Here is a 40,484-nt window from a genome sequence, read left to right on the forward strand (position 1 = left end):
GTGGAGACACCATGCACCGTAGTTACGCCATGCACCGTCGTAGTATTGACACCATGCATGGCGTCACGACGACAATTTTGGTTTATAAGAAAAATCATATGTATATGATCGGGCATAATTACAAATTCGTCCAGAACAATGCCCATATTTGGTCGTAATTGTGGCGTTTTTAACCATTCCTGTTTTGCTATATCACCAATTTTGGAATGATGAATAATGCCATTAATTATTTCCCCAAAATATGGCACTCTGTCTTTGGTACATATGGTAATAAAATATGCACCATCTTGTGAATAATCATATCCCTGTAATCGTGATGATTCAATCCTAAAACGATTATTAAATAATGTCATGGTGTAACCTTTATTTATAATGGTAAAATTGCTTATTCTCTATTTATATAAACGCTTTGATGTTTAAAAATTTGAAAAATTATATGGAATTTTTTAAAGGTCTTTGAAAAATTATTAACCTTTACTATAATTGAGATACTTACTAATATAAGGAGAATTTCATCCTATGATAAAAAAACAATGGATAATAAGTTTGGCATTTCTTCTCATCATTACACTCTTTACCATGAGCTATCGCCCAATTTATGCAAATCCTTTGCTTGGAATTGGAAATGTTGAACAATACACATTGCCTAATGGCATAACGTGTTTACTGGTAAACCGCGGGTATGCGCCAACGCTGGCATTGCTCATTTCTTTTAAAGTGGGTTCAGTTGATGAAAATTATCAGACAGCAGGTGCAGCGCACCTGCTGGAACACATGATGTTTAAGGGCACAAAAACTATTGGTACTACAAACTTTGAAGAAGAAAATAAATTGTTACAGCAGATAGAAGCAATTGGCGAAACCATTGATAGGATTTCATTAACAAACCCTGATAATGTGCAGTTGCCCGTGTTGAAAGAGCGCCTAAAGATACTACAGGAAAAGGCAAATGCATATGTGGTAAACTCAGCCTACGATGCCATCTACACGCAGGCTGGTGGCATTAACTTCAATGCTGGCACTTCGCGTGATATGACGCAGTACTACATAGAGCTTCCCAATGAAGCGTTGGAACTGTGGGCAAAGCTGGAATCAGAGCGCATTAAAGAGCCGGTATTCAGACAGTTTTACACTGAACGCAACACAGTGTATGAGGAACGCCTCATGCGCTATGAGTCGGATCCGCAAAATAAATTGTTTGAAGATTTTTTAGGTCTTGCATTTTTGGCTCATCCCTACCGACATCCTACTATTGGTTACAAATCAAACATTCCGTTTTTATCGTTAAGTTTGGTGCGTAAATTTTATTTTGAACACTACACTCCGCAAAAGATGACCATCACTGTTGTGGGAAAACAGGATACAGCACATACGCTGAAAATATTACATCAATATTTTGGCACTATTCCACAATCGCCCTCACAGGATTTTGTTGCAATAAACGAAGATACTAAAAACAGCCGAAGGCTGGTAATGTACGCTGATGCAACACCATATCTTTTGATTGGATGGCATAAACCTACCATGCCTCATTTTGATGATTATGTGTTTGATATTGTGGCTGAGATTTTAGCAGGAGGGAAGAGTTCAAAGCTTTATAAAAAGCTAGTAATAGAAAAAAAGATTGCATCACAGGTTAATGCGTATAATGGGTATCCGGGAGCTCGATACAATAATCTTTTTATTCTTGAGTGTACTCCAAAGGACAGTTCATTAATTGAAGATGTGGAATCAATGCTATATAAAGAACTATATGAACTTGCACAGAACTGCACTCAAGATGACATTACTGCCGCAGTGCGCCGGCTTGAATCTGCGCTCATTTTTGACATTGATACCAATATTGGCATAGCACGGCTGCTCAGCTACTATCAAACAATTACCAACAACTGGCGGTATATACTTACCTACAGCGATATGCTTGGTAAAGTGACATGCAATGATATACAGCGTGTCATTAGTACCTATTGCAAAAAAGAATGGGCAACTGTAGCAGTGTTGAAAAAGATGTAACCAATAGGTTTATAGAGAAATGTTAACAAAAGCGGTTGCACATTGATTTGCACCGCTTTTGGATGCAAGCCAGGATCTAAAATGGCAAATTAAAACTTTTATTGCGAGGATATGCAATGAGGAAGAAAATCTTTGTAATTATACTTTTTGGTATAGTATCCCTTCCATTCCTTGTATCAGGCAAAAGCCCTATTACATTGCCACACATTGAAACAATCAAAAGCAATGGAGTGAATGTTTATTACACACAAGATACTTTGCCCCAGTGCACAGTGTATATTTCCATTGGTGCAGGCACTTTGTATGAAAATGCACACAATGCTGGCATTAGCCAGATGGCAGCGCTGGTGCTATCGCTTGGCGGTAGCAAAAATTACCCAAGTATCAATGAGTACATAGATGCAGTTGGCGGCCGCTATTCCGTGAGTGCCTCTTTTGAAACTGTTACTATCACTATGCGTGTACATCAGGATGAAGCAGTAAAAGCCTTTGCTATCTTAGCTGATATTATTGCCAATCCGCTTTTTGATGAAAAGCTTGTGGCTACTGCGCGTTTTATGTGCAAGCAGCAGATACAGCAAAAGCAGGATGATCCAATGACTATTGCAATGGAAAAAGCACGGCAATGTGTGTTTGGCGATAGTGGCTATGGAGCGGTCATGACCCCAGAATCAGTGGATGCTGTTACCGTTGCAGGGTTACAACAGTTTTGGAAGCACTATGTTGTGAAAGATAATGTCCGCATTGGAATTGTAACCTCATTGAACAAAGAAATAATACTAGATCACATCACTCAATTAACTGATGCCATTGCTCACGGTTATGCTGTTGATTACCCAGTAGATTTGGAAAAGGCAATAAGAAATGTTAGCAATAAAGAATTATACTTTATTGAAAAGGATATTCCACAATCAACAATCGTTATGGCAACTGTTGCCCCTCCAATTAAAAGCGCGAATCGTTATGCGCTTGAGGTTGGAAATTACATACTGGGTGGTGGTTCATTTAATTCATGGCTCATGAATGAAATACGGGTAAAGAGGGGGTATGCGTATTCTACTGGATCGGTGCTTCGATTGCGTAAAAATACTGGTCTTTTTTTAGCTTATTCCCAGACACAGGCTGCCACAACATTATCCACTATTGAAATAATGAAAAAGGTTATAGCTCAGTATGCTCAAACAGGACCATCAGAAGAACAAGTGCGGTGGGCAAAGGATGCACTTGTGAAAAGTTACATATTTGAGTTCAACTCACTGCGCGATATTATACAATTTTATATGTGGCTGGATTATAATACTCTGCCAGTATCATATATACATGAATATACAGATGGAATAAATTCTGTGACAAAAGATACTATTACTCAATGCTTTAACGATATTGCAAGTAAATATATTATTGTGGTTGTGGGGAATAAAGAAGTGAAGCAACTACTGGATAGTAATGCAATACCTTACAAAGTCAATTGTACAAATACTTTACCCAACAAATGATTTGCTGGTACTTATCATATCTTCAAGCAGAGCACAGTCGGAAAGGATTTTGTTTGCCTCGGCAATTGTATTATCAATAGAGATGAGTGCATCGGAATATGTTTGTTTTTGGAATGGTGTCATATTTCGTTTTTCTTCAATATGTTGCTGTTCAAGTAAGAACCTAATGTCTGATAATATTTTGATTATAGTTTTATATGCGTTCCTTACCTGATACCATAACTCGTAGTACTTTACATATCGTAATTTTGCTGTTTCAGAAGGTATTTCATCAAGTATCTTTCGGTGTTTTGTGTCTAACTTTGACTGATAGTATATTATTGAACGAGGATAATTGTTAAATTCGGTATACAGTTCATTGATTTTTTCAAGTGCCTGTATTCCATCCATATCAAGATTTCGAAAATAGTCATTCATTGTATTCCATGACATTTTGTCGGTATCCGAAATTATATTGGAATTTGCTATACTCATGATAATTCCATTGAGCCTATCCTTGTGAGTTTTGACAATTTCAACTATATGGTTTATGCACATCTCAGGATCAAATTCCAGAACCTCGCCCAAATAGTCGTCATGGTTATGGTTTTCTACTTTTTCAGCTTTGCGCTGCAACTTTTGTGAAAAGTATGAGGCATGTTTGCGGGGTGTGCGCATGATTTTAACTATCTCTATTTTTCTTTGTGCTTTGTTATAGCGTAACCCATACATATTGCCGTATTTATCAATGTACCTGTTGGCTAAATCTAAAGTGCTGATTTTAGATGTATCAATCTGTGAAACATCGTCTATACGTATAAAGCGTGTTTTCATCAGCGGTTATACCTGCGCTATTATTTCTTCTGGTAAAAGTTCATTAAAGCGTATAGCAACGTAACTATCGCCCTTAACTTTTTTTGTTGCGTACCGTTGTGCCACCTCAGATGGATTGTCATGTATCATTCCGGTGCGGACAATTAAGCCAGTTAATTCCAGTTTGGTTTTATTGATTTTGCAATACAGTTTCATTGGCATCTGAACACTGACGCGACAATTGCATACCATAAACAAACCGGAAGAACTGATGTTGAGAATATATCCTTTGGATTTTATTGCTGGCTTTTGGTTTGTACTAACTTTTTCTGGATCACCTTCAAAATATTCAAATCGAGTTTTAATGTTGCATTCTTTACGTTGATGTTGACGTTTTTCGGTCATAGTAGTTTCCTGTGTAATAAAATTTATATTTTTTCTTTACAGAACATTAAATAGTACGTATAGTATCTTACATGTTTTGTCAAGAATATTGTTTTTGCTTTTAAAATTTGCGAAGTCACTTACAAATTCTTGACAGCTGTGTATCAGTACTGTTTATGGCAACGTAGGTATTTTTGGTATTTTTGAGAGGATGTAATGAAAGACAAAAAGACTAAATTTATTTTTGTAACTGGCGGTGTGTGTTCTTCTCTTGGAAAAGGGATATCAACAGCTTCATTGGGGTTGTTACTTGAAGGGCATGGGTATAAGCTTTCAATAATAAAGATGGACCCGTATATAAATATTGACCCTGGTACCATGAGTCCATTCCAGCATGGTGAAGTATATGTTACGGAAGATGGTGCCGAAACCGACCTTGACTTAGGCTACTATGAGCGTTTAACCAATGCAAAACTTACCCGCAAAAACTCAGTATCTACAGGTCAAATTTACTATGAGGTGATAATGCGTGAGCGCCGTGGCGATTATTTAGGCAGGACTGTACAGGTGATACCGCATATTACCAATGAAATCAAAAAGCGAATATATGATGTTGCAAATGAAGATGATCTTGACTTCCTGCTTGTTGAGATTGGGGGGACAGTTGGTGATATTGAATCAATTCCGTTTTTGGAGGCAATCAGGCAGATACGACAGGAGCTGGGGAAAACAAGAGTTCTTAATGTTCACTTAACACTGGTGCCCACAATCACAGTAGCAGGTGAACAAAAAACAAAGCCCACACAGCATTCAGTAAAAGAGTTAATGGAACTGGGGATATTGCCTGATATCCTGCTGTGCCGTTCTTCGCGGCCACTTAGTGATGAGTTAAAGAGCAAGATAGCGTTATTCTGTAATGTTTCGGAAAAAAATGTTATTTCAGCAGTTGATATAAGCCGTTCTATTTATGAAATTCCGTACATGCTGCATGAAAACAAATACGATGAGGTAGTTCTTGAGCATTTTGGCCTTCCTGTAAAACCGTTACATCTTCCTGAATGGGACAAATTTATCAAATCGTTAATGAACCCAAAGAAAAAGGTTACGATAGCTGTTGTTGGGAAGTATATTTCATTGCAGGATTCATACCGATCAATTTACGAAGCACTAATTCATGGTGCTGTTGCCAATGATGCAGAACTTGAAATAATACGGGTTGAGTCCGAAGAAATTGAACGGAAATATGTGAATAAGCTGGATGATTTATTTAAAGGAGTTAATGGGATATTAATACCCGGTGGATTTGGCAATAGGGGAATTGAGGGTAAAATTGCCACAATAGAATATGCACGGGTAAACAAAATACCACTTTTTGGAATTTGCCTGGGACTACAATGTGCAGTAATAGAGTTTGCTAGGCATGTGTGTGGTATGGAAAACGCAAATTCCACTGAATTTGATCCCACCACACCGTATCCTGTGATATCGCTTTTGGAAGAGCAGGAACTCATCGATAAGATGGGTGGTACCATGCGGCTTGGTGCATATTTATGTGTATTTAAAGATGGTACAAAAATTAAATCAATCTACAATGCTGATTCAGCAATGGAACGCCACAGGCATAGGTTTGAATTTACCCTTAAATATAAGAAAATATTTGAGGATAATGGCATGATTTTGTCAGGCTTTCATCCTGAAAATTATCTGGTGGAAACAATTGAATACAAGGAACACCCATGGTTTATCTGTACACAATTTCATCCTGAATTTAAATCAAAGCCTGTTAAGCCACATCCATTATTTAAGGATTTTATTCGTGCTTCATTGGAAAATATACGATGATTATATAATTTAATTGGACAATTGATTTGTAATTTTTGTATATTAGATGTAATAGTAGAGATGGGAAGTGTAATTTTTTAATTGAGGAAAAGTGTTGTGGGGGAATGAATGGCTTTCTTAAAGCTTGATGTGGTACAAACCCAGCGTTTACGCCTTACCCAGAGTCTGCGACAATCACTGGACCTGTTACAAATACCAACACTTGAATTAGAGGATATTATCTTACAGGAACTGGAAGAAAATCCTGTCCTTGAATGTGATGATAGCCTTGATGAAGGCTTTGAATCATTGGATGCTGCCACCAAAACAGAAATAGAAGGAATTTCCACCAAAGAAGAGTATACTGTAGAATATGAAAGCGAAGATACTGGTTCTATTGAATATGAAAAAAAGAATGTTATGGAGATTGTGTCTCAGGCTGAAACACTGCAGGAGCATTTGTTGACACAGGCACGAATGCTAGAGCTATCGCCTGATGAAATGATGATGCTTGAAGAAATCATTACCAGTCTTGATGATAATGGATTTTTATCAAGTACTATAGAAAATTTGCAAAAAGAATTAGGTGCCGATAGCTCAAAGATACAAAAACTGCTGCATATTATTCAAACCCTGGATCCTGTTGGATGTGGTGCAACAAATGTTACAGATTCATTACGTATTCAGGCACACTATTTTTATCCTGATGACATACTGTTGCAGCACATAATAAAGGATTATCTGCCATACATTCAGCGGTATGAATACGATAAAGTGGCAAAACAACTAAATATCAGTAAGGAAGAAGTAAAAGAAAAAGCCATACTCCTTACTACTTTAACACCTTACCCTGGAGCTCATTTTTTTACCCGTAAACCAATTTATGTTCGCCCGGATATTGAAGTGCAACTTATTGATGGGGAGGTTGTTATTAATTTGGTGGATGACTGGATGCCAAAGCTATATATAAATGCTCGTTATATTGAGATGCTGAAGCAAAAAAAAGTTGATGAAAAAACAAGGGAATTTATACATGATAAAGTGAACGCAGCAAAAAACTTGATAAACAATATCAGCAGGCGGAATGAAACACTTCTTCTTGTTGCCTATGCAATAATGAATAGGCAAAAAGATTTTTTACAAAAAGGACCCGGTTTTTTAAAGCCTTTAATTTACGCAGATCTTGAATCTGAACTGGGATTCCATGAATCAACTATTGCTCGGGCGGTGGCTAATAAATATGCACAAACAAAATGGGGCGTGTTTGAGTTTAAATATTTCTTTGTGAAAAAAATTCAGTCTGTACACAATGATGATACATCATCCGACATGATCATGAAACGCATTAAGGAGCTTGTGCAGAATGAATCCAAACAAAATCCTTTAAGTGATGAGGAAATACTTGACATACTGAAGGCAGAAGGTATTCGTATTGCGCGCAGGACAATTGCAAAATACAGGGATTTGTTATCTATCCCTGCGTCACATATACGTAAAAAATCATACTTAATTAAACATGAGGGTAACCATGAATCTAATAATTACAGGCAGAAATTTTGAAGTAAGCGATAGCATTCGCGACTATGCTACAAAGAAGTTATCAAAACTGAGTAAGTATTTCCATCAGCTGATTGATATGCATGTGTGGTTACTTATTGAGCGCCAGGACCACATTGCCGAAATTACCGTTAATGGCGATGGTGTTCAGTTTTATGCAAAGGAAAAAGCAGGCGATATGTATTCAGCCATAGACCTTTTGCTGGATAAGATAGAGCAGCAGATAGTGCGATATAAGGAACGGCATTCGGGCCATAAGGTTACTCCGTTAAGTGAGCTTGAAGATATAGCTACTTTTACAGTAAAAGGTGAACAAAGCTCTATTACAGTACGGCAGGTTAGCAATAAGCCTGTAGATGAAAAGGAAGCATATTTGCAGATGAAATTGGATAATGCTGATTTTACTTTATTCAAGAAAGATGAAAAGAAAGTAAAAGATACAATTGACTATATGAATAAAAATTATGCAGTTATCTATAAAGATGGGGATGGCTATTCAATGGTTGAAATTCCCTTTGAAATGATTCAATCCAATTCGTTTGATACATCAAAATTTAATGAATATACACTTGAAATAAAAAATGATTCATCAGTAAATCCTGATATAAAATTGAAAAAGAAAAAATCATGTGGTGTAAAGATGATGACAATCAACGATGCAGTGGCTGAAATAGCTAAAAATAATGCATCTTTTGTGGTATTTTTTAATACCGAAACAAATTATCTTAATATAATTTATAAGCGCGGCAAGAATTTAGAACTACTAGTGCCGGCATTTTAATGTTACAATGAAAAAACAATTACGCATCCGTGATATTTTAGAAAACACACAAAAGATTGACCTGCAGCTTATATTGATAGCCGGCAGGGAAGGACTTGATAAAGCTATCACCGCAATTGAAATCAACCGCCCGGGCCTTACTCTGGCGGGTTTTTTTGATTATTTTGCCTATGACCGCATCCAGATTTTTGGCCTTGGTGAGACAGCTTACATTAAACAATTATCCCGGGAAAGGCGTGAAGAAATATATAGTAAATTTTTTTCCTACGGGATAGTATGCTGTGTGTATACTCATAATGAATATCCGGATGAAGTGTTCATTGAATATGCCCAAAGATATAAAGTGCCCACCTTTGTTACTCAGCATCCCACAACCCGCTTTATAAGTTTGTTAACACATATAGTTGAAGCTGCCTTTGCCGAATCGGTAACTATCCATGGTACACTTGTTGATGTATTTGGCATAGGAATATTGCTTATTGGAAAAAGTGGAGTTGGCAAAAGTGAAGCAGCTTTGGAGTTAATAGAACGCGGGCACCGGTTAGTTGCTGATGATATGGTTGAGATAAAGAAAATTGATGAATCATTGCTTATGGGAAGTGGTTCAGAACTTATACGCCATCATATGGAAATACGGGGTATTGGAATATTAAATGTCCGTGATATATTTGGTATTAGATCGGTACGAAACAGAAAGCGCATTGAGCTTGTAGCAGAATTACAGGAGTGGGATCCTACTACACATTATGACAGATTAGGGATAGAGGAACAAGTATATACTATACTTGATATTGAAGTTCCATATATTGTTGTTCCTGTAAGGCCTGGAAGAAATATCCCGATAATTATAGAAACCGCTGCACTCAATCAACGGTTGAAAAAGATGGGTATTTTTTCAGCACAGGAGCTTGATAGGAAGATACAGGAGTGGATTGCAAGGGAGAATAATAGTAAATGAAAGAAAAGAAGGTAAAGGTAAAAAGTGATGCAGGTGTCCATGCTCGTCCAGCATCTATACTGGTACGAGAGGCAATGAAATTTCCATGTGATATCTATATCATAAAAGGCAATATGGAAGCAAACGGCAAGTCGATTATGTCAGTGTTGGGGCTTGCTATTACAAAAGGTAGTTTGCTCATAATTAGGGCTAATGGAGAAAAGGAGGAAGAAGCAGTGGACAGATTGTCAGCTTTGATTGAAAATGATTTTGCGGAGTTAGCTTCAAAATGAGGAAATGTAATGTATATTTTGTAGTATGGCTATTGATAGTAACCATACTGGTATTGCAATACCCTTTATTTGGGCAAACAAAGAAAAAAGAATTCAATATTCAGGAACTATCGCTTACTGATGAAGAAATTAAAGTATTGTTTGAAAAAAAGAAAGATCCACTTTTTGCTGGAATTCTATCTTTCTATATGCCTGGTCTTGGTCAGTTCTACAGTGATGAAAAGTTAAAAGGTGCCATTTTTTTGGTAACTGAGTACACAATAGTAATTGGATCTTTATTTTATTTTCTTGATTTCAATTTTAAGGCAGGAAGCGATTCAGGTTTTAATCTTACAATAGATGCAAAACGTACTGATTTGGGGGTAATCAGTACTAAACGCAAATATTTGTTTTATAGTACACTTGCAATGCTTTCTGTAATACATGTTTATAATATTATTGATGCAGTTCAAAGCGCTGGATCTTTTAATACATCACTGCAGCAAAAGCGACATGAATTAATCAAGAAGTATCCTCAATTAAATTTTGGCTATAATGCGGATGGAGGTATATATTTTGGGTTATCGTCTCGTTATTAAAATAAGTATAGTTGCTATTATTGTAATATTTGGTTATCAGTTAGTTTTTGCCCAGAATAAACAGATGCAGCAAAATACTATGTCCTCTGTACCGGCTGTCCCTATTGTTTTTGAAGAGCCCGAACGAAAAGACCCTTTTATAGCTGGTGTATTATCCTGGTCATGGAGTGGCCTTGGGCAATTTTATACACAAAATTACAAAAAGGGTTCAGCGTTTTTGCTGGCTGATCTGGCTGAAAAAGGCTTACTTGTTTACATGTTATTTTATATATCGGACAAATATTCCTCAAGCGATCAGGATGTAAATTGGTCAGATATTAGTAAGAGAGACCAAACTATTGTTGTGGGACTACTTTTTTCAATATTTTTTACAAGGGTACTTTCAGTAGTAGATGCTGTTAATTCTGCTCATGAATATAACCGTTTGATTTATTATCCATATTGGAAAAGCAAACAGGGTTTTAAAACATCGTTTGAACCTGAAAATAAATCACTACAATTTAGCATATCATATCCAGTGAATTTTAAATGAGAAAATTAGCTATAACTGTATTGTTACTATTGTATGCAAATGTAATTTTTGCTCAGGATATAGTTTTTGGAAATGTTAATTTTAACTCAAATAATCTTAATGTATATTTTTCCATTACGGATGTAAAAACAAATGACATTATTGAGGCTTTAAAGCGTGGCCTTGAAGGTCAGGTTGAATACACCATCCAAGTTGTTGAAGATCCATTGTTGCCATTGATGCCAAAAGACGTTGTTAAAACAATTACAATAAAAAAAAGAGTAAAATTTGATTTTTTTAATAAATCCTACATAGTTTCACAGGCTAAGGTTCCAACCATTATTTATAGTGATGAATCGCTTATTGATGAGCTTTTTTTAAACAGGTTGATAGTTGTTGAGGATGGCTATAGATTCAGGAAATCAAATTACGTAATTAGATTAAGAGTTACTTTTACTTCAGTAAAATTGTATTTTCCCCTCAATATTATTTTTAATTATATTGTTGGTATTTGGGATTTTGATACAGGCTGGCAGTATGGCCCTAAATTAATAGGAATACCGTACTCTGAATAACCTTATGCGATGGTATATAAAAGATTATTTCAAAGCATTTATTACAAAGAAAAATATTAAAAATTCGCTAATTTTTATTGGTGCATTTTTTGTCTTTGCAATTATCATAGCATTTCTTTTACCTCCTCAGAGTGAAGACGCTTCAGTAGGTGAAGGTTTTTTTGTAAATCTTGTTATGATTGTTCCACTTGCCGCTGCAGTATTTTTTATATTAATATCATTTAGACTAAAGGTTCATCCTGAAGTTATCTATAGCAGCAGTATAAGGGCTAAAATAATTTTGGCATTAATTGTTATTGCTACTGTCCCAACTATCCCTATTATTGTGATTACAAGCAACATTTTGAATTCAACTATTAATCAGTTCTTTACAGAGAAAACTGTTGCTGCACTGGAAAAATCCGTTGACCTTGCAAATGAAAAGATACTTGCAATGGAAGACATTCTTGTAGAGCAACTGAATCAGCTTAAATATGATTTGAATAATAATTTTATAAGTCCGGCGTATATGATGCACCCGGCATTTAGTAAACGATATATGAATGCAAATATATCGTTGTTAGTGGCAGTAATAGAAACAAAAGCTGAGCTTAACAATAAAGTGAGAGTTTTATATTCTATTAATGATAATTATGCTATTTTATCTAATATTATTATATTTTTGGGGTTGACACGCATTACTGATGCAACTAATTGCTACAGATTGTCTATTATGAACAATGTATATTCTGTTGCATATACTCAGTATGGTCCCTACTGTATTGTATTGTATAGGTTAATACCCAAAGACATGTTTATAACAGTTGATTTTATAAATACCTCTTACAGCGAATATAAAAAGCAAGAATTCCTAAAACCTTATTTTCAAACTGGCATTGGCATAGCATTGATACTACTTTCACTAGGCATTATTCTTCTGGCTATTGTGTTAAGTATCATGATTTCGCAAAGTATTACACGCCCGGTATTTGAACTGGTTACAGCAGCTCAAAAGATTGCAAAAGGTGATTTTTCAATAAATCTTACAAGAAAAGAGCAGGATGAGATAGCTGTTTTATATGAATCATTTAACCAGATGGCCAGACAACTTGAGCATGGCAGGAAAATGATGTACCAGACGCAGAAGCTACAGGCTTGGAGTGATATAGCCAGAAAACTGATACATGAAATTAAAAATCCTCTCACACCTATAAGATTGTCAGCCGAAAGACTTTATCGCAGATATGAAGAAAATCATCCCGAATTCCCAGCAATTGTAAAAGATGCAACCAAGACCATTGTTGAAGAAGTTAATATCTTAATGAACATGCTTTCGGAATTTTCAAAATTTGCCCGGCTGCCAGAAATTAATATGGTCAAAGAAAACATTAATAGTATTATTGAAAATTGCGTTGCAATGTATCAGGGCAATGAGATGATTTCATTTATTGTTGACCTGGATGCTACTGTTCCACCGGTTATGTGTGATAAAGCATTATTGCGGCAGGCTTTTTTAAATATTATACAAAATTCAATTGAAGCTAAAGCAACAGTGATGACTGTTACCAGTAAATATGATGGAGAGAACAATTTTGTATATGTGCAGTTTAAGGATAATGGAGTAGGAATTTCTGAAGAAAATCTTAATAAGGTTTTTGAACCAACCTTTTCAACTAAAGAAAGCGGTATGGGTCTTGGACTTGCAATAGTTGAAAAAATTATAATTGACCACAAATGGAATATTGCCTGTGAGTCACAGCAAGGGCATGGAACACAATTTATAATTACTATTCCTCTACAATAGGTTGTTGTTATGGCAAAGATATTAGTTGTTGATGATGAAAAAAACATACTGAATACAATGAAAGCCATTTTGCAAGATGAGGGTCATGTTGTGTATACTGTTGAAAATGGCAATGATGCAGTTCAATTTATTAAATCAAATGAATGTGATGTTGTATTTCTGGATGTGTGGCTTCCAGATATTGATGGAATTGAAGTGTTACAGCGTATAAAGCACATAAAACAGGATGTTGCTGTCATCATGATTTCAGGGCATGGGTCAATAGATATTGCCGTGAAATCAACACGGTTTGGTGCCTTTGATTTCCTGGAAAAACCTCCTTCTATTGAGCGGGTGATAACCTCATTGAATAATGCCATTGAGCAGGTTCAACTTAAAAGGGAAAATATCCTTTTGAAGAAGAATATAACCATGGAGGATGAGATGATTGGCAACTCTCCTGCAATGCAGGAAGTTAAGCGAATCATTGATACTGCTGCGTCAACCAATGCTAGAGTTTTTATAACCGGTGAAAATGGCACTGGCAAGGAACTTGTTGCTCGCGCTATATACCGTAAGTCTAAGCGAAGCGACAAGCCTTTTATTAAAGTTAATTGTGCAGCAATCCCTGACGAGCTTATTGAAAGTGAGTTGTTTGGCCACGAAAAAGGCTCGTTTACCGGAGCTGTCGCCCGCCGCCTTGGCAAATTTGAATTGGCCGACAAGGGGACAATATTTCTTGATGAGATATGTGATATGAGCCCAAGCGCACAGGCTAAGGTATTGCGTGTATTACAGGAACAACAGTTTGAAAGGGTGGGAGGCAATGATGTTATCACCGTTGATGTGCGTGTGATTGCAGCAACCAATGTTGATGTGAAAGAAGCTATTGAACAGGGACGTTTCCGCGAGGACCTTTATTACCGCCTCAACGTTATTCCCATCTATGTGCCACCTCTTTCAGAGCGGCGCGAAGATATTCCACTGCTTGTTGATTACTTTCTTGAAAAATTTGCACGTGAGCATGGTTTGGGTATTAAGCAGATGAGCGATAGCGCAATGGATTTTTTGGTTAATTATTCCTGGCCGGGCAATGTACGTGAGCTGAAAAATGTTATAGAACGACTGACAATTATGGTGCCATCTGAAACCATACAAGTTCAGGATATTACAAAACATATTGAATCGTATGATTATGAGGACACCATTGTACGGGAAACATCAAGCTTAAAAAAAGCGCGCGAACAGTTTGAAAAGGAATATATTATCAAAATGCTAAAGCAATATGATAAAAATATATCGGCCACTGCCAAGGCGTTAGGAATAGAGCGTACAAATCTGCACCGAAAGATACGGCAGTACCATATTAATATTGACAGACTTTAGCAAATAAGCTTTTCATAATTAAATTCTTGAGTACAACTGGGAATACTATGTACCATTTATTAAAAGAAGCCATTGGTACGCATTTACAGTATGGCAAACGCGTGCCTCTTGTTATAGCATATGATGATGAGATAAAATATTTTGTAAGCAGGAAAACTGTTTGGGAACCAGTATTACATACACTGCAGCAAAAAGTACAGCATGCAGTAGCACAGTGCACTAAATGTGCAGCCACTGAAAAAAATACAATACATGGCGGTGATGCATCGTCAGGGATTATGATTATACTCAATCCACCATCCATGCTTTCGTCTGTTGAAAAGAAGGTATTGCAGCCTGAGGTTGATGTGATGCTTGATAAAATGATGAAAGCCATACATGTTGATAGTAAAACCTGCTATATTACCCATATGATTAAATGCGAAAGCCAGCGTGAGCTCCCCGGCACCATGTTTTCACATTGCCAGCACCTTCTTGTAAAAGAAATTGAACTAGCAAAACCACGGATAATTATTGTCATGGGTGAGATGCGCCCTCTGCAGAAGATTGTGAAAAGCAGCAGTGGCATTCAGTGGTTTGGCATTGAACATCCCATTACACTTATAAAAAACCCTGAATTAAAAAAAACAGCGTGGAAAACTCTTCAGTTAGTCAGGGCAACTTTAGATGGTAAGTAGTATATGTTTGTTGATGTTGCAGTAGGCCTCCCATTAGATGGATTATTTACATACAGTATTGATGAGCCCATCAGTAAAGGAATGCGTGTTGTTGTTGATTTCAATAACCGTAAAACAACTGCCTATGTTGTTGCAGTTCACAATAATGTCCCCGATTTTGAAGTAAAACCTGTTATTAAGGTGCTGGATACGCAGCCTATCTTTGACGAGCGTTTATGTGCGCTTGCGCAGTTTGTGGCCAACCATTATGTATGCTATTTTGGCGAAGCGCTGGGCACTGCATTGCCTGGGGGCAAATCATATAAAACAAGAACAAGACCATGTATAGGTGGCGATAGCTCAAAAGAGATAATCCTCACTGCGCAACAGCAACACATATATACTGCAATTCTCAATCAACCGCACAGAGCACATTGCATATATGGAATAACTGGTAGCGGAAAAACTGAAGTATACATTGCTCTTGCAAAAGAGATGATCAGGCAGGGCAAATCAGTGCTGTATTTGGTGCCAGAGATTTCCATTTCTTCGCAGATGTTTTATCGCCTAAATGCAGTATTTGGCACAAACCTTGTTATGTATCACAGCGGTATGAGTCCAAATGAGCGTCTTATAAGCTGGAAGCGCTTTTATAATGGAGAGGCAATGATTGCAGTGGGAACCCGTTCGGCTATTTTCATGCAAGCGCCTTCACTTGGGCTTATAATAATAGATGAGGAACACGATAGCTCATACAAAGAAAATAGTACAGCCACGGTACCATGCACGCACTGTAGCATGGTACAGACACAAACAGGAAGGAGCGCTTTTGGTATTGGGCTCGGCAACACCGTCACTTGAAACGCTGTATGCTGTACAGCGTAACATGATTTTACAACATGAACTTACTGAACGTTACGGAAAGGCGATATTGCCCCAGCTTGAAATTGTGCCTGTAAAAGCATCAAGCGGCCCACCACTTTTTTCAAATAGATTATTGTTTTCAATTAAAAAGGCAATTGAATCAAAGGAGCAGGTCATTTTGCTTTTAAACAGAAGAGGTTTTGCTCCGGTGGTTTTGTGCAGTGATTGTGGCACAGGAGTTAAGTGTCCACATTGCAGTATAAGCTTAACCCATCACAAGCATAGCCTGTTATGCCACTATTGCCATTACCAAACAGCGATGCCAAAGCATTGTGTACATTGCGGGTCAAATAATTTAGTACTTGTGGGCAGTGGAACACAGAGGGTTGAAGAAGCGCTGCAAAAAATGTTTCCTGTTGCACGGATTGTGAGGCTTGATCAGGATTCTGCGCGGAAAAAAAATTTCCTTTCTGGTGTTGTAAGCGACATGATGAACCACAAAATAGATATTCTGTTGGGCACACAGATGGTGGCTAAAGGATTTGATTTCCCAAATGTGTCACTGGTAGGAGTAATTTTAGCTGATATAGGGCTTCATCTTCCTGATTTCAGAGCAGTGGAACGCACCTTTGCTTTGCTTGTACAGGTTGCAGGTCGCTCAGGGCGCGGTGATATTCCTGGCAAAGTAATCATACAGACCTTTAATCCTGAAAATCCTTTGTTTCACTATTTGAAAAACCACGATTATATTGGATTTTGTAATAGGGAACTTTCAATACGAAAGGCTTTACAGTATCCGCCATATATTCGCCTTGCACGGCTTGTAGTCAGAGGCACTAAAGAGGATGTGGTTAGCAATGTTGCCGACCATTGCAAAGAGCTATTACAGGAGCTATCGCCACGCTATCCTGATGTAACTATTCTTGGGCCTACTCAGGCGCCACTGTATAAAATTGCATCGCAGTTCCGGTACCATATTGTGTTAAAATCACACAACGTTGAAATGCTCAGCAGCGTGATAGGTGAGTGTAAAAAAAAGATTAATCTGCAGGGGACATTTTTAGAGATTGATATTGACCCGCTGGATCTATTGTAATAACTATATTTTTTCTTCCAGTACAATCTTTGTGCCGGCAATAGTCAGATAAAAAATATCGTCACTTTCTTCCAGACGGTCAAGGAGCGTAAACGAAGCTGAGCGCTTGAATTTGGCAAGCATTGTATTGTTGCGAACATAACAATATAGTTCCCTTCCTTTGCGGACATGAAGGGTAGAAATATCAAGCTCTTCTTCTTCTCCCGTGCTTAATGTAAGTAGTACTTTTTCAAAATCAGCAAAGCCTTCAAAACGAGCTCCTGTTACAAATATTGGTGCATCTTCAACGACAATGGGGTAGGTAAACTGTGCATAGTGAATAACATACATGCCGTCTTTAGTTATATTTATTGATTTATTAAAAAAATCGATAATGCGTTTATTTTTAAAAGGCTCTCCATTATGGTACCAATTGCCTTCGGCATCCAGTCTAATTTCATCAATCTTTTTGCCCTGCGAAAGCAGTTGTTTAATTTCATCGGGTACTTCAGGAAACTGCATAATCTTCTACTTTAAAGAAAGTTCTTTTTCATAGGCCTGCATTGCAACCTTGCGATTAAGTCGTATTTCCTCATTGGTTGGGTCAAGCTCTGAAGCTTTTGTTAAAAACTGCAATGACTTTTTGTATTCGCGCTTTGCATAGTAGCAGCGTCCAATATTGTGATATGCCTGGGCAACAATGCTGTCTTCATTGGAAGCTTCAAGTACCTGATAAAAAATCTCAATTGCTTTATCATATTTATGTTGATTATATGCGATAGTTCCCATAGCAAGCAGTGCCTCAGGCTCATTTGGTGAAATCAAGAGTGCCTTTTGTAATGACTGCACTGCCTGTGCTTGCTGTTTTTCATCTTTTGCATTTGATAAAATGATACCTATATTTATATACGCTTTTTTTGCGTACTCGTTGTTGCCGTTAATTGCAATTACTCGGTTGAATGCTTCAAGTGCGTAGTCATTTCTGCCTTTATTGTAATACAGCATCCCAAGCATAAATTGGGCTTCCTGCAGGTTTGGCCACAGCCGCACCACTTTTATATATTCATCAAGCGCTAAATCAAGATACCCTTTTTCGTAGTAGAGGTCGGCAATGGCAAGCCGTGGTTTGGGATTGTCAGGATTATACTGGGCTGCATCGTTGAATGCTGCTACTGCAAGCTCTAGCTTTCCCGCATGTTTGTAGGCAATCCCTAAATTGTACAGAGTGGAACTGTCTTTGGGGTCAATTGCCAATGCCTTTTTATAAAAGTTTATTGCATCTTCATAGCGATGCTGGTCATCGCGAATATTACCCATGTTGGCATAAGCTATCCGTGCATTTTCTGAAACTGGCTCATATACTGTTATCTGCTTATAGTATTCAAATGCAGTATCAAGATCGCCTTTACGGTAGTATAATTCAGCAAGCCTTGCTATGATAGCAATATTGCGGTTTTGCACTGGCTGAAGACGTTCAAGTACCGCAATGCTCTCATCATAGCGTTCAAGCGACGCATAGGCTTCAGATAGGCCTTCTAAAAGCTTTTCTTCATACACACCAGATGATTCGGCAGCTTTAAATTCGGCCAGCGCTTTTTCATACTGCTGGCGCTGCATATAGACGATGCCAAGGTTATAGTGATTGACAGGTTCATTGGGGTCAAGCTGTATTGCCATGGTCAGGTATTTCTCAGCCATTGCATAGTCGCGTCTGCCAGTATAAAATGCCCCTAAACGGCTGTACGCTAATTTGGCAATATTGCCCGAAGGGTCAGCAGCTGCAGCTTTTTTGAAATATTCAACTGCTGATAGCTCATCACCTGTTTTTAAAAATGTTAGCCCGGTATTATACAGTGCCTGTGGATTGTTGGGTGCAATATCAAGAGCTTTTGTATAGCTTTTGACAGCTTCGGGGAATTTTCCCATATCATAGAATATATTGCCTTTGAGGATAAGCAAATCAGGATTACTATCATCATTATCTATGGCTTTTTGAATGGTTGCAAGTGCATTAGGGTAATCCTTTCTGTGGCGGTATGCAAGTGCTAAGTTTTTTAATATTGTGCTGTCATTAGGTTTATATTTTAAAGCCCGTTTAAATGTCTCTATTGCTTTAATGTAGTCACCTTTATCATCGTATATCATGCCAATATAGGTGAGTGCAATAGCCTTGTCGCTGTCTGGGGCATCGGATTCAACAACCTGAGTAAATTCATCAATTGCGCTGGTGTAGTTCTTTTTGAAATAATATGTTTTGCCACGCACAATGTGTGGATTCTGTGATGACTCTTCGGGTGTAAGTTTCTGGTCACTAATACCAGGGAGTAATTTATACGAATCCTCGGCAATGGTTTGCCTGTCACCTAAGAATGATGATGGCTTTTTTATAACAGTAACTATCGCCACCGCTAATGCAACGATAGCTATCAAAACAAGTGCAGCAATCAAAGGATGGTATTTTTTTGGTATCGCAATGCCCCTAAAGCCTTTATGTGGTAAATCTTCTTTTTCTATGGAAAAGATACGCATACCTTCCTTCTGATTATTTTCAGGAATGATGGTGAACCTGTGTTTTTTTATTGGAGGCATATTTCACCTCGTTTGTAATTCGTGTACCCGTATTGCGTCAAGAATCCCGTTTATAAACTGGCCCGAATTTTCGCTCCCGTAAATTTTCCCAAGTTCAATTCCCTCATCAATGGTGACTGCATGCGGAATGGAATCAAGGTAAAGCAGCGCGTAAATAGAAATTCTCAGTATTGATTTATCAACCGGGTTTATGCGTTCAAATTTCCAGTTTTTTGAATATTGCTTTATCAGGCTATCAATGTAATCTACATTGGCAATGGTGCCTTCAATTAAGGTTATTGCAAAGTCCCTGATATCTTCCGGGATTTCCTTATCAACCCAATGCAGGGTAACAAGCTCCTCCACCGGCGTACGAACAGTTTCGTACATATACAGAGCCTGCATTGCGTATTCACGGGCTTTCCGTCTGTGACCCATCAGCGTATCTTTTTATATAGTTGAGCCATTTCTATAGCTGCCATTGCAGCATCAAAGCCTTTATTCCCTGATTTGGTTCCGGCACGCTCTACTGCCTGTTCAATGGTATCTGTTGTCAGCACTCCATAGATAACCGGTACCTGCGATTGTAATGAAACTGTTGCAACACCCTTGGAAACCTCAGCAGCAACATAGTCAAAATGAGGCGTTGCGCCTCGTATTACCGCTCCCAGACATATTACTGCATCAAAGCCGCCATTCTGGGCTACCTTCATTGCCACTGGTGGAATTTCAAACGCGCCGGGCACCCACACAACGGTTATGTTTTTTTCTTCGGCATTGTGCCGTTGCAGACAGTCAAGAGCACCGGACAAAAGTTTATTGGTAATGAATTCATTAAAACGCGAGACTATAATTGCAACCTTTAAACCGGATGCATCCAATTTCCCTTCAATTATGTTCATAGTTACCCTGCTTATGATGTAATTTTATTAAAAGCGATAGCTCATAATAGTAATTCTAATGCATGACAAAGTGTGTTTCAATATATTCTAATACGTCAAGTTATTTTTTAAAAACCTGCAGCGGTCATTATCATTACAACTTGATTAAATCTATCATTAGCTGAAATATTTTTACTTATGCCGTGAGTAAGCCAGATTGGCAGCCCCCCAGGGCCAAGTATTCTGAAACCGTAGCCGCTCCCCATAATTTTTTGTGATTGTGGATTAATAATATATGCATAATCAAAATACATATTCATTCGCAGACGACTGAAAAGGTTAAACCCATACTGCATATTGCACAGACAAAATGATTCTACTCTGAACTGGTCCACAGTTGTGCCATGCACTACATCTAACTTTGCGTTGTCAATGGTGCCGCCAAAGCGTGGCTGAGAAAGAAAGTCGTTGTCAATACCGCCTTTAAGCCGTAACCGTACAATAATATTGTGGTTATCTGCAAATACTTTCCCAATAGTAAGCGTTGAAGAATAAATTGCAAAGGTTCTGGCTTCTTCTCCCATCTGCAGTTTCCCTGGCTCGCCCCAGGTATCCCACCTGTTGCGGATGCCATAGCCAATCCAGTTATGGAACGCAATGCCATTAAAAAGCTGATCAATGCCCTGTTCTGTGTAATGTTCAATATTCCAGTCAAAGCGCGGAAATAGGTTATAATGATTTTTGGGCATAATGAAGTCTTTTGGTGTGTCTCTTTCAACAAAGAAGTACTGACGTGAATCAATCGTAAATCCTATGTTATTGTACAATGGCAGAGATATTTTCAAAGTAACTATCTCCGAAATATAATTAGTGTAAAATAACAGATCTTCATTAAAGCGCTCGCCAAAAAAACCAAAGTTTGTACCGCTTGCATATAAAAATGACCCTATGATTGTTTCCTGCAATGACACATTGTCCCATATAAATTTTTTTTGAGTAAATTTTGCCGTTGCCTTGAAACCAACCCAGGTAAACGCAAAATCAGTATTTGAGTTAAAGATATTCTTTTTATTGTAAAGAACAGCCGGGGCAAAGATGCTATTTTTAGATTCCAGAGGTATTTCCCCAAGCAATACAATAATAGTTGAGATGTCTTCATGGGTTGCTTCTTTCAATTTGTCAAAATCAGCCTGTTGGTAGGTGGAAATTTGTTTTTCTTTTTCTTTAAAAGGAGTGGTGTTTTCTTTGTATAGAGTTTGTTTGTCTATTGTTTCAAGAGTCTTCTTAATTGTTTTCCCTACAGAAGATTTTTTTTCTGCTGGTTTGTCTTCAGCAAAAAGTGTACTTGAGATGGCAATGCTTATCAATAAAATGATGAAGTGGGTAAATTTACTCATGCGTTATATTGTGATAGTATTGATCTGAGTCGTTGGGCAATCACTTTCATTACATTGATAGCTATCGTAGGATTTGCCTTCAAAGTTAACAAAAAATCATTGCGTGAGATAGAAAGTACAAGCGAAGGGCGCGTTGTTTTCACTGTGGCACTACGGGGTTCTTTATCTATTATTGATAATTCGCCAATGCAACTACCTGCGCCAAGACGGGCTATTTCCTTTCCTCTTCGTGTAACACTTACCTGGCCGTCCATTATAATGAATAGTTCATCACCTGTTTCATCTTCTTTGATGAATTCAGTATTTTCAGGAAATTTATGTATACGGGCAATTTGTACCAGGTGAATGAGCTGGTCAACAGGTGTTTCTGCGAAAAGAGCATTCTGTTTCAAAAAGGTAAGTATGTGGATTGTCTGTGCCACAGGATCCTCCAGTAGTAGGTTGTTAGTTTCAATATGTTTAAGACTAAAGTCAAGCTGTTTTGCAATTGCTGGCATGGATGAGCGCAGATATTTACAATTTTTTATAAAAAGCGGTAATTGTACTGGTGCTATTTCCCTGGCTGAGTATGTTTCAAGCAACGCCACCTTCTTGCCTTTCTGAGTCAAAGTAAGAAATTCAATGATGTAATTTTCCAATTCTACATCTTTCAGTAACATATTTGATTCGTAGGCAATGTCAACATGCACCCCTGTGGACAGTGCCAGAGCTTTTATCAGCAGATTTTTTTCATAGTGCAGTGCATCAGTAAATATCACCAAAAGAAAATCTTTTATACAATTGGAGATGGGCAATGTGGAGATGGTAGCCTTGCACTGTAATAACTGGTGAATACGTGCAATGGAAGAATTTATAAAAAGCGGCAGGTTTTCTTGAGGTAGTACATTTGCAGCCAGGAATATATTCAAATAGTTTATTTTTTTATGGTACGACCGCTTCTGTATAAGGCGATTTTCAGGTATAGTAAAATTATAATCACCTGCATACAGTGCAGCAAATACGTCTGCTGTCATATCAAAACGATAATCACAGAGCATAAACTTTATTTCTGAATTTATAGAAGTTCTTGATAGGAAATGCTGCAGCTCAGCAAGAGGGGCGTATCTGAATTTATAAAGAATTCTAATGACTTGAGATTGTGGCAGCATATGGGCATAAAGAATGATAAATTTAAAAAAAATGATGTTGCCCGTTGTAATTGCCAAGCGATAGAGCTTGTGTATGAATAACCCGGGATCTATAACAGAACAGAGCATGAGGAATTCAATGTCAGCATTAGGTATATTGTTCAGTATGCGTTGCTCACACTGATGTAGCATCTGACTGATGTGGTCACTATTATACTTGTCTGTATCAGTAAGCAATCGGTGAATAAACGATTCAATGGGCAGTATAGGTATGTGATTTTGCAGAATATCTCCTGGGTTTATCTGAGTAAAGTGTGATACATATCGATATGCGTAAACCCGTACCAAGAGGTTTGTATCGTTTAATGCTTTTTTGCTCATCTCAGTTGCTATATCGTGAGGTGCTTCGTATAATATTGAAAGCATGTTGATTTTTGTAGTTTCCGATAGCGAATCGTAATGCTCCAGTATGAGTGGAAACACGTCTGCTGACATTCCTTTCTGCAGCAATGCATCAATGTATTCTGATTTATTTTCAATGTAAGGATTTTTCAAAAGCTCTGTTATTTGGCTGTGGGTTATTTGCAAAGTTTGTGGCAGGTGCTGCTGTAATTTACAATAGATGGCTTCTTTATACAGTGCATTTTGCTTCAGAGTGACAGCAACAAACAGTAGTCCAACGCCAATTGATAGTGCAACAATAATCTGCAATGGGAGTGATACATATAATGATAACATTAATCCGCCTACAATCATACCGCATGGGCTTACGATGCTGGTAATAATGGAGCGTGCCTGGCTAACCCTGTCAGCTGGATAGATTGAGAGCATTATATTGCTAACAGGCTGACGGATAAAAAAACTCATATTTTTCCTAAAAAAGCGCAATGCTATTGCAGCAAGCAGAGTAGGAGATAGTAATGCATAAAAAATGAATAGCAAGTATGAAGAGGGGTACAGGAGGTTTGTAATGGGAATACTCAATTTTTTGATAACACGGGAAGTAACAAATAACTGCATAGCCATGGTGATGCAATCAGTAATAAATGTATATTTGCTTAAAAATACTGCCAAAGTGTGTTGTGAAGGGTAAATGTGTGTTGCAATCCGTGCAAAGAAATACTCCGCATGCTGATTGACAATTGCCATGACAAATACCGCAGCAGCGCTTACCACAAACATACGACTTGAAAATAATGTTGAAAGTTTATCTATAAACTTGTGTTCAGATTTTGTATGCAGCACATGTCGTGTTTTAGCAGTGGTAAAGAAAGGAATCAATATCAGCAAGCCGGTAAAAAGCCATATATATGATGCATAGTGAATAAACAGCGAACTTGCTATTGATATTGTAATTGTAATGAAAATGCCACCTAACTTGGAACCAGCCATTAAAAAGGGGAATATTCGCTTTGAGCTTTGCAGGGTAAGATATTGGAATGAAAAATTGATAAAATGAGCATCCAGATAAAACGTAGCAATATAATTGCCTATAAAAAGATACAGTGGATCGTGGAGAGCATATCCTGAAGGAAGTAACGTGCTTGCAGGTATACAGCAAAATAATAGTATCAAGAGGATAAATGCACGTGTAAGTGAAAATAACTCAAGGAAATATGTGTAAATAAATCCCGACAAAAACAGTACAATTCCGTTTATTGCAAAAAATTTTGCAAGACCTTTGGCACCGTAGGTTTGCAAAAACAAAGATTCAGTGTAAACCTGCCCAGTTGCAAAGAAAATCCCGGATAAAAAATAGATAAAAAAAAGCGGGATGGCAAATGACATCTCTTCACTGCGCAGTGAAAATAGTTTCCATCCTGCTTCTTTTATATTCATATTTATTTTATTTAAAAGTTTTGACCGATAGCTCTTTTGATTGTATTATCGGAGCTATCGAACATAAAAATTACTTGCTCATTGTTGCCTGTACAAACTCCAATGTCTTGCGTACGTTATCATCAAAGAAACACTGCAATCCTTTTGTCCAGCTTCCGTCTTTAAGGTCTTTGCGTATTCTGTCGGCAGTTTCTTGACGTATGCATAATTTAAGTGGTGTAAATGCATTGCCGGGATTGTTTTTCCACAGATTAATAAGTTCTTTTGCTCTGATAATTAATTTATCTTCATCAACAAGTTCATCAATGAGTCCAAGTTGTAATGCCTGTTCTGGGCCGTACATGTTTCCAAAGTACATGATGTCTCTGAATTTCTTGTCGCTGTCCACGCCAAACCGTACCACATTCCACTGTGCAACTGAAAGAGGCAGTCCAATCTTGATTTCGCTCATGCCCATCTTTATCTTTGGATGATTTTTCATGATACGATAGTCGCACGCCATTGCAAATATCATGCCGCCGGCAACAGTATGCCCATTTAATGCTGCAATAACAGGTTTTTCAAACATAAAAAGCTCAAGCAAAATCTCTTCCTCAACGTCAAAGAATTTAATCACTTCGTTAATATCCTTAAAGCTTAAAAACATAGGTAGGCTGAAACCTGAGGAAAATGTTTTCCCTTCCCCTGTTAAAATAACACCCTTAATTGATGGGTCTGCTGCTGCTTCTTTAAGATACGTGCGCAGGTCATGCAGTACTGTGTCGGTGAGCGCATTCATTTTGCCATCATTAAGTGTAAGAATGTAGACATTATCTTCTACTTTTTTCTGCAACATACCAAGCCCCCGTAAAGTATAATGAAAATATAACTATATTGGTGCACAGTATTGTACAGGCATGATAGTTGTAAAGAATAAATTTTTTTCAAAAAATACTCTTGACCTTTTTGTGCAGGCTGTACCTGCTAATGTTGATAATTCCATTTGCGGAGGATATAATGCACGACATTACCTGGATACCGTTTGATATAGCTACACAATACGTCGTAGATGTATTTACCAGTTTAGGGGTGCCACGGGATGAAGCTTATATATGTGCTGATGTGCTGATTATGGCAGATAAATTTGGCATCGATTCACATGGACTAAACAGATTAAAACCCATATATTACGATCGCATCAAGCAGGGGATACAGAAGCCAGTTACACACTTTGAGATTATCAAAGAAGGGCCAACCACGGCAACAGTTGATGGGCATGATGGAATGGGGCAGGTTATAGCCTACAGGTCAATGCAGATGGCTATCGACAAAGCAAAAAAATATGGAATGGGAATGGTTGCAGTGCGCAACTCCACTCATTACGGCATAGCTGGTTACTATGCAAAGATGGCAGCCGACAACAATATGATAGGCATAACCGGCACCAACGCACGACCTTCAGTTGCTCCTACGTTTGGTGTTGAAAATATGCTGGGTACCAATCCGCTCACGTTTGGAATCCCCACTGATGAGGAATTCCCATTTTTACTTGATTGCGCTACCAGCCTCTCGCAGCGCGGCAAGGTTGAGGTGTACGCACGGCTTGGCAAGCCACTTCCACCAGGATGGGTTATTGACCACCAAGGCAATACCTGTACTGATCCCAATGAAGTGCTGGATGGTCTTATTAAAGGCACTATGGCTTTGACCCCACTGGGGGGCATTGGTGAGGAAGGTGGAGGCTATAAGGGCTATGGCTATTGTACGGTGGTTGAAATATTATCAGCTGCACTGCAAGCTGGCAGTTATTTGAAGATGCTCTCGGGCTTTGATGCTTTTGGCAATAAGGTCCCCTATCGTTTAGGCCATTTCTTCATAGCAATAAATATTGAAGCGTTCACTGAGGTGAGTTCTTTTAAGGCTATTGCGGGCGATATATTGCGGCAGCTACGTAATTCACAGAAAATGCCAGGACAGGAGCGTATCTATACTGCCGGCGAAAAGGAATATTTAGCGTACCTTGAGCGAAAGGACAAAGGTGTGCCCGTAAATAAAGAAGTAATGAAAGAGCTCATTGCGATGCGCAACGAGCAGGGAATACAAGGGTATGAGATATTGGCATAGTCATGAACACTGAAAAAGAATTTCCACAGGAAATTACATTTAAGGTAATTTGCAAAAACATACCATATGTAAAAGATATTATCCATAATGCATGCGGCGAACATGCTACTGATATTACCATTACCCAAAAAGAAAGTGCACGAAGCACATTTATATCGTACACAATTACTGCAACGTTTGATACACCAGAACATATTGACAGGTTGTGCAATGCAATTGCCAGCATTGATGGGTTTATAACTATGTTTTAAACGTTTTTCCCGGCGATAGCTCCGGTACTCCATGCAAACTGAAGATTATAGCCACCGCTATCGCCATCAACGTTCAGTAGTTCCCCTGTGATGAAAAGTCCTTTATGCAATGTAGATTCCATTGTTGCAGGATTAATCTCGTTTACATCAACCCCGCCTGCAGCCACTACTGCTTCTGTAAACGAGCGCGGTTTCCCCGGATGAAGAGTTGCAGTGGTAAACGCGTTGATTACCGCATCAATGTTATCACGCGATTCAACTGCAGGCCAATCATACGGAATGCCGGCCATGGATAAAAATACCCGCGGCATTTTATTATTCATGATGCCATATAGTGCACATTCTAGAGTTTTTTTAGGTTGGGAAAGCAGTTGTTCAAACAATATGCGTAAGGTACTATTATCATAGTATGGAAAAATATTGCATTGAATATACACATCATTGCCTTCAAGTATTGCTTTGTTCACTGCACGTGAAATAGACAGAGCACCTGGCCCTGATATGCCGTACGCTGTGAAGAGCACTTCATCGGTTACCTGCTTTACAACGGTGTTGTCAATCACCACGCTCAGCGTGCAGTCCCAGCGAATACCCTGGAGTGTATGAAGCTGCTTGTTTGTAATGTTTACAGGCAGAATTGAGGGAAATGGTTCAATGATGGTGTGTCCCAACGACTGAGCAAGCTCATACCCATCTTTTGATGCGCCAAGGGGTCCATATGCACAGCTGCCACATGCCAGAATTATTTTATTAAAAAAATGCTGCTCTTTTCCTGCTGTTGTTATTATAAATCCATTGTGTACAGGTTGTATGGCTTCAATCTTACGTGAGGTGTGAATTTGTACATTATTGTGCGATAGCTCATGTTCAAAAGCCTTTACCACCGTAGAAGCTTGCAGCGAAGCAGGATAAACTTTGCCGTTGTCAATTGTAGTGGTGATAATCCCGATAGAATGAAAAAATTTAAGTGTATCATTAAGCGTAAACGATTCCAAAACCTGTGTAACAAAATTAATATTGTTAGAGTGATAGTGCTCTGACCCCATATTCATGTTGGTGAGATTACACCTTCCGTTACCGGTTGCAGCTAACTTACGACCAATTTTGTTTTGCTTTTCAAATATATGAACTTGATTTCGTTTGTTCTGTGATGCGAAATATGCAGCAATAAGTCCTGAAGCACCGGCACCAATAATTCCAATTTTTTGTTTCATGAATAATGTTATAGAATTCCAACTTTTACATAAATATGGTGGTCCAAAAGCATAAAGCCAACCACACCAATACCATAATTGATATAATAAATTTAAAAATCAATGTTTTTTACTACTGTACTTTACACCACCATCCCGGCATTTAGTACACCAGTTGCTTTACCCTTATCCACTACTTTTTTGCCATTTATAAACACGTAGTCTATACCTGATGGTCGTTTGTTGGTTTCGGTCAGAGTATTATTGTCCTTCACGTTTTTCCAGTCAACAATGGTGATATCGGCCATGTATCCTTCTTTGAGGTAGCCGCGCTTGGCGATTTTATAGCGGTCAGCTATTGCACCTGTCATTTTGCGGATTAATTCCTGTGGCGATAGCAACTTGTAATCACGGGCTATTTCAAAAAAGCGTGGATAGTTGCCAAACGCAGCTGGATTCTGAGCTCCCTGGGAAAATGGTGTAGCATCGGTCATGAATAACGATGCGCGATGCTTCATAAGATCCATAACATTCTGTAAGCTTGAATACCGGTGATTAAGCACCCGTGCTCGTCCATTTGATTTCTTTGCAAAGTCAATAAAATTATCGTACTGACTTAATCCTCGTTCTTTTGCAATGTCTTTTAAGAATTTGCCATTGTATTTTGCAAGTTCAGGGTTCTGTGCATTTATTATTTGAATATCGTTATAGCCAAAACCCAATAATGCCACTATTAATTCTAATTGTGCACGCAATTTCAGCAATGCTACTTTATCGTCGTATATTTGTGGTGTTTTTGCCAAAAATGAGCTTGGGAAAAATACATTTATAACAGATGTACCGCAATGATAAGCATAGGTATCAAACTTTACATCCAATCCCGAATCAATTGCTCTGTCAATAATGGCAAGTGCATCAGGACAGTTTTTCCATGTTTTTGTTCCTACAAAAATAAGGTGCGATAGCTCTAAGCGAACATCTGTCTGTTTTGCAATGTCAAGCATCTCATTTAATGCAATGATGTTGTGGGGAGTACCAAATGGCTTGATAGGGTACGTTGCCGAAAGTGCCGAATAAGCTTTCATGTGGCAGGTGACAATTTTGTTTTTTTTCTTTACAAGGTTACAGATTTCTATGATTTCATCATTAGTTGCAAAAATCCCTGGTTCATATTGCAGTCCAAATGAAACGCCATACGCACCCTCATCCATTGCCTGTTCAAGTAAATACAGCATGGTGTTCATCTCATCGCGAGTAAGTGGCTTTGATTCGTATCCCCTAAGTGATATTCGTGTTGTTCCGTGCCCAGCAAGGTTAACCATATTCAGTGGAATGCCGTGACTTTTGCAATAGCTTAAGTACTGGCGCATTGATGGAAGCGAAACTGCAACCTGTTTCACAAAGTTATCTTTTTCCGTTGAGCTATCGCCCCCAAAAAAACCTTTGCCTATATTTTTAATCATTTTAAGATATTTGCTTTTTGGCTTAAAGCCGGCAACACCATATCCACAGTTACCGGTAACCGTTGTGGTGATTCCCTGTTCCATAAATGGGTTTTTAAGTTCCGGATGAGCATCAAGTGGTAATACCCAATCAAGATGTGAATGGCAATCAATGAACCCGGGTGAAATAATTTTATCAGTACAATCAATTGTTGTGCCTTTGAATTGAATATCCTTGGGGGTTACAAGTTCAATTGTAGTGCCGTGTATCATGACATCGCCAGTGTACGGAGGATTGCCACTTCCGTCTATGATAAGGCCGTTTTTAAGCAAAATGCGTGACGGTGAGTAGGCAACTTCCATAACGGGTCGCTGTTCAGGTTTATACGAAATCCAGTTAAGGTTCTTTGATGGTTGTTGTGGTGTTTCCTCAGAGCATTGAAGTAGAGACAATGCAGATAGAGATATGAGCAATGAAGATGTAGTGTATAGAAACTCTTTACGAGTTTGTTCAGTTTCAAATATAGATTGGTCAAATTTCATAACTACCTCCATAGTGGTAGGATAAAAACTAAATATAGATTAACATAATAGGTGTAGGTAATTATTTCAATACAATAATGTAAAAATTCAAATTTTCAACACATTTTCATTTTTGTTCACAATTATACTACACAAAAAAATTTTTATAAACTACAGAAAATTTGGTTGACCGTTCAGTAGATATGTAATACAATATTACTGTAATACATAATAAATATGCATTATTAGTAAAATGCATATACAAATTTATACTTACCATTATGGAGGATTGAATGGCAAGGGGTGACAGAGTTGCAATTATTGATGGATGCCGTACGCCCTTTTTGCGTTCCGGCACCGAGTTTAGAGAGATGATGGCGTATGAAATATGCCGCCATGCGGTGAAGGGTTTGGTAGCAAAAACCGGTATTCCTAACAACCTGGTGGATCATGTTATAATGGGAAGCGTTGCAACTGATATTGCAACAACCAATGTTGCACGTGAAATTATGTTAGCTGCAGGCCTTCCGTATACAATACCAGCATATACCTGCACTGTGGCATGTGTTTCTGCTAATGCTGCAATTATCAGTGGAGCTAATTTAATTTATAACGGTAATGCGGATTGTATTATTGCAGGAGGAGTTGAGACATTTTCAGATCCTGATATAAAGATATCCAAAAACTATCGCCGCTTTATTTTGGACCTTACCATGTTCAAAAGGCCAAAGGGTATTATTGGAAAGTTGAAGCTGCTAAAAGGCATGAGCTTTAAGGATTTCATTGTTCCAGAGCAGCCTGCTATTGGAGAGTTTTCCACTAAACTGCGTATGGGTGATACTGCCGACAGGATTGCAAAAAAGCTTGGTATATCCCAGCGAGAGCAGGATGAATTTGCAGCATTGTCGCATAACCGTGCTGCTGAAGCGTGGGAAAAGGGGGTGTTGAAAAAAGAAGTTGTGCCAGTTGTTACACCTCAGGGGAAACTAGTAGAAAAGGATAACGGCTTTAGGAAAGGCACCACTCCCGAAAAATTGGAAAAATTAAAGCCAGCATTTGACCGGCGATATGGAACAGTCACTGCAGGCAATTCTTCGTTTTTAACTGATGGTGGGGCAGCGGTGCTTTTAATGAGCGAAACTTTAGCTAAGAAGATGGGATTAAAACCGCTGGCATATATTAAATCTTATGCATTTACCGCACAGGATTTGTGGGATGAACTTCTTCTGGGTCCAACATTTGCAATTCCAAAAGCACTGGCAATGGGTAAACTTAAATTTAAAGATATTGGTGTATGGGAGATCCATGAGGCATTTGGTGCACAAATGGTGGCAGTTATTAAAACCTTGGCATCCAATTCGTTTTGCAAGGATAGATTAGGACTGCCTGGCAAAGTTGGTGAAATTCCTATTAATGCACTGAATGTGTATGGCGGGTCACTTTCATTGGGGCATCCATTTGGTGCAACTGGTGCACGGCTTGTTACAACGTGTGCAAACCGTTTGAAGGAAACTGGAAAACGGTATGGTGTGGTTGCAGGTTGTGCGGCTGGTGCAGTTGGCAATGCAATTATATTGGAGCGTGCATAGTATAAAGGAGGAATGGCAATGAAAGGGTTACAGTTTTTAAAAACTGAAGTCATAAATGATGTGCTGGTGGTGAGCATCAACTGTCCTGGAAAGGTAAATAAAGTTTCCAGTGATCTTTTAAATGAAATTGAAGCTGTTATTGGGAATACTCAAGGAAAACAATATAAAGGGATGGTTATAGTAAGCGAAAAGCCTGACAACTTTGTTGTTGGTGCCGATATTGATGAGCTCAAATCAATGAAAACCGACGATGAAATTAAACGATATATTACAAAGGCCAATGAGATATTGTTTAAACTGGAAAAACTTCCATTTCCAACTGTATCCATAATTAATGGCAATTGCCTTGGTGGAGGTGTGGAGTTGACGCTGGTAACTGATTACCGCATAGCCACCGATTCCACAGAAACAGTCATGGGCTTGCCTGAGATTAAATTAGGCCTCATTCCTGCAGCTGGTGGAACCCAGCGCCTCCCGCGATTGATTGGTATTCAAAATGCATTGCCGTTGATTTTGCAAGGAGGTAATGTGAGGCCTCGACGAGCAAAGCGTATGGGGCTTATTGATGAGATAGTTATTCCGTATGGCCTAAAAGAGATAGGTGTTAAGAAGGCATTACAGTTGAAAGGTAAACGCAAAATTAAAAGAAAAAGAAAATTTATTGAATGGCTGCTTGAGTCAAATCCTTTGGGACGAAGCATTATATTTTCGCAGGCACGCAAAATGGTGATGAAGCAAACAAGGGGGTTGTATCCTGCTGCACTTGCTGCTATAGATTCGGTTGAGTATGGTTACAAAACCAATGTAAAAAAAGGAGTGGAGAAAGATATTGAGCGATTTGTGACTTTAGTAAAGAGCTATCAGTCAAAATCATTAATGAACCTTTTCTTTGCAATGACTGATTTGAAAAAAAATCCACTAGAAAAGAAAGCAAAGAATGTTTCAAAATTAGCGGTCATAGGCACTGGCCTCATGGGTACAGGTATAGCGCAGGTTTCACTGCCGTTGTGTGACACAGTGCTTGTCAAGGACATGGCGCTTGATGCGGTGAGCCGCAGTATGGCACAGATACGCAAAAGCCTGGAAAAACGTGCACGCTCGGGAGCTATACGTGATTTTGACAAGGAAGTGTTATACGGCAAATTAGTGCCCTGCGATGATTACGCGTATTTTAAAAATACTGACCTGGTCATTGAAGCAGTATTTGAAGATTTGAAAATAAAACAGGATCTTGTAAAGGAAGTGGAGGCTGTCACCAGTGACAAAACAATATTTGCTTCAAACACTTCTGCTATTCCAATAAGCCTCATTGCGAAAGCATCAAAACGTCCACAAAATATGATTGGCATGCATTACTTTTCACCGGTTCCAGCAATGCCACTGTTAGAAATTATAAAAACACCAAAGACAGCTGATTGGGTAGTGGCCACAGCTCTAAAATTTGGCATTGCGCAGGGTAAAACTTGTATTGTGGTAAAAGATGGTCCAGGATTTTACACAACGCGGATACTTGCTCCATACCTTAATGAAGCTGTATTCCTGATAGAAGAAGGTGTGCCAATGACAGATATAGATAAAGCAATGCTACAGTTTGGTTACCCAATTGGACCTGTTGCATTAATTGATGAGGTTGGCATTGATGTGGGAGCACATGTAGCAGTTGAACTTGGCCAGGAGTTCAAAGCGCGGGGTGCTGCACCTTCGCATGTATTGCCGCTACTATTTAGCAAGGGTTTTAAAGGGAAAAAGAACAAGAAAGGTTTTTATGATTACAGCAAGCCAAAAAAGAAAGGCATGCGTTTGCCCAATGAAGAAATTTACAAGGTCATTGGCAAAGTAACTCCTTGCCATATGCCAGTGCAGGAAATTCAGGAGCGCGTAAGTCTCATGATGATAAATGAAGCGGCATTGTGTCTGCAGGAAGGCATTATTTCTTCGCCACGTGATGGTGATGTTGGTTCAATTTTAGGATTGGGCTTCCCTCCTTTCAGGGGAGGTGTGTTCAGGCATATTGATCGTGAAGGTGTAAAAACCGTAGTTGATACCATGATGAAATATTATGATAAGGGGATGAAGCGGTTCAAGCCTGCTGGGATACTGGTTGATATGGCAAAAAGTGGTAAGCGTTTTTACAAAGACTGAATTGGAGGTGTGCCATGTATCCTGGACTAATGCAGGCATTTTCACAGCATGTGGCAAAACAGCCTGAAGCGGTAGTTTTCAAGTATAAAGAAGAGGGGAAGTTTATTCCTATGAGCTATCGCCAGGCTTACGAAAAAGTTGAGGCGATAGCTTCATGGCTTACGGCTAAAGGTGTAGGCAAAGGTGATAGAGTAGCAATATTGTCGGAAAATTCAGTGTACTGGGCTTTGGCTGATTTAGCAATCATATCGCTGGGTGCTATTTCAGTTGCAATCTATCCTACATTAACGCCGCGCGATGTCCATTACATCATACAGAATTCAGGAAGCACTATTGTCTTTGTGCAGGATCTTGTGCAGCTTGAAAAAGTTTTAAGCTATCAGAAGATCAATGATATAGCTGCAATCGTTGTGATGAATAACCAATATCGAGGTAATGGAAAGGTTGTTAACTTGCAGGATGTGATGCATTATAATGGAAGTAAAACCAATATTGGCGATACCATTCAGTCCATTACCGCTGATGATCCCATCTGTATTATCTACACCAGTGGCACCACCGGCCCTCCCAAGGGTGTGGTGCTGACACATGGTAATATAGCCTATGTTATCAATACCATTGCTGGAATGATTGGGGATATAAGCGTTATTAAAGAAAGTTTAAGTTTTCTGCCACTGTCACATGCTCTTGAGCGCATTGCAGGACTTTTCTTTGGTGTATATCTTGGAAAAACAGTGGCGTTTGCTGAATCACTCAACACCATACTTGCCGATATGCAGGCAATAAAGCCCACCCATGCAATTGCAGTACCTCGTGTGTTTGAAAAAATTTTTGAGCGGGTAGTACAGATGGCCGAAAAGAGCCCAATAAAAAAGAAGATTTTCTGGTGGAGCGTGAAGATTGGCAGAAAGTGGAGTGAGGTAGTGTCAAAAGGGCAAAATCCGGGTTTGCTGCTACAATTGCGGTATGCTATTGCCCGCTCGTTAATATTCAAAAAGATAACAAAGGCAACGGGTGGCAGGCTTAAATATTTTGTATCAGGTGGAGCACCGCTTTCTAAACAGATAGCAGAATTTTTCCATGCTGCAGATATCTTGGTTTTGGAAGGGTGGGGTGCTACAGAACTTTCTGCACCTGCAACCTGGAATAGCCCACATGAGTTTAAGTTTGGTTCAGTAGGCAAGCCACTGCCTGGAGTTGAAGTGGTGGTGGCTGATGATGGTGAGCTTTTAGTTCGAGGGCCAATTGTATTTAAGGAGTACTGGGGAAGGCCCGAGGCTACAGCAGAGGCTAAGGACAGTGAGGGCTGGTATCATACTGGTGATATTGGGTATATTGATAAAGATGGATGGGTGTATATCACCGACAGGAAGAAAGAACTCATTATAAATGCAGCCGGCAAGAACATATCCCCACTTAACATTGAAAGCACATTAAAACAATCACCATATATTTCAAATGTTATGGTGTATGGCGACAGGAGAAAATACATCACTGCCCTTGTTAATATTGATAGAGAGAATGTGTTACAGTATTGCAGGGAAAAGGGGATTGCTGTTGACAACCATGACCTAACTTCTTTGCCAGTAGTTCAGGAACTCATAGGTAAAGAAATAGAACGGCTTAATAAGGATCTGGCACGATTTGAACAGGTGAAAAAGTTTACCATCATACCTGAAGATTTTTCGGTTGAGAATGATATGCTGACACCAACCTTGAAACTCAAGCGTAAAAACATAATAGCGCGCTATAAAGAAGCAATAGATGCCATGTATGAAGGTGAATTATTGCTGGTTGAATAATTAAAGTAATATTGAGGTGTACACATACCATGTGAGTATGTAAAGATTACAAGTCATACTGAAATTTTAAGTCATCACAAGTTATTTTTCATCCTGAACTTGTTTTGGGATCGTACTTTAAAAAAAGATTCAGGATCAAGTTTGAGGTAATGTAAGAAAATTCCTAATTGTCTAAGGAGAGCCAAATGAAACGTTCCATACAATTTACCCAGGAACATGAAATATTCAGGCAGACAGTACGTAAGTTTTTTGAAACAGAAGTCATGCCTCATTATGATAAATGGGAAGAAGAAGGTATTGTGCCACGTGCAATGTGGAAACGGTGTGGTGAGTTAGGGTTGCTTTTGCCGTGGCTAGAAGAAAAGTACGGTGGGCCAGGTGGTGATTTTCTTTATTCTGTGATAATAGATGAAGAATTAGCTTATAGTGGTGCAAGTTCATTCATGATACCGCTACATAATGATATTGTGGCGCCATACATTCATTCATTTGGCACAGAAGAGCAAAAGATGAAATACCTGCCAAAGTGTGCCTCGGGTGATATCATCCTTGCGGTTGCCATGACCGAACCTGAGGCAGGATCAGATTTAGCCGCAATGAAAACCAGTGCAGTGCTTGATGGCGATAGCTGGATTCTCAATGGCCAGAAGACATTCATATCAAATGGCATACTGGCTGATCTAGTTGTGGTAGCAGCTAAGTCCTCAAAGGAAGCACCACCACATCAGGCAGTAAGCTTGTTTCTTGTGGAAAACGGCACTCCCGGCTTTACAAAGGGAAAAGCAATAAAAAAAATAGGACTTAAAGCACAGGACACTGCAGAGCTATTCTTTGATAACTGTCGCATACCAAAAGAAAATCTTTTAGGGCAGGAAGGCCTTGGCTTCATTTACCTTATGCAAAAGCTACAGCAGGAAAGGTTAGTGTGTGCACTTGCTTCACAGGCAGCAATGGAAAAGTGCCTTGCCATAACTATAGATTATGTTAAGGAGCGAAAGCTCTTTGGAAAACCCCTCTCCAAATTTCAGAACACACAATTTACCATTGCAGAAATGGCTTCAGAAATTGCTGTTGGTAGAAGCTTTATAGATGACCTCATACTGCATCACATACGAGGCGACGATGTAGTGAAAGAGACCTGCATGGCAAAGTTCTGGGTTTGTGAAACAGCCAAGCGGGTAGCTGACCGATGCCTGCAGCTTTTTGGCGGGTATGGCTATTGTACTGAATATCCGGTGTCACGTTTCTATGTTGATGCACGTGTTCAAACCATCTATGCTGGAACATCTGAAGTAATGAAGATGATTATCTCACGGATGATGGGTTTATAATTTAGTAGTTGACATTTATAGTAAATTGTAGTGTAATCCTTGCGTTTTTCACGATTTGTGCAAAATTTAAAAAATGTTGCATTATGGAGGTCGTTATGAATCCGGTGGTACGCAAGGGTTACACCTATTTGGCTTGGCTTTTCATTGGTGTTGATACTGCATTCTGGGGAACTATCTCCCTATTTTCCTGGTTTGTAAGCCCCAAAGGAGATCTTGCGCATTTCTGCATGCAAAACTGGTCAAAAAATATACTCTGGTTTTGTGGTATACGCTATCAGGTTGAGGGATTGGAAAACATCTCAAAGGATAAAGTTCAGATATTTGCCTCCAACCATCAGAGCTTCTTTGATGTGTGGCTTCTGAGTGCTATCATACCGGTTAAGTTTGGCTGGACAGCAAAGAAAGAGCTTTTTAAAATTCCCTTTATGGGCTGGCACATGAGCCTTTCAGGGTATATAGCTATTGACCGTAAAAATAAAGAGCGTGCCATAGCCAGCATGAAGGAAGCAGCGATTAAAATACGAAAAGGCAACCGCATTATGATTTTCCCTGAAGGTACCCGCAGCCGCACAGGGGTATTGCAGCCTTTTAAAAAAGGGCTGTTTTATTTATGCATAGAAACAGGTGTACCGATAGTTCCAATTTATATACACGGTACCTACCAGCGGCTTAAACCTGAGTCTGGTGATATTAATCCAGGAAAAGTATATGTCCTTATTGGCAAAGAGATGCCCACTGAGCATTATACTGTTGATACAATAGAACAGGCCATGGATGATTTGCGCCAGCGAATTTTAGCTTTACAAAATGAGTGCCTTGCACGGTATGGTGAAGCTGTGTAGGTTGTATAATAATTATTGAATAACAGGCATGGCGGTTCTATAATTATACACAGTATATCATAATTTTCTCAGNAGTTATAATCTATGGAAGACTTAAAAAAAGCATATCGCACCATCATGGATGATCATTTCCCTGACACCATGACGATAACCTTTGGCAACCAAACACTTGTATATAAAAAGCGTACATGGAAAATTAATGATGATGGACAGCTAATTGAGAAGGGATTGCGATATGGCGAAAATCCAGGCCAGGAAGCAGCATTGTACGAGCTTGTAAACGGAAATCTTGTACTAGGGGATTGTGCATTTATTACCCCCGGCCATTCACTGGTAAGTGGTATTGATGAATCTATGATGCTTCAGTTTGGCAAGCATCCAGGTAAAATTAATTTTACTGATATTGATAATGCTCTTAACATTTTAAAATATTTAATGAAAAAACCTGCAGCAGTTATTGTAAAGCATAACAATCCTTGCGGTGTTGCGTATGGCTCAACAATAGCTGATGCATACAACAGGGCAAACAGGGCTGACCGTATAGCAGCGTTTGGCGGATGTGTAGCATTCAACAGAGCTGTCGACAAGGAAACTGCACAGCTTGTTTCAGCAAATTACCTTGAAGTGCTTGTTGCACCTGATTTTGAGCCCGGTGTGATGGAAATCCTTTCAAAGAAAAAGGACCTGCGTATTGTGCAGATAAAGCGAATTGACAGGCTGGAAGAATACAAAACCATGCGCTTTGTTGATTTCAAGTCGCTCATTGATGGTGGTATCATTGTGCAACAATCGCCAATAAATATTGTGAATACAAAGGAAGACTTAAAACCTGCACAGGCAGAATATAAGGGTCAGATATATAAAATTGATAGGCTTCCTACAGAGAAAGAATATGAGGATCTTTTGTTTGGATGGTTTGTGGAACAGGGTGTCACGTCTAATTCCGTTCTGTATGTGAAAGATGGTGTGACTGTTGGCATTGGCACTGGAGAGCAGGATAGAGTAGGCGTTGCTGAGATTGCAGTACAAAAAGCATATACCAAATATGCTGATATCCTTTGTTTTGACAAATATGGTATTTCGTACTATCAGTTAGCATTGGAAGTGGAAAAAGGTTTGCGCAAAGAACGCGAAAAAATTGAAATAGATGAAGCGACAAAGGCTGCTAAAGGTGGTTTAATTGGTGCCAGTATGGTTTCGGATGCATTCTTCCCCTTTAGGGATGGTGTTGATGTAGGTATCAAACAAGGGATTACTGCTATTGTGCAGCCCGGTGGATCTATACGCGACTGGGAAAGCATAGTTGCCTGCAACGAAGCCAATCCAAAAGTTGCAATGGTATTTACAGGCCAGAGGGCATTTAAACATTAACATAAAATGCAAAAGCGCATTATCTGCGCTTTTGCTCATATTCCTTCATATATTCTTCTATTAAGCTACCAGTTTTATGTGGTTCTTCCTTAACAGGTTTCATACGGCGTGCTGCAAAATCAGCTATTGCTTTTACAGGTTTTTTGATGAGGTCAACAATAAGTTCAATAAAGTCACGTACAGTTGATAAAACAGTTTTTACAATTGAGGTTCTTGATCCTTTTGGAGCTGTTCGCATTGGAGTGATGCCTGAGGTAACTGATTCGGCAACATTTTTCACACCATACATTGCAGGAATTGGGTTGTAGCTATCCTTAACGTAGGCTTTCTGTGGTTTGAAGGGGACACGCTTTGGAAGGCGGCTTGTTAACACAATGTTTGTTCCCGATTCAGTAGTTTTATCGATGATGTAAAGAAATATATAATATATGTACAGAAACAGGTTGGCAAATATGGCAAAAAAGTGATACCAGATATCAAGAAATGCCCAGAATACATCAACCCATATTTTTAAAAAGTCTACAATTTTATAAAAGAAGTTAAAAAAGTTGTCCACAGTATTTACCCAGAATTGTTTTACTACACGATAGTTCATAGTATTTC

Annotated in this window: 36 protein-coding genes; 23 read left to right on the forward strand and 13 right to left on the reverse strand. The window is 38.8% G+C overall.

All coding sequences use genetic code 11. From position 1 onward, the window contains the following. Positions 1-353, reverse strand: a 353-nt coding sequence (locus tag N3F66_06200; protein ID MCX8123739.1) for a transposase, incomplete at its 3' end; no start/stop codon positions are given. Between the two features lie 166 nt (positions 354-519). Here N3F66_06200 and N3F66_06205 point away from each other — a divergent pair. Together N3F66_06205 and N3F66_06210 are read left to right on the forward strand one after the other, a co-directional pair. Then, positions 520-2,013, forward strand: coding sequence for an insulinase family protein (locus tag N3F66_06205; protein ID MCX8123740.1), 1,494 nt, complete (start codon positions 520-522; stop codon positions 2,011-2,013). 116 nt (positions 2,014-2,129) lie between these two features. Next, a complete protein-coding gene (locus tag N3F66_06210; protein MCX8123741.1) occupies positions 2,130-3,509 on the forward strand; it encodes an insulinase family protein in 1,380 nt (459 codons plus the stop codon). Here N3F66_06210 and N3F66_06215 read toward each other — a convergent pair. After that, positions 3,495-4,322, reverse strand: coding sequence for a hypothetical protein (locus N3F66_06215; GenBank protein MCX8123742.1), 828 nt, complete (start codon positions 4,320-4,322; stop codon positions 3,495-3,497). The two genes, N3F66_06210 and N3F66_06215, sit on opposite strands and share 15 nt — an antisense overlap. A 6-nt stretch (positions 4,323-4,328) precedes the next feature. Beyond that, on the reverse strand, positions 4,329-4,706 hold the full coding sequence (locus N3F66_06220) for a PilZ domain-containing protein (protein ID MCX8123743.1): 378 nt from the start codon (positions 4,704-4,706) through the stop codon (positions 4,329-4,331). A 195-nt stretch (positions 4,707-4,901) separates the two neighbouring features. Here N3F66_06220 and N3F66_06225 point away from each other — a divergent pair, with 195 nt between their 5' ends. The 13 genes from N3F66_06225 to priA all read left to right on the forward strand — a co-directional run bounded on the left by N3F66_06225 (position 4,902) and on the right by priA (position 17,502). Then, positions 4,902-6,527: a CTP synthase gene (locus N3F66_06225; protein MCX8123744.1), complete on the forward strand. Its 1,626-nt coding sequence runs from the start codon at positions 4,902-4,904 to the stop codon at positions 6,525-6,527. Positions 6,528-6,635: 108 nt separating this feature from the next. Continuing rightward, positions 6,636-8,066 (forward strand): RNA polymerase factor sigma-54, encoded by a 1,431-nt coding sequence (rpoN, locus tag N3F66_06230; GenBank protein ID MCX8123745.1) that lies wholly within the window; start codon positions 6,636-6,638, stop codon positions 8,064-8,066. Then, positions 8,035-8,844 carry a ribosome-associated translation inhibitor RaiA gene (gene raiA, locus N3F66_06235; GenBank protein MCX8123746.1) on the forward strand — a complete coding sequence of 270 codons (810 nt, stop codon included), beginning with the start codon at positions 8,035-8,037 and terminating at the stop codon, positions 8,842-8,844. Before rpoN ends, raiA begins: the two co-directional genes overlap by 32 nt. Before the next feature lie 7 nt (positions 8,845-8,851). Continuing rightward, a complete protein-coding gene (gene hprK, locus N3F66_06240; protein ID MCX8123747.1) occupies positions 8,852-9,802 on the forward strand; it encodes an HPr(Ser) kinase/phosphatase in 951 nt (316 codons plus the stop codon). After that, the gene (locus tag N3F66_06245) at positions 9,799-10,074 is read left to right on the forward strand and encodes an HPr family phosphocarrier protein (protein MCX8123748.1); all 276 of its coding nucleotides are present in this window, start codon (positions 9,799-9,801) and stop codon (positions 10,072-10,074) included. The genes hprK and N3F66_06245 overlap by 4 nt, the downstream gene beginning before the upstream one ends. Further along, positions 10,071-10,652, forward strand: coding sequence for a hypothetical protein (locus N3F66_06250; protein MCX8123749.1), 582 nt, complete (start codon positions 10,071-10,073; stop codon positions 10,650-10,652). Before N3F66_06245 ends, N3F66_06250 begins: the two co-directional genes overlap by 4 nt. After that, a complete protein-coding gene (locus N3F66_06255) occupies positions 10,630-11,184 on the forward strand; it encodes a hypothetical protein (protein ID MCX8123750.1) in 555 nt (184 codons plus the stop codon). Before N3F66_06250 ends, N3F66_06255 begins: the two co-directional genes overlap by 23 nt. After that, positions 11,181-11,738 carry a hypothetical protein gene (locus tag N3F66_06260; GenBank protein MCX8123751.1) on the forward strand — a complete coding sequence of 186 codons (558 nt, stop codon included), beginning with the start codon at positions 11,181-11,183 and terminating at the stop codon, positions 11,736-11,738. The genes N3F66_06255 and N3F66_06260 overlap by 4 nt, the downstream gene beginning before the upstream one ends. A 4-nt stretch (positions 11,739-11,742) precedes the next feature. Further along, positions 11,743-13,521 (forward strand): ATP-binding protein, encoded by a 1,779-nt coding sequence (locus N3F66_06265; GenBank protein MCX8123752.1) that lies wholly within the window; start codon positions 11,743-11,745, stop codon positions 13,519-13,521. Positions 13,522-13,530: 9 nt separating this feature from the next. Continuing rightward, positions 13,531-14,886, forward strand: coding sequence for a sigma-54 dependent transcriptional regulator (locus N3F66_06270; GenBank protein ID MCX8123753.1), 1,356 nt, complete (start codon positions 13,531-13,533; stop codon positions 14,884-14,886). Between the two features lie 47 nt (positions 14,887-14,933). Continuing rightward, the gene (locus N3F66_06275; protein MCX8123754.1) at positions 14,934-15,563 is read left to right on the forward strand and encodes a hypothetical protein; all 630 of its coding nucleotides are present in this window, start codon (positions 14,934-14,936) and stop codon (positions 15,561-15,563) included. Positions 15,564-15,566: 3 nt separating this feature from the next. Further along, positions 15,567-16,403, forward strand: coding sequence for a DEAD/DEAH box helicase family protein (locus tag N3F66_06280; protein ID MCX8123755.1), 837 nt, complete (start codon positions 15,567-15,569; stop codon positions 16,401-16,403). After that, on the forward strand, positions 16,306-17,502 hold the full coding sequence (gene priA / locus N3F66_06285; protein MCX8123756.1) for a primosomal protein N': 1,197 nt from the start codon (positions 16,306-16,308) through the stop codon (positions 17,500-17,502). The genes N3F66_06280 and priA overlap by 98 nt, the downstream gene beginning before the upstream one ends. Positions 17,503-17,505: 3 nt before the next feature. Here the strand turns inward: priA and N3F66_06290 are convergent, their stop codons facing one another. From N3F66_06290 to N3F66_06320, 7 genes are all read right to left on the reverse strand, one after another. Beyond that, entirely contained in the window at positions 17,506-18,003 is a 498-nt protein-coding gene (locus N3F66_06290; GenBank protein ID MCX8123757.1) for a DUF1285 domain-containing protein, read from the reverse strand. A gap of 6 nt (positions 18,004-18,009) precedes the next feature. Beyond that, positions 18,010-20,070, reverse strand: coding sequence for a tetratricopeptide repeat protein (locus N3F66_06295; GenBank protein ID MCX8123758.1), 2,061 nt, complete (start codon positions 20,068-20,070; stop codon positions 18,010-18,012). 3 nt (positions 20,071-20,073) lie between these two features. Continuing rightward, positions 20,074-20,487, reverse strand: a complete 414-nt coding sequence (gene nusB / locus N3F66_06300) for a transcription antitermination factor NusB (protein MCX8123759.1) — start codon at positions 20,485-20,487, stop codon at positions 20,074-20,076. Further along, positions 20,487-20,951 (reverse strand): 6,7-dimethyl-8-ribityllumazine synthase, encoded by a 465-nt coding sequence (ribE, locus tag N3F66_06305; protein ID MCX8123760.1) that lies wholly within the window; start codon positions 20,949-20,951, stop codon positions 20,487-20,489. The genes nusB and ribE overlap by 1 nt, the downstream gene beginning before the upstream one ends. A 107-nt stretch (positions 20,952-21,058) precedes the next feature. Continuing rightward, positions 21,059-22,327, reverse strand: coding sequence for a hypothetical protein (locus N3F66_06310; GenBank protein MCX8123761.1), 1,269 nt, complete (start codon positions 22,325-22,327; stop codon positions 21,059-21,061). After that, positions 22,324-25,293 (reverse strand): cyclic nucleotide-binding domain-containing protein, encoded by a 2,970-nt coding sequence (locus N3F66_06315; GenBank protein ID MCX8123762.1) that lies wholly within the window; start codon positions 25,291-25,293, stop codon positions 22,324-22,326. Before N3F66_06315 ends, N3F66_06310 begins: the two co-directional genes overlap by 4 nt. 70 nt (positions 25,294-25,363) lie before the next feature. After that, complete coding sequence (locus N3F66_06320; protein ID MCX8123763.1) at positions 25,364-26,128, reverse strand: enoyl-CoA hydratase/isomerase family protein; 765 nt, start codon at positions 26,126-26,128, stop codon at positions 25,364-25,366. Positions 26,129-26,289: 161 nt separating this feature from the next. Here N3F66_06320 and N3F66_06325 point away from each other — a divergent pair, with 161 nt between their 5' ends. Beyond that, the gene (locus tag N3F66_06325; GenBank protein MCX8123764.1) at positions 26,290-27,396 is read left to right on the forward strand and encodes an Ldh family oxidoreductase; all 1,107 of its coding nucleotides are present in this window, start codon (positions 26,290-26,292) and stop codon (positions 27,394-27,396) included. A 2-nt stretch (positions 27,397-27,398) separates the two neighbouring features. Beyond that, on the forward strand, positions 27,399-27,647 hold the full coding sequence (locus N3F66_06330) for a DUF493 domain-containing protein (GenBank protein ID MCX8123765.1): 249 nt from the start codon (positions 27,399-27,401) through the stop codon (positions 27,645-27,647). On the opposite strand, the gene N3F66_06335 is transcribed toward N3F66_06330, so the two are convergent. Together N3F66_06335 and N3F66_06340 are read right to left on the reverse strand one after the other, a co-directional pair. Continuing rightward, positions 27,644-28,861: an NAD(P)/FAD-dependent oxidoreductase gene (locus N3F66_06335; GenBank protein ID MCX8123766.1), complete on the reverse strand. Its 1,218-nt coding sequence runs from the start codon at positions 28,859-28,861 to the stop codon at positions 27,644-27,646. The genes N3F66_06330 and N3F66_06335 overlap by 4 nt on opposite strands. A 122-nt stretch (positions 28,862-28,983) precedes the next feature. Continuing rightward, the gene (locus N3F66_06340; protein MCX8123767.1) at positions 28,984-30,825 is read right to left on the reverse strand and encodes an amidohydrolase family protein; all 1,842 of its coding nucleotides are present in this window, start codon (positions 30,823-30,825) and stop codon (positions 28,984-28,986) included. Between the two features lie 272 nt (positions 30,826-31,097). Between N3F66_06340 and N3F66_06345 the strand changes: the two genes are divergently transcribed. From N3F66_06345 to N3F66_06370, 6 genes are all read left to right on the forward strand, one after another. After that, complete coding sequence (locus N3F66_06345; GenBank protein MCX8123768.1) at positions 31,098-32,393, forward strand: acetyl-CoA C-acyltransferase; 1,296 nt, start codon at positions 31,098-31,100, stop codon at positions 32,391-32,393. 18 nt (positions 32,394-32,411) lie between these two features. Then, positions 32,412-34,535, forward strand: coding sequence for a 3-hydroxyacyl-CoA dehydrogenase NAD-binding domain-containing protein (locus tag N3F66_06350; GenBank protein ID MCX8123769.1), 2,124 nt, complete (start codon positions 32,412-32,414; stop codon positions 34,533-34,535). A gap of 14 nt (positions 34,536-34,549) precedes the next feature. Next, the gene (locus N3F66_06355) at positions 34,550-36,337 is read left to right on the forward strand and encodes a long-chain fatty acid--CoA ligase (protein ID MCX8123770.1); all 1,788 of its coding nucleotides are present in this window, start codon (positions 34,550-34,552) and stop codon (positions 36,335-36,337) included. A gap of 185 nt (positions 36,338-36,522) precedes the next feature. Beyond that, on the forward strand, positions 36,523-37,668 hold the full coding sequence (locus N3F66_06360; protein ID MCX8123771.1) for an acyl-CoA dehydrogenase family protein: 1,146 nt from the start codon (positions 36,523-36,525) through the stop codon (positions 37,666-37,668). 95 nt (positions 37,669-37,763) lie between these two features. Next, on the forward strand, positions 37,764-38,510 hold the full coding sequence (locus N3F66_06365; GenBank protein MCX8123772.1) for a 1-acyl-sn-glycerol-3-phosphate acyltransferase: 747 nt from the start codon (positions 37,764-37,766) through the stop codon (positions 38,508-38,510). An 84-nt stretch (positions 38,511-38,594) separates the two neighbouring features. Continuing rightward, complete coding sequence (locus N3F66_06370) at positions 38,595-39,881, forward strand: IMP cyclohydrolase (GenBank protein MCX8123773.1); 1,287 nt, start codon at positions 38,595-38,597, stop codon at positions 39,879-39,881. 19 nt (positions 39,882-39,900) lie between these two features. Here the strand turns inward: N3F66_06370 and N3F66_06375 are convergent. After that, positions 39,901-40,484: hypothetical protein (locus N3F66_06375; protein ID MCX8123774.1), on the reverse strand; the 584-nt coding region annotated here is incomplete at its 5' end.

Source organism: Spirochaetota bacterium (assembly GCA_026414805.1).
Classification (GTDB): domain Bacteria; phylum Spirochaetota; class UBA4802; order UBA4802; family UB4802; genus UBA4802.

Excerpts from the sequence above, each read along its gene's own strand:
- N3F66_06310 (MCX8123761.1), bottom strand. The coding sequence starts at position 22,327 with ATGAGTAAATTTACCCACTTCATCATTTTATTGATAAGCATTGCCATC.
- raiA (MCX8123746.1), top strand. The coding sequence starts at position 8,035 with ATGAATCTAATAATTACAGGCAGAAATTTTGAAGTAAGCGATAGCATT.
- N3F66_06220 (MCX8123743.1), bottom strand. The coding sequence starts at position 4,706 with ATGACCGAAAAACGTCAACATCAACGTAAAGAATGCAACATTAAAACT.
- N3F66_06205 (MCX8123740.1), top strand. The coding sequence starts at position 520 with ATGATAAAAAAACAATGGATAATAAGTTTGGCATTTCTTCTCATCATT.
- N3F66_06290 (MCX8123757.1), bottom strand. The coding sequence starts at position 18,003 with ATGCAGTTTCCTGAAGTACCCGATGAAATTAAACAACTGCTTTCGCAG.
- N3F66_06245 (MCX8123748.1), top strand. The coding sequence starts at position 9,799 with ATGAAAGAAAAGAAGGTAAAGGTAAAAAGTGATGCAGGTGTCCATGCT.
- N3F66_06325 (MCX8123764.1), top strand. The coding sequence starts at position 26,290 with ATGCACGACATTACCTGGATACCGTTTGATATAGCTACACAATACGTC.
- N3F66_06360 (MCX8123771.1), top strand. The coding sequence starts at position 36,523 with ATGAAACGTTCCATACAATTTACCCAGGAACATGAAATATTCAGGCAG.
- N3F66_06365 (MCX8123772.1), top strand. The coding sequence starts at position 37,764 with ATGAATCCGGTGGTACGCAAGGGTTACACCTATTTGGCTTGGCTTTTC.
- N3F66_06370 (MCX8123773.1), top strand. The coding sequence starts at position 38,595 with ATGGAAGACTTAAAAAAAGCATATCGCACCATCATGGATGATCATTTC.
- N3F66_06270 (MCX8123753.1), top strand. The coding sequence starts at position 13,531 with ATGGCAAAGATATTAGTTGTTGATGATGAAAAAAACATACTGAATACA.
- N3F66_06215 (MCX8123742.1), bottom strand. The coding sequence starts at position 4,322 with ATGAAAACACGCTTTATACGTATAGACGATGTTTCACAGATTGATACA.
- N3F66_06225 (MCX8123744.1), top strand. The coding sequence starts at position 4,902 with ATGAAAGACAAAAAGACTAAATTTATTTTTGTAACTGGCGGTGTGTGT.
- N3F66_06210 (MCX8123741.1), top strand. The coding sequence starts at position 2,130 with ATGAGGAAGAAAATCTTTGTAATTATACTTTTTGGTATAGTATCCCTT.
- N3F66_06330 (MCX8123765.1), top strand. The coding sequence starts at position 27,399 with ATGAACACTGAAAAAGAATTTCCACAGGAAATTACATTTAAGGTAATT.
- nusB (MCX8123759.1), bottom strand. The coding sequence starts at position 20,487 with ATGGGTCACAGACGGAAAGCCCGTGAATACGCAATGCAGGCTCTGTAT.
- N3F66_06250 (MCX8123749.1), top strand. The coding sequence starts at position 10,071 with ATGAGGAAATGTAATGTATATTTTGTAGTATGGCTATTGATAGTAACC.
- N3F66_06315 (MCX8123762.1), bottom strand. The coding sequence starts at position 25,293 with ATGAATATAAAAGAAGCAGGATGGAAACTATTTTCACTGCGCAGTGAA.
- hprK (MCX8123747.1), top strand. The coding sequence starts at position 8,852 with ATGAAAAAACAATTACGCATCCGTGATATTTTAGAAAACACACAAAAG.
- N3F66_06265 (MCX8123752.1), top strand. The coding sequence starts at position 11,743 with ATGCGATGGTATATAAAAGATTATTTCAAAGCATTTATTACAAAGAAA.
- N3F66_06295 (MCX8123758.1), bottom strand. The coding sequence starts at position 20,070 with ATGCCTCCAATAAAAAAACACAGGTTCACCATCATTCCTGAAAATAAT.
- N3F66_06275 (MCX8123754.1), top strand. The coding sequence starts at position 14,934 with ATGTACCATTTATTAAAAGAAGCCATTGGTACGCATTTACAGTATGGC.
- N3F66_06320 (MCX8123763.1), bottom strand. The coding sequence starts at position 26,128 with ATGTTGCAGAAAAAAGTAGAAGATAATGTCTACATTCTTACACTTAAT.
- rpoN (MCX8123745.1), top strand. The coding sequence starts at position 6,636 with ATGGCTTTCTTAAAGCTTGATGTGGTACAAACCCAGCGTTTACGCCTT.
- N3F66_06335 (MCX8123766.1), bottom strand. The coding sequence starts at position 28,861 with ATGAAACAAAAAATTGGAATTATTGGTGCCGGTGCTTCAGGACTTATT.
- N3F66_06350 (MCX8123769.1), top strand. The coding sequence starts at position 32,412 with ATGAAAGGGTTACAGTTTTTAAAAACTGAAGTCATAAATGATGTGCTG.
- N3F66_06280 (MCX8123755.1), top strand. The coding sequence starts at position 15,567 with ATGTTTGTTGATGTTGCAGTAGGCCTCCCATTAGATGGATTATTTACA.
- N3F66_06345 (MCX8123768.1), top strand. The coding sequence starts at position 31,098 with ATGGCAAGGGGTGACAGAGTTGCAATTATTGATGGATGCCGTACGCCC.
- N3F66_06355 (MCX8123770.1), top strand. The coding sequence starts at position 34,550 with ATGTATCCTGGACTAATGCAGGCATTTTCACAGCATGTGGCAAAACAG.
- N3F66_06340 (MCX8123767.1), bottom strand. The coding sequence starts at position 30,825 with ATGAAATTTGACCAATCTATATTTGAAACTGAACAAACTCGTAAAGAG.
- ribE (MCX8123760.1), bottom strand. The coding sequence starts at position 20,951 with ATGAACATAATTGAAGGGAAATTGGATGCATCCGGTTTAAAGGTTGCA.
- N3F66_06260 (MCX8123751.1), top strand. The coding sequence starts at position 11,181 with ATGAGAAAATTAGCTATAACTGTATTGTTACTATTGTATGCAAATGTA.